General features: G+C 71.1%; 48 protein-coding genes, 1 tRNA gene, 1 pseudogene and 1 riboswitch (2 of these 51 running past the window's edge). Of the genes and pseudogenes, 37 read left to right on the forward strand and 13 right to left on the reverse strand.

The features are described from left to right. From HA039_RS21150 to HA039_RS21185, 8 genes are all read left to right on the forward strand, one after another. On the forward strand, nucleotides 1-828 hold the 3' portion of the coding sequence (locus HA039_RS21150; RefSeq protein WP_167032375.1) for a LysM peptidoglycan-binding domain-containing protein. 174 nt of this gene lie to the left of the window's left edge; 828 of the gene's 1,002 nt are visible here — the last part of the coding sequence; its start codon lies off the left edge, out of view; its stop codon occupies nucleotides 826-828. A gap of 288 nt (nucleotides 829-1,116) precedes the next feature. Then, a riboswitch (cyclic di-AMP (ydaO/yuaA leader) is annotated at nucleotides 1,117-1,310 on the forward strand. Nucleotides 1,311-1,314: 4 nt separating this feature from the next. Continuing rightward, a complete protein-coding gene (locus HA039_RS21155; RefSeq protein WP_167032378.1) occupies nucleotides 1,315-2,013 on the forward strand; it encodes a LysM peptidoglycan-binding domain-containing protein in 699 nt (232 codons plus the stop codon). A 359-nt stretch (nucleotides 2,014-2,372) separates the two neighbouring features. Continuing rightward, nucleotides 2,373-3,659, forward strand: coding sequence for a phosphopyruvate hydratase (gene eno, locus HA039_RS21160; RefSeq protein ID WP_167037260.1), 1,287 nt, complete (start codon nucleotides 2,373-2,375; stop codon nucleotides 3,657-3,659). A 103-nt stretch (nucleotides 3,660-3,762) separates the two neighbouring features. Further along, complete coding sequence (locus HA039_RS21165; RefSeq protein ID WP_167032381.1) at nucleotides 3,763-4,236, forward strand: FtsB family cell division protein; 474 nt, start codon at nucleotides 3,763-3,765, stop codon at nucleotides 4,234-4,236. A 55-nt stretch (nucleotides 4,237-4,291) separates the two neighbouring features. Further along, nucleotides 4,292-4,882, forward strand: coding sequence for a DUF501 domain-containing protein (locus HA039_RS21170; protein WP_243869633.1), 591 nt, complete (start codon nucleotides 4,292-4,294; stop codon nucleotides 4,880-4,882). After that, nucleotides 4,879-5,853, forward strand: a complete 975-nt coding sequence (locus HA039_RS21175; protein WP_167032384.1) for a Ppx/GppA phosphatase family protein — start codon at nucleotides 4,879-4,881, stop codon at nucleotides 5,851-5,853. The genes HA039_RS21170 and HA039_RS21175 overlap by 4 nt, the downstream gene beginning before the upstream one ends. A gap of 319 nt (nucleotides 5,854-6,172) precedes the next feature. Then, nucleotides 6,173-7,558: an NAD(P)/FAD-dependent oxidoreductase gene (locus tag HA039_RS21180; protein ID WP_167032388.1), complete on the forward strand. Its 1,386-nt coding sequence runs from the start codon at nucleotides 6,173-6,175 to the stop codon at nucleotides 7,556-7,558. A 265-nt stretch (nucleotides 7,559-7,823) separates the two neighbouring features. After that, nucleotides 7,824-9,143, forward strand: coding sequence for an SAM-dependent methyltransferase (locus HA039_RS21185; protein ID WP_167032391.1), 1,320 nt, complete (start codon nucleotides 7,824-7,826; stop codon nucleotides 9,141-9,143). Nucleotides 9,144-9,253: 110 nt separating this feature from the next. On the opposite strand, the gene HA039_RS21190 is transcribed toward HA039_RS21185, so the two are convergent. Together HA039_RS21190 and HA039_RS21195 are read right to left on the reverse strand one after the other, a co-directional pair. Beyond that, complete coding sequence (locus tag HA039_RS21190) at nucleotides 9,254-11,797, reverse strand: ABC transporter permease (RefSeq protein ID WP_167032394.1); 2,544 nt, start codon at nucleotides 11,795-11,797, stop codon at nucleotides 9,254-9,256. Nucleotides 11,798-11,876: 79 nt separating this feature from the next. Beyond that, the gene (locus tag HA039_RS21195; protein ID WP_167032397.1) at nucleotides 11,877-12,647 is read right to left on the reverse strand and encodes an ABC transporter ATP-binding protein; all 771 of its coding nucleotides are present in this window, start codon (nucleotides 12,645-12,647) and stop codon (nucleotides 11,877-11,879) included. Between the two features lie 365 nt (nucleotides 12,648-13,012). On the opposite strand from HA039_RS21195, the gene HA039_RS21200 reads away from it, so the two are divergent. From HA039_RS21200 to HA039_RS21210, 3 genes are all read left to right on the forward strand, one after another. After that, a tRNA-Leu gene (locus tag HA039_RS21200) sits at nucleotides 13,013-13,096 on the forward strand. Between the two features lie 204 nt (nucleotides 13,097-13,300). Then, nucleotides 13,301-14,179 (forward strand): Bax inhibitor-1/YccA family protein, encoded by an 879-nt coding sequence (locus HA039_RS21205; protein WP_167032399.1) that lies wholly within the window; start codon nucleotides 13,301-13,303, stop codon nucleotides 14,177-14,179. Nucleotides 14,180-14,368: 189 nt separating this feature from the next. Then, nucleotides 14,369-14,725 (forward strand): hypothetical protein, encoded by a 357-nt coding sequence (locus HA039_RS21210; protein WP_167032400.1) that lies wholly within the window; start codon nucleotides 14,369-14,371, stop codon nucleotides 14,723-14,725. On the opposite strand, the gene HA039_RS21215 is transcribed toward HA039_RS21210, so the two are convergent. The 3 genes from HA039_RS21215 to HA039_RS21225 all read right to left on the reverse strand — a co-directional run bounded on the left by HA039_RS21215 (nucleotide 14,709) and on the right by HA039_RS21225 (nucleotide 18,624). Next, on the reverse strand, nucleotides 14,709-15,656 hold the full coding sequence (locus HA039_RS21215; protein ID WP_167032401.1) for a hypothetical protein: 948 nt from the start codon (nucleotides 15,654-15,656) through the stop codon (nucleotides 14,709-14,711). The two genes, HA039_RS21210 and HA039_RS21215, sit on opposite strands and share 17 nt — an antisense overlap. A gap of 317 nt (nucleotides 15,657-15,973) precedes the next feature. Next, nucleotides 15,974-17,194, reverse strand: coding sequence for an acetyl-CoA C-acetyltransferase (locus HA039_RS21220; protein WP_167032402.1), 1,221 nt, complete (start codon nucleotides 17,192-17,194; stop codon nucleotides 15,974-15,976). A 320-nt stretch (nucleotides 17,195-17,514) separates the two neighbouring features. Next, a complete protein-coding gene (locus HA039_RS21225) occupies nucleotides 17,515-18,624 on the reverse strand; it encodes an SGNH/GDSL hydrolase family protein (RefSeq protein ID WP_167037263.1) in 1,110 nt (369 codons plus the stop codon). 169 nt (nucleotides 18,625-18,793) lie between these two features. On the opposite strand from HA039_RS21225, the gene HA039_RS21230 reads away from it, so the two are divergent. Next, a complete protein-coding gene (locus tag HA039_RS21230) occupies nucleotides 18,794-20,200 on the forward strand; it encodes a cystathionine beta-synthase (protein WP_167032403.1) in 1,407 nt (468 codons plus the stop codon). A gap of 284 nt (nucleotides 20,201-20,484) precedes the next feature. On the opposite strand, the gene HA039_RS21235 is transcribed toward HA039_RS21230, so the two are convergent. Then, complete coding sequence (locus HA039_RS21235) at nucleotides 20,485-20,898, reverse strand: hypothetical protein (protein ID WP_167032404.1); 414 nt, start codon at nucleotides 20,896-20,898, stop codon at nucleotides 20,485-20,487. Nucleotides 20,899-21,093: 195 nt separating this feature from the next. Between HA039_RS21235 and HA039_RS21240 the strand changes: the two genes are divergently transcribed. From HA039_RS21240 to HA039_RS34135, 6 genes are all read left to right on the forward strand, one after another. Continuing rightward, nucleotides 21,094-22,713 (forward strand): aromatic amino acid ammonia-lyase, encoded by a 1,620-nt coding sequence (locus tag HA039_RS21240; protein WP_167037265.1) that lies wholly within the window; start codon nucleotides 21,094-21,096, stop codon nucleotides 22,711-22,713. Then, a complete protein-coding gene (locus HA039_RS21245; RefSeq protein WP_167032405.1) occupies nucleotides 22,710-23,546 on the forward strand; it encodes a MurR/RpiR family transcriptional regulator in 837 nt (278 codons plus the stop codon). Before HA039_RS21240 ends, HA039_RS21245 begins: the two co-directional genes overlap by 4 nt. 104 nt (nucleotides 23,547-23,650) lie before the next feature. Further along, nucleotides 23,651-24,229 carry a hypothetical protein gene (locus HA039_RS21250; protein WP_167032406.1) on the forward strand — a complete coding sequence of 193 codons (579 nt, stop codon included), beginning with the start codon at nucleotides 23,651-23,653 and terminating at the stop codon, nucleotides 24,227-24,229. A gap of 310 nt (nucleotides 24,230-24,539) precedes the next feature. Then, nucleotides 24,540-25,541, forward strand: coding sequence for a hypothetical protein (locus HA039_RS21255; RefSeq protein WP_167032408.1), 1,002 nt, complete (start codon nucleotides 24,540-24,542; stop codon nucleotides 25,539-25,541). 97 nt (nucleotides 25,542-25,638) lie between these two features. Continuing rightward, nucleotides 25,639-25,842, forward strand: coding sequence for a hypothetical protein (locus HA039_RS34130; protein WP_243869636.1), 204 nt, complete (start codon nucleotides 25,639-25,641; stop codon nucleotides 25,840-25,842). Nucleotides 25,843-25,932: 90 nt separating this feature from the next. Continuing rightward, entirely contained in the window at nucleotides 25,933-26,379 is a 447-nt protein-coding gene (locus HA039_RS34135) for a hypothetical protein (protein WP_243869638.1), read from the forward strand. Between the two features lie 164 nt (nucleotides 26,380-26,543). On the opposite strand, the gene HA039_RS21265 is transcribed toward HA039_RS34135, so the two are convergent. Further along, nucleotides 26,544-27,335 carry a hypothetical protein gene (locus tag HA039_RS21265; protein ID WP_167032410.1) on the reverse strand — a complete coding sequence of 264 codons (792 nt, stop codon included), beginning with the start codon at nucleotides 27,333-27,335 and terminating at the stop codon, nucleotides 26,544-26,546. 253 nt (nucleotides 27,336-27,588) lie between these two features. Continuing rightward, nucleotides 27,589-27,990: a hypothetical protein gene (locus tag HA039_RS21270; RefSeq protein WP_167032412.1), complete on the reverse strand. Its 402-nt coding sequence runs from the start codon at nucleotides 27,988-27,990 to the stop codon at nucleotides 27,589-27,591. A gap of 171 nt (nucleotides 27,991-28,161) precedes the next feature. On the opposite strand from HA039_RS21270, the pseudogene HA039_RS33630 reads away from it, so the two are divergent. The 5 genes and pseudogenes from HA039_RS33630 to HA039_RS21290 all read left to right on the forward strand — a co-directional run bounded on the left by HA039_RS33630 (nucleotide 28,162) and on the right by HA039_RS21290 (nucleotide 33,116). Then, nucleotides 28,162-29,344 (forward strand): annotated as a pseudogene (locus HA039_RS33630) (IS701 family transposase). A 750-nt stretch (nucleotides 29,345-30,094) separates the two neighbouring features. Continuing rightward, the gene (locus tag HA039_RS33635) at nucleotides 30,095-30,817 is read left to right on the forward strand and encodes a 3'-5' exonuclease family protein (protein ID WP_208298676.1); all 723 of its coding nucleotides are present in this window, start codon (nucleotides 30,095-30,097) and stop codon (nucleotides 30,815-30,817) included. Further along, complete coding sequence (locus HA039_RS34440; RefSeq protein WP_208298677.1) at nucleotides 30,792-31,523, forward strand: DNA polymerase; 732 nt, start codon at nucleotides 30,792-30,794, stop codon at nucleotides 31,521-31,523. Before HA039_RS33635 ends, HA039_RS34440 begins: the two co-directional genes overlap by 26 nt. Then, nucleotides 31,450-31,941 (forward strand): DNA polymerase, encoded by a 492-nt coding sequence (locus HA039_RS34445; RefSeq protein ID WP_208298678.1) that lies wholly within the window; start codon nucleotides 31,450-31,452, stop codon nucleotides 31,939-31,941. The genes HA039_RS34440 and HA039_RS34445 overlap by 74 nt, the downstream gene beginning before the upstream one ends. Nucleotides 31,942-32,360: 419 nt before the next feature. Next, entirely contained in the window at nucleotides 32,361-33,116 is a 756-nt protein-coding gene (locus HA039_RS21290) for a hypothetical protein (protein WP_167032418.1), read from the forward strand. A gap of 79 nt (nucleotides 33,117-33,195) precedes the next feature. Here the strand turns inward: HA039_RS21290 and HA039_RS21295 are convergent, their stop codons facing one another. Both HA039_RS21295 and HA039_RS21300 read right to left on the reverse strand, forming a co-directional pair. Beyond that, nucleotides 33,196-33,879, reverse strand: a complete 684-nt coding sequence (locus tag HA039_RS21295; protein ID WP_167032420.1) for an alpha/beta fold hydrolase — start codon at nucleotides 33,877-33,879, stop codon at nucleotides 33,196-33,198. Nucleotides 33,880-33,881: 2 nt separating this feature from the next. After that, nucleotides 33,882-35,351, reverse strand: a complete 1,470-nt coding sequence (locus HA039_RS21300; protein WP_167032422.1) for a type III PLP-dependent enzyme domain-containing protein — start codon at nucleotides 35,349-35,351, stop codon at nucleotides 33,882-33,884. 196 nt (nucleotides 35,352-35,547) lie between these two features. Here HA039_RS21300 and hutU point away from each other — a divergent pair, with 196 nt between their 5' ends. The 10 genes from hutU (at nucleotide 35,548) to HA039_RS21350 (ending at nucleotide 48,838) form a co-directional block, all read left to right on the forward strand. Then, complete coding sequence (gene hutU, locus HA039_RS21305) at nucleotides 35,548-37,251, forward strand: urocanate hydratase (protein WP_167032424.1); 1,704 nt, start codon at nucleotides 35,548-35,550, stop codon at nucleotides 37,249-37,251. Between the two features lie 74 nt (nucleotides 37,252-37,325). Next, the gene (locus tag HA039_RS21310) at nucleotides 37,326-38,528 is read left to right on the forward strand and encodes an allantoate amidohydrolase (RefSeq protein ID WP_167037268.1); all 1,203 of its coding nucleotides are present in this window, start codon (nucleotides 37,326-37,328) and stop codon (nucleotides 38,526-38,528) included. Next, nucleotides 38,525-39,904 (forward strand): formimidoylglutamate deiminase, encoded by a 1,380-nt coding sequence (locus HA039_RS21315; RefSeq protein ID WP_167032426.1) that lies wholly within the window; start codon nucleotides 38,525-38,527, stop codon nucleotides 39,902-39,904. The genes HA039_RS21310 and HA039_RS21315 overlap by 4 nt, the downstream gene beginning before the upstream one ends. Before the next feature lie 92 nt (nucleotides 39,905-39,996). Continuing rightward, complete coding sequence (hutI, locus tag HA039_RS21320) at nucleotides 39,997-41,277, forward strand: imidazolonepropionase (RefSeq protein ID WP_208298679.1); 1,281 nt, start codon at nucleotides 39,997-39,999, stop codon at nucleotides 41,275-41,277. 127 nt (nucleotides 41,278-41,404) lie between these two features. Next, nucleotides 41,405-42,502: a GNAT family N-acetyltransferase gene (locus tag HA039_RS21325; RefSeq protein WP_243869640.1), complete on the forward strand. Its 1,098-nt coding sequence runs from the start codon at nucleotides 41,405-41,407 to the stop codon at nucleotides 42,500-42,502. A 147-nt stretch (nucleotides 42,503-42,649) separates the two neighbouring features. Further along, entirely contained in the window at nucleotides 42,650-43,975 is a 1,326-nt protein-coding gene (locus tag HA039_RS21330) for a glycosyltransferase family 2 protein (protein ID WP_167037277.1), read from the forward strand. After that, nucleotides 43,972-44,790: a polysaccharide deacetylase family protein gene (locus tag HA039_RS21335; protein ID WP_167032429.1), complete on the forward strand. Its 819-nt coding sequence runs from the start codon at nucleotides 43,972-43,974 to the stop codon at nucleotides 44,788-44,790. Before HA039_RS21330 ends, HA039_RS21335 begins: the two co-directional genes overlap by 4 nt. Before the next feature lie 124 nt (nucleotides 44,791-44,914). Next, on the forward strand, nucleotides 44,915-46,834 hold the full coding sequence (locus HA039_RS21340; protein WP_167032431.1) for a hypothetical protein: 1,920 nt from the start codon (nucleotides 44,915-44,917) through the stop codon (nucleotides 46,832-46,834). A gap of 16 nt (nucleotides 46,835-46,850) precedes the next feature. Continuing rightward, a complete protein-coding gene (locus HA039_RS34145) occupies nucleotides 46,851-47,768 on the forward strand; it encodes a hypothetical protein (protein WP_167032433.1) in 918 nt (305 codons plus the stop codon). Then, a complete protein-coding gene (locus HA039_RS21350; RefSeq protein ID WP_167032435.1) occupies nucleotides 47,765-48,838 on the forward strand; it encodes a glycoside hydrolase family 26 protein in 1,074 nt (357 codons plus the stop codon). Before HA039_RS34145 ends, HA039_RS21350 begins: the two co-directional genes overlap by 4 nt. Here HA039_RS21350 and HA039_RS21355 read toward each other — a convergent pair. Together HA039_RS21355 and HA039_RS21360 are read right to left on the reverse strand one after the other, a co-directional pair. After that, nucleotides 48,817-50,940 carry a lipopolysaccharide biosynthesis protein gene (locus HA039_RS21355; RefSeq protein WP_243870200.1) on the reverse strand — a complete coding sequence of 708 codons (2,124 nt, stop codon included), beginning with the start codon at nucleotides 50,938-50,940 and terminating at the stop codon, nucleotides 48,817-48,819. The genes HA039_RS21350 and HA039_RS21355 overlap by 22 nt on opposite strands. A 79-nt stretch (nucleotides 50,941-51,019) precedes the next feature. Then, on the reverse strand, nucleotides 51,020-52,159 hold the full coding sequence (locus tag HA039_RS21360) for a DegT/DnrJ/EryC1/StrS family aminotransferase (protein WP_167037280.1): 1,140 nt from the start codon (nucleotides 52,157-52,159) through the stop codon (nucleotides 51,020-51,022). A gap of 313 nt (nucleotides 52,160-52,472) precedes the next feature. On the opposite strand from HA039_RS21360, the gene HA039_RS21365 reads away from it, so the two are divergent. Next, a complete protein-coding gene (locus tag HA039_RS21365; protein WP_167032437.1) occupies nucleotides 52,473-53,000 on the forward strand; it encodes an AAA family ATPase in 528 nt (175 codons plus the stop codon). 1,566 nt (nucleotides 53,001-54,566) lie between these two features. Here HA039_RS21365 and HA039_RS21370 read toward each other — a convergent pair. Beyond that, on the reverse strand, nucleotides 54,567-55,463 hold the full coding sequence (locus HA039_RS21370) for an RNA polymerase sigma factor SigF (RefSeq protein ID WP_167032439.1): 897 nt from the start codon (nucleotides 55,461-55,463) through the stop codon (nucleotides 54,567-54,569). A gap of 278 nt (nucleotides 55,464-55,741) precedes the next feature. Between HA039_RS21370 and HA039_RS21375 the strand changes: the two genes are divergently transcribed. From HA039_RS21375 to HA039_RS21385, 3 genes are all read left to right on the forward strand, one after another. Next, the gene (locus HA039_RS21375) at nucleotides 55,742-56,110 is read left to right on the forward strand and encodes an STAS domain-containing protein (protein ID WP_167032441.1); all 369 of its coding nucleotides are present in this window, start codon (nucleotides 55,742-55,744) and stop codon (nucleotides 56,108-56,110) included. Nucleotides 56,111-56,394: 284 nt separating this feature from the next. Then, on the forward strand, nucleotides 56,395-56,886 hold the full coding sequence (locus HA039_RS21380; protein ID WP_167032443.1) for an ATP-binding protein: 492 nt from the start codon (nucleotides 56,395-56,397) through the stop codon (nucleotides 56,884-56,886). Nucleotides 56,887-57,066: 180 nt separating this feature from the next. Further along, nucleotides 57,067-57,671, forward strand: partial view of a response regulator transcription factor gene (locus HA039_RS21385; RefSeq protein ID WP_167032446.1) — the 5' portion only. It continues 73 nt past the right edge of the window; only the first 605 of its 678 coding nucleotides appear in the window; it begins with the start codon at nucleotides 57,067-57,069; the stop codon falls past the right edge of the window.

The following is a 57,671-nucleotide window of genomic DNA, read 5'->3' on the forward strand; positions in this document are numbered from 1 at the left end:
GCGGACCTCGGCAACGGGTACTTCGGCGGGGTCCAGATCTCCCAGGAGACCTGGGACGACTTCGGCGGCGGCAGCTACGCGACCCGCCCCGACCTCGCCAGCCGCTCCCAGCAGATAGCGGTCGCCGAGAAGATCCTCGACGCGCAGGGCCCGTCGGCCTGGGCCAGTTGCGCGCCCGTCGCGGGACTCGTGAAGGACACCGCGGAGCCCCTGGTCGACCCCGGGGCGGCCCCCGGGGCGGACGAGAGCTCCGCGACCCCCGAGGCGTCCACCGCGCCCTCAGGCGCGGACACGGACCGGGCCGAGGGCTCCGACACGACCCCGACCTCCCCCGGCAGCGCCACCCCGGACAGCAGCCCCTCCGCCGCGAAGCGCACGGACGGCGAACGGGACGGCCGGGACGGCCGGGACGGCGCGAAGGGCGACGGGGGCACCCCGAGCCCCTCCCGTTCCGCCACCCCCTCCACCGAGGCGACCACGGACACCGTGAAGGGCAAGCACCGCGGCGGCGCGGCCCCCGAGGACCCGGCGGCCTCCCCGGACCTGGCCGGCATCACGCCGGACAACTCGGGTGAAGAGCGCGAATCGGGCCGTCACGCCTCCCGGGGTGACGCACTGACACGTGACGCGGAGGCCGTGACGCCCGACGCCACCGCCACCCCCGACGGCGAGTACGTCGTACGCCCCGGTGACTGCCTGTGGCGCATCGCGGACGAGAACGGCGTCGACGGCGGCTGGCGCGCCCTCTACGACGCGAACAAGGACGCGCTCGGCACCGACCCCGACCTCATCCTGCCTGGCCAGACCGTCGATCTCGGCGTGAAGTAGCAGCAGTTGACGGCCCGCCCCCGAGGGGGGTTGGAGGCCCTATGTCCACTTCTGCGCAAGTGAGACAAGGGTCTCTTTGCCTCAACAGGGGACCTTTGGCCCACCGGTGGCGCTTTCTCCGCCCTCACCTGCGAAAACACGGTCGGCACACAGGGGAGTTCGGGCGATTTCTCCCCCATCGGCCACTTTGAACATCCGGTGGACCTGTGTCTACGGTCTGAACCGCTCGCACCGCGGGCCTCGTCGACCGTCACGCCGAATCCTGCCGTCGGTCGGGGGGAGTAATCGTCGCGTCAAGCGCCGAAGGCAGGAGCGGGGGACCCAAAGGTTAGGTGCCGGCCCCGGCCGTCGAGAGACGGCCGACGACCGGCTCGGGGTGAAGCCGCGTACAGCGAGGGCCGGGAGGCCCCGACGGACGCGGCCGGGCAACTCACTTGGCCCGAACCCGACAGCTGACCTCGTAGGCGTCGGTGAGGAGATAGCTTCATGCTGCGTTCCAAGGCCAAGCACCGCCGTCCGTCCAAGGTCGTCCGTTACGCCACGCTCGCCGGGGTGACCGGTGCCGCCGTCGCGGTCCCGCTGCTCGGCGCCACGTCCGCCTCCGCCGCCACCACCGCCGAGTGGGACCAGGTCGCCGCGTGCGAGTCCGGCGGCAACTGGGCCATCAACACCGGCAACGGCTTCTCCGGCGGGCTCCAGTTCACCCCGTCCACCTGGGCCGCGTACGGCGGCACCGCCTACGCGCCCAACGCCTACCAGGCCTCCAAGTCGCAGCAGATAGCCGTCGCCGAGAAGGTCCTCGCGGGCCAGGGCAAGGGTGCCTGGCCGACCTGTGGTGTGGGCCTTTCCAACGCCTCGAACGACTCCGCCCCGGCGGCCCCCTCGCAGCCGGCCCGCCAGTCCGCGCCGCGCCAGCAGCAGTCCGCGCCGCAGCAGCAGGCTCCCCAGCGGCAGGCGGCGCCCTCGGCGCGCACCTCCGAGCAGCACGCCTCGCGCGGTACGAGCCGCCCCACCACGATCAAGAAGGGTGACGGCGAGTACAAGGTCAAGCCCGGCGACAGCCTGTCGAAGATCGCCGCCGCCCACCACGTCAAGGGTGGCTGGAAGAAGCTGTTCGACCTGAACAAGGACATCGTCACCGACGCCGACGTGATCTACCCGGGCCAGCAGCTCCACCTGAGCTGAGCCCGCCCGCCCGGCCAGCCGACCCGAGAGGTGACGCCGGCCGCCCGGTGAGCGACCGCCTCCCGGTCCGCTCCCTCCGGGGCCACCCGTCCCCCTCGCGGCCCCACCCCCGTACCACCCCGGCCCCGCGCGTTCTTCCCCCGTACGCGCGCGGGCCGGGGTTCCCCCGTTCCGGCCACGCGACCGACCGCGTGGCCGGAACGGACCCCGCCGGTGCCGTTCGCCCGCGTGTCATCAGGATGACGTCTTCATTTCGTCCCAGCGGGCGGGCACCGGCCTGCCGACGGCCCGGGGCCGGTTAGGCTCGTGTCGCGGGACCGAGCGGCCCCGCGCCCAAAGCGTCACATCCCATGAAGGAGATGCTCGTGCCGTCCATCGACGTCGTCGTAGCCCGGGAAATCCTCGACTCCCGAGGCAACCCCACGGTCGAGGTCGAGGTCGGCCTCGACGACGGCAGCACCGGCCGTGCTGCTGTCCCCTCCGGTGCCTCCACCGGTGCGTTCGAGGCCCTTGAACTCCGCGACGGTGACCCCAACCGTTACCAGGGCAAGGGTGTCGAGAAGGCCGTCCTCGCCGTCATCGAGCAGATCGGCCCGGAGCTCGTCGGGTACGACGCCACCGAGCAGCGCCTCATCGACCAGGCGATGTTCGACCTGGACGCCACCCCGGACAAGTCGTCGCTCGGCGCGAACGCCATCCTCGGCGTCTCCCTCGCCGTCGCGCACGCCGCCTCCGAGGCCTCCGACCTGCCGCTCTTCCGCTACCTCGGCGGCCCGAACGCGCACCTGCTGCCCGTTCCGATGATGAACATCCTGAACGGCGGCTCGCACGCCGACTCCAACGTGGACATCCAGGAGTTCATGATCGCCCCGATCGGCGCGGAGTCCTTCTCCGAGGCCCTGCGCTGGGGCGCCGAGGTCTACCACACGCTCAAGCGCGTCCTGAAGGACAAGGGCCTGTCGACCGGCCTCGGCGACGAGGGCGGCTTCGCGCCCAACCTGGACTCCAACCGCGCCGCGCTCGACCTCATCCTCGAAGCGATCAAGGAAGCCGGTTACGTGCCCGGCCGCGACATCGCGCTCGCGCTCGACGTCGCCGCGTCCGAGTTCTACAAGGACGGCGTGTACGAGTTCGAGGGCAAGTCCCGCTCGGCCGCCGAGCTGACCGAGTACTACGAGGAGCTCGTCGCCTCCTACCCGCTGGTCTCCATCGAGGACCCGCTGTACGAGGACGACTGGGCCGGCTGGAAGGTCCTCACCGACAAGCTGGGCTCCAAGGTCCAGATCGTCGGCGACGACCTCTTCGTCACCAACCCCGAGCGCCTCGCCCGTGGCATCGAGGAGGGCTCCGCGAACGCCCTGCTCGTCAAGGTCAACCAGATCGGCTCGCTGACCGAGACGCTGGACGCCGTCGAGCTGGCCCAGCGCAGCGGCTTCAAGTGCATGATGTCCCACCGCTCCGGCGAGACCGAGGACGTCACCATCGCCGACCTCGCCGTCGCCACCAACTGCGGCCAGATCAAGACCGGCGCCCCCGCCCGCTCGGAGCGCGTGGCCAAGTACAACCAGCTGCTGCGCATCGAGGAGATCCTCGACGACGCCGCGGTGTACGCCGGCCGCAGCGCGTTCCCCCGCTTCAAGGGCTGACGACGCCGGTCGGCGGCCGCTGACCAGCCCGTCGTACGTACGTCCCCGTCCCCGGTCCCGTACCGTGTCCGGGGACGTACGTACGTGACAGGGGAGGCGGACCATGGCCGGGAACCGGGACCGGTTCTCCACCGCGACCAGGCTGCGGGTGCTCGGTGAGCAGACCGCGGCCCGTGTCTACCGCTCGCAGAACCGCCGCCAGGCCCGCCGCTCGCGGCTCACCGGCCGCGCGGCCTTCCTCGCCCTCGTGGTCTGCACGCTGGTCGTCGCGCTCGCGTACCCGATGCGGCAGTACGTGTCGCAGCAGAACGACATCGCCGACCAGGAGAAGCTGTCCCGCGAGGCACGGCAGCGGGTGGAGGAGCTGCGCGACGAGAAGGCACGTCTCCAGGACGACGCCTACATCGAGCGGCTGGCCCGTGAGCACCTCCACTACGTGATGCCCGGGGACACCGGCTACACCATGATCGACCCGGAGGCGGCGCGGCAGGAGCGCGAGGAGCAGGGCGCGGCCGACCGCCCCTGGTACTCCAACGTCCTGGACAGCGTGGACAACGCGGACCGCCCGGACACGTAACACCCGTACACCCACCGACCTCACGCATCACGCGGTTGAGCAGAACTAGGCAGGCATGGACACGCCCCCTCCGCAGACCGGACGCACCGAGCCCACCGAGGCGGACGTCGCGGCATTCAAGGAACAACTGGGCCGCCCGCCGCGCGGGCTCCGGGCCATCGCGCACCGCTGTCCCTGCGGACAGCCGGACGTGGTCGAGACCGCCCCGCGGCTGCCCGACGGCACGCCCTTCCCGACGACGTACTACCTGACCTGCCCGCGCGCGGCCTCGGCCATCGGCACGCTGGAGGCGAACGGCGTCATGAGGGAGATGTCCGAGCGCCTCGCGACCGACCCCGGGCTGGCGGCGGCGTACCGGAAGGCCCACGAGGACTACGTGGCCCGCCGGGACGCCATCGAGGTGCTGGAGGGCTTCCCGAGCGCCGGTGGCATGCCGGACCGGGTGAAGTGCCTGCACGTCCTGGTCGGCCACTCGCTGGCGGCGGGTCCCGGGGTGAACCCGCTGGGCGACGAGGCGCTGGCGATGCTGCCCGAGTGGTGGCGCAAGGGCCCGTGCGTGACGCCGTGCGCGGACGGCACGGGCACGGACGGCACAGGCACAGGCACGGACGGTTCGGGCGCGGACGAGGAGAGTGACGCCCGATGACGCGCGTGGCGGCCGTCGACTGCGGTACGAACTCGATCCGCCTGCTCGTCGCGGACATCGATCCCGTTACGGGCGAACTCACCGACCTCGACCGGCGGATGACGATCGTCCGGCTGGGTCAGGGCGTGGACCGGACGGGCCGGCTGGCCCCCGAGGCGCTGGAGCGCACCTTCGCGGCCTGCCGGGAGTACGCGGCCGTCATCGAGGAGCACGGGGTGGAGGGGATCCGCTTCGTGGCCACCTCGGCGTCGCGCGACGCGGAGAACCGCGACGAGTTCGTGCGCGGGGTCGTGGACATCCTGGGCGTCGAGCCCGAGGTCGTCACGGGCGACGAGGAGGCGGCCCTCTCCTTCACCGGCGCCACGAAGGAGCTGGCGGTCCGGGACAGCTGCCTGGTCGTGGACATCGGCGGCGGCTCGACGGAGTTCGTCGTCGGCGACGACCGGGTCAGGGCGGGGCGGTCCGTGGACATCGGGTGCGTCCGGCTGACCGAGCGGCACCTCCTGCACGACGGCGTCCTCAGCGACCCGCCGACGGCCGCCGAGGTGGCGGCGATGCGGGCGGACATCGAGGCGGCCCTGGACCTGGCGGGGGAGACCGTCCCGCTGGGCGAGCCGCGCACGCTGGTCGGGCTCGCCGGTTCCGTGACCACGGTCGCCGGGATCGCGCTCGGCCTGCCCGCGTACGACTCCGCGGCGATCCACCGGTCCCGGATCCCGTTCGCCCGGGTCGAGGAGATCACCGGGCACCTCCTGGGCGCCACGCACGACGAGCGGGCGGCGATCCCGGTGATGCACGAGGGCCGGGTCGACGTGATCGGCGCGGGCTCCCTGATCCTCCTGGCGATCATGGAAAGGACCGGGGCGACGGAGGTCGTCGTGAGCGAGCACGACATCCTCGACGGCATCGCGCACGGCGTCGCGGCGGGTGTCGGGGGAGCCGCGCGCAGGGCCCCGCGAGAAACTTCGTGAACTTCTTCACAAGGAAAACGGCTCGCTTGGGCGCTCTTCACGTTCGACGGGGCCGTCCGGTGGCCGCGCAGGGTCCCCGGACCTCAATGCGGGGCAGTTCCGCGGGCGTTACGCGCGTATGAACCCGAGGGGTGGTCCACTCCGTGTAAGAGGGAGAGGGGCAGCTCACGGGGGGTGAACACGGGCTCACGGACCCCGCCGGTACGGGGCGGGAAAGGGGTCTCCCGGCAAGGCGGCCGCGCAGTGTAGCACGGGGTACCCAACACCTTGTGAAGGGGCTCACGAGCACCCCCTCCGAGGGGGGTGGATACTCGATGGCATGAGCACCACGGAGCGTCCCAGGATCCTCGTTGTAGGCGGTGGGTACGTAGGCCTGTACGCAGCTCGTCGCATTCTGAAGAAGATGCGCTACGGGGAGGCGACCGTCACGGTCGTCGACCCTCGCTCGTACATGACGTACCAGCCCTTCCTCCCCGAAGCTGCCGCCGGCAGCATCTCGCCTCGGCATGTCGTCGTCCCGTTGCGACGCGTGCTGCCCAAGGCGGAGGTGCTCACCGGCCGGGTCACGACCATCGACCAGGACCGCAAGGTCGCCACGGTCGCGCCGCTCGTCGGCGAGGCCTACGAGCTGCCCTTCGACTACCTGGTCGTCGCGCTCGGCGCGGTCTCCCGTACCTTCCCGATCCCCGGCCTCGCCGAGCAGGGCATCGGCATGAAGGGCATCGAGGAGGCCATCGGCCTGCGCAACCACGTGCTGGAGCAGCTGGACAAGGCCGACTCCACCACCGACGAGGAGGTCCGCCGCAAGGCGCTGACCTTCGTCTTCGTGGGCGGCGGCTTCGCCGGCGCGGAGACCATCGGTGAGGTCGAGGACCTGGCCCGCGACGCGGCCAAGTACTACTCGAACGTCACGCGCGAGGACATGCGCTTCGTCCTCGTCGACGTGGCCGACAAGATCCTCCCCGAGGTCGGCCCGAAGCTGGGCACGTGGGGCAAGGAGCACCTCGAGGGCCGCGGCGTCGAGATCTACCTCAAGACCGGCATGGACTCCTGCGTCGACGGTCACGTGGTGCTCAACAACGGCCTGGAGGTCGACTCCAACACGATCGTCTGGACGGCCGGCGTCAAGCCGAACCCGGCGCTCGCCCGCTACGGTCTCCCGCTCGGCCCCCGCGGCCACGTGGACACCAGCGAGAAGCTCCAGGTCCAGGGCACCGACTACATCTGGGCCGCCGGCGACAACGCCCAGGTCCCGGACATCGCCGCCCGCAAGGCCGGCGTGGAGAACGCCTGGTGCCCGCCGAACGCGCAGCACGCGCTCCGGCAGGCGAAGGTCCTCGGCGACAACGTGATGTCCGGCATGCGGGGCTTCCCGCAGAAGGACTACAGCCACGCCAACAAGGGCGCGGTCGCGGGCCTGGGGCTGCACAAGGGCGTCGCGATGATCGTCCTCGGCAAGATGAAGATCAAGTTCAAGGGCCGGCTGGCCTGGTACATGCACCGTGGCTACCACGGCATGGCCATGCCGACCTGGAACCGCAAGATCCGGGTCTTCGCGGACTGGACGCTCGCGATGTTCCTCAAGCGCGAGGTCGTCTCGCTCGGCGCCATGGAGACGCCCCGCGAGGAGTTCTACGAGGCCGCGAAGCCGGCCCCGGCCGCTGCCGCCGCGCAGCCCGCGCAGGAGAAGGCCAAGGCCTCCTGACCGGCGGCGCCGGTACGACTGCGACCCGGTGAAGGGCCGCCCGCCATCCGTGGTGCGGGCGGCCCTTCACCGCGTCCGGGCCCGCCGCGGTCCCGGACGGGGCCGGCCCGGCCCGCCGAGGGTCCGGTAGGGCGACCGTAAAAGTGCATGGTGAATGCACCTGTTTTACCTTCTCATTGCGCGCTGTCGGGACTGCGCGGGACGCCCTCCGGTGTTTACGTGGTGTTGTGTATGTCCGGTATCCACCACCACGGAGGTGTACGCCATGGCCGACGCCGCGGTGCGGCTGACCACTCTTGCCGAAGAGTTGCTGGGGGCGCCGCTCCCGGTCCGTATCCGTGCCTGGGACGGCAGCGAGTCGGGACCGCCGAACGCGCCCGTCCTCATCATCCGCAACCGCCGGGCCCTGCGCCGCCTCCTGTGGAAGCCCGGCGAACTGGGCCTGGCCCGCGCGTGGGTGGCCGGCGAGATCGACGTCGACGGCGACCTGTACGCGCTGCTGGAGCGGCTCGCCGGCCTCATCTGGGAGCGCGACACCGACGTGAAGGACGCGGTCCACCCCGTCCTCGACCCCCGGATGCGGGCCGCGGCCCGCGGGCTGGTCGCGATCGCGGGGCCGTGGCCGGCGCCCGCCCCACCCCCCGAGGAGATCAGACGGCGGCACGGCGGGCTGCACACCAAGCGCCGCGACAAGGAAGCCATCAGCCACCACTACGACGTCGGCAACGACTTCTACTCCCTGGTCCTCGGCCCGTCCATGGTCTACTCCTGCGCCTACTGGGACGCGGGCCCCGGCACCGGCGGCGCCCCCGACGCCGGGAGCGGCCTGGAGGACGCGCAGCGCGACAAGCTCGACCTCGTCTGCCGCAAGCTCGCGCTCAAGAAGGGGGAACGGCTGCTCGACGTGGGGTGCGGATGGGGCTCGATGGCCCTGCACGCGGCCCGCGAGTACGGCGTCCGGGTCACCGGCATCACCCTCTCCCGGGAACAGGCCGCGTACGCGCGCGAGCGCGTCGCGGAGGAGGGCCTCACGGACCTGGTCGACATCCGCGTCCAGGACTACCGGGACGTCAAGGACGGCCCGTACGACGCCATTTCGTCCATCGGCATGGCCGAACACGTGGGTTCGGTCCAGTACCGCGAGTACGCGGACGACCTGTACGCCCTCCTCAAGCCCGGGGGCCGGCTGCTCAACCACCAGATCGCCCGCCGGCCCGAGAAGAACGAGGACGAGTACCGCATGGACGACTTCATCGACGCGTACGTCTTCCCCGACGGCGAACTGGCCCCGCTCGGCCGGACCGTCGCCACCCTGGAGGAGGCGGGCTTCGAGGCCCGTGACGTCGAGTCGATCAGGGAGCACTACGCCCTGACCCTGCGCCGCTGGGTGGCCAACCTGGAGAAGCACTGGGACCGCGCGGTCCGCGCCACCTCCCCGGGCCGCGCCCGCGTGTGGCGGCTCTACATGGCCGCGTCCGCCCTCTCCTTCGAGACCAACCGGATCGGGGTCAACCAGATCCTGGCCGTACGGCCCGCGGAGAAGGGCGCGTCGGGCATGCCGCTGCGCGCCCGCGACTGGCGCTGACGGGGCACTAGCAGGGCACTGACAGGGCGCTGACAGGGCGCTCACGACACGGACGAGCGCCGGACGGGGACCCAGGCCCGTCCGGCGCTCGTCGCTCCCGCGGAGAACCGCTATTCGGTCTTGATCGCCGTCAGCATGTTCAGCCGGGCGGCGCTGCGCGCCGGCCACAGGGCGGCCAGCACCCCCACGACCCCGGCCAGCAGCAGGAAGATCCCGATCCGCTCCCAGGGGACGACCAGCGCGTACCCCGGGATCGAGCTCGCGATCGTCCGGCCGATCGCCCAGCCCAGGAACGACCCGAGCCCCACGCCGACCACCGCGCCGAAGAGCGAGATGACCACGGCCTCCAGCCGGATCATCCGCTTGACCTTGCCCCGGTCGAGACCGATGGCCCGCAGCATCCCGATCTCCTGCTGCCGCTCGAAGACCGACATGGCCAGGGTGTTGATGACCCCGAGGACGGCGATGATCAGGGCCATCGCCAGCAGGCCGTACATGATGTTCAGCGCGGTGTTGATGAAGCCGCCGTACGTGTTCCTGATGTCCTGCCGGTCCTTGACGCTGATGCCGGGGTTGTCGCCCAGCGCGTCCACCAGCGCCTGTTCGTGCGCGGCGCTCGATCCGCCCTTCGTCGCGACCCACACCTCGGAGATGTACGGCTTGGACTCGTGGCCCTTGACGACGTCCGTGGACACCAGCACGGGCGAGAGGAACGAGTTCTCCTCGAACGTGGCGCCGATCCGCAGTGAGCCCGGCTTTCCGTCGGTGTACGTCACCGGCAGGGTGTCACCGGTCCGCCAGTGGTTGGACTTCGCCGTCTTGTCGGAGACCGCGATCTCGCCCCGGGCGAGGGTGTCCAGCGAGCCCGAGACGGTGGGGACGGTGAAGAGCCGCTGGATGTCGCCGGGGGTGACGGCGGAGACGGAGTGGAACTCGCCCTTCACCTTGATGCCGGCGGACTGCTGCGGGGAGAGGGCGCTGACGCCCGGCGCCTTGTCCAGCGCGGTGACGGCGGACGGGTCGAGGCTGCCGCCGCTCGCCATCTGCACCAGGTAGTCGGCGCGGATGTTGTCCGTGGTCATCCGGTCCACGGCCGAGCCGAGCGTGACGCCGAGGACGGTGAGGCCGGTGACCAGCGTGAGGCCGATGGCCAGCGCGGAGGCGGTGGCTCCGGTACGGCGCGGGTTGCGTACCGCGTTCTGGCCCGCGAGCTTGCCCGAGACCCCGAACGCGCCCTGGAGCAGCGGCCGTACGAGCGCGATGACCGGGCGCGAGAGCAGCGGGATGAGCACGATGACACCGATCATCGCGAGGAACGCGCCCGCCCCGATGAGCATCCGGCCGTCCGAGCCCGCGGCGGCTCCCGCGACGATCCCGGCGGACCCGAGGAGGGTCAGGGCGCCGCCGATCGAGTTCCGTACCACCAGCGACTTGGTGGTGGCCACCGCGTGCACGCTGCTCATCGCGGCGACCGGCGGGATCTTGGCCGCGCGGCGGGCCGGCAGCCAGGCGGCGAGCACGGTGATCAGCACGCCGACGCCGAAGGCCGCGGCGACCGCGGTCGGCGAGACCACCAGCGGGCCCGCGGGGATCTGCGCGCCGAACGCGCCCATGGCGGACCGCAGTCCGGTCGCCAGGCCCAGGCCGACGACGAAGCCGACCGCCGAGGCGATCACGCCGACCACCGCGGCCTCGGTCAGCACCGAGCGCTTGACCTGGCGGCGGGAGGCGCCGACGGCGCGCAGCAGCGCCAGCTCCTTGGTGCGCTGGGCGACCAGCATGGTGAAGGTGTTGGAGATCAGGAAGACGCCGACGAACAGCGCGATGGCGGCGAAGGCCAGCAGCATCTGGTTGAGGCTGGAGAGGCCCTTCTCGATGTCCGCGGCCTGGTCCTCCGAGAGCCGCTTGCCCGTCTGGGCCGTGGCGTTGTCCGGCAGGAGCTTCTTGACCCCGGCGAGGACGGCCGCGTCGGAGGCGCCGGGCTCGGCGCTGACGTTGGCGTTCTGGAAGAAGCCGGGCTCCAGGTAGAGCTTCTGCGCCACGGCGGTGTCGAAGAGGACGAGGCTGCCGCCCGCGTTGACGGCGCCGTCCTCGGTGGTGAAGATCCCGCTGAGGGTGAACTCGCGCACCGGGCCGTTGGTGCCGACGCGCACGGTGTCGCCGACCTGGTAGCCGCCCTTGTCGGCGGTCGCGCGGTCGAGCGCTATCTGGTCGTCCCGGGTCGGTCCCGTACCCCCGGTGAAGGTGTACGCGGGGTCCTTGCCGTCCTTGGCGGGCGCGAAGTTGGCTCCGGCGTTGGACCAGCCGTTGCCGATCAGCTTGCCGTCCCGGTCGGCGACCCCGGCGAAGCCGTCGACCCGGCCGACGACGGAGGAGACGCCGTCCAGGGCGCCGATCCTCGTGAGCGTGGCGGCGCTGATGCCGGGGGTCCGGCTGCCGGCCTTCCCCTCCGAGTTGTCGCGGCCGTCGTGCGAACTGACCGCTACGGAGACGTCCTTGTAGCTCTTGGCCGACTGGTTCCTGAAGGCGTTGCCGAGGGTGTCGGTGAAGACCAGGGTGCCGGAGACGAAGGCGACGCCGAGCATCACGGCGAGCACGGTCATCAGCAGTCTGGCCTTGTGCGCGAGCACGCTGCGCAGGGCGGTACGGAACATGGTGGGAGTCCTGGTGGGATGGGCCGGGTGGGACGGGCGGGGTGCGGGTACGGGCGGACCGGGCCAGGGGCGACAGGCCCTAGCTCGTACGGCCCTTGGCGTCGAACGCCTTCATCCGGTCGAGCACGCCGTCGGCGGTGGGGTGGAGCATCTCGTCGACGATCCGGCCGTCGGCGAGGAAGATCACCCGGTCGGCGTAGGAGGCGGCCACCGGGTCGTGCGTCACCATGACCACCGTCTGGCCCAGCTCCCGCACCGAGTTGCGGAGGAAGCCCAGCACCTCGGCGCCGGCGCGCGAGTCCAGGTTCCCGGTCGGCTCGTCACCGAAGATGATCTCCGGCTGCGAGGCGAGGGCACGGGCGACGGCGACGCGCTGCTGCTGGCCGCCGGAGAGCTGGGTGGGCCGGTGCCCGAGACGGTCGGCCAGGCCGATCATCGTGATGACCCGATCGAGCCACGCCTTGTCGGGCTTGCGGCCGGCGATGTCCATGGGAAGCGTGATGTTCTCCAGCGCCGACAGCGTGGGCAGCAGGTTGAACGCCTGGAAGATGAAACCGATCTTGTCCCGGCGCAGCTGCGTGAGTTGCTTGTCCTTGAGCGAGCCGAGCTCGGTCTCCCCGATCCGTACCGACCCGGAGCTGAAGCTGTCGAGACCGGCGACGCAGTGCATCAGCGTCGACTTGCCCGACCCGGACGGGCCCATGATGGCGGTGAACTCGGCCTGTCCGAAGTCGACGCTGACCCGGTCGAGGGCGACCACCTGGGTCTCGCCCTGTCCGTAGACCTTCGACAGTTCGGAGGCGCGGGCCGCCACGGCGGTGGCGCGGTGAGCGAGCGGGGTGGTGGTCACGGCGGGGAACTCCTGTCGGTGCGCTGAGTGGACCCCTTCATCGTGTCGGCCCCCCGGCCACGGGTCGTCAGCCCCGATGCCCGTTCCCGGGGCCCTCTTGGGGCTGAGTGGAGGCCGCCCGGCTCCTCCTGGGGGATGACACCACCCCTGACGCAGGTACGACCTGAGTGACCGGGCGGCGACTTTTCGTCATTTCCGTACGCCGCGGTAGGTGATGACCACCCGCGCCCACCATGTGCCGATGGCTCATTCCATGTGCTGACGCACCCTCAGGTGTCAGTAAAATAAGACAACATCGCGCCACGGAACCAGAATTCGGGGCGCGCGCCCCGATATGCTCGTGTGCCAACGCGGAGCCGCGCCACGCCCGGGTGGTGGAATGCAGACACGGCGAGCTTAAACCTCGCTGCCCCTCTCGGGGCGTACCGGTTCAAGTCCGGTTCCGGGCACATATCCGACTTCTCGTTCCCCACCGGAAGCCCCCATTCCGGTCAGGCGTCTTCTCCCCGGGCGGCGCGCCCCGCGGGTGTGACCGACGGCACCCCCTTCGGGGTCACGATCACGGAAAGATCCTCCCGGAGCAGTAGGGTGTTCCTTTTGCTCGCCCATTACTCTTGTGCCAAGGCCGCGCTGGGTGGCCATGGAGGAGTGAGATGAGGAGCAGCAACCCGGTCTTCTCGCGACGGGGCTTCAGCCGCGACAACGGCCGAGCGGGCTTCACCGCGGCACCGCAGGCCGGGGGCCCCGCCGTAGGAACCAACCCCTACGCGACGAACCCGTACGCGACCAACCCGTACGCCCCTCAGCAGGGCGCGCAGGTCGGCGGCCCGCAGGCGCCGCCGCGCGCCGACGTCATGACGATCGACGACGTCGTGACCCGTACGGCCATGACGCTGGGCACGGTCGTGCTCACCGCGGTCCTGGCCTGGGTCCTCCTGCCCGTGGACGAAGCGAACCTCGGCAAGTCGTACGGCATCGCCATCGGCGCCGCCCTCGTCGCCTTCGTCCTCGCGATGGTCCAGTCCTTCAAGCGCACCCCGGTCCCGGCGGTGATCCTCGCGTACGCCGCCTTCGAGGGCGTCTTCCTCGGGGTCATCAGCAACGCCGTGAGCACGTACATCGCGCCCGGTGTGGTCATCCAGGCCGTGCTCGGCACGATGGCCGTCTTCGCCGGCGTGCTGATCGCGTACCGCGCCCGCTGGATCCGCGTCACCCGCCGCTTCTACGGCTTCGTGATGGCCGCGGCGATGGGCTTCCTGATCCTGATGGCGGCCAACGCGCTGTTCTCCCTGTTCGGCGGCGGGGACGGCCTCGGCTTCCGCAGCGGCGGCCTCGGCATCCTCTTCGGCGTGATCGGCATCATCCTCGGCGCGTGCTTCCTGGCGCTGGACTTCAAGCAGGTCGAGGACGGCGTCGCGTACGGCGCTCCGCGCGAGGAGTCCTGGCTGGCGGCCTTCGGCCTCACCGTGACGCTCGTGTGGATCTACACGGAGATGCTGCGGATCCTCTCGATCCTCCAGGGCAACGACTGACGTCCCTCCGGGGACCGCGCCCGACGACGCCTGACGGCGCCCGGCGGCGGCTGACATACGCGAAGGGGTCCGTGGCCGGTGCCACGGACCCCTTCGCGTGCCCACGGCCCCCACGGGCCCGGCCCGTGGGGGCCGTACGCGCGCCGGTACGGCTGGTCCCCGCCGAGGGCGGCCGCGTAGGGTCGCCGCGTGCTCGATACAACGCCCCTGACGGCCGCCGTGGACCGATTCGCCGACCGGCTGCGTTCCGCCCCCCGCAGCAAGCTCCAGAGGGGCGCGGCCGAGGAGGCGCTCGCGCTGGCCAGGGAGCTGTCCGTACGGGCCCAGCGGCTGGAGGCGGCCGCGGCCGCCGGCGCGGAGGGGAGCGGCGCGGCCCCCGCGGCCGAGCCCCGGCTCATGCCCGACGCGGGGGTCTTCGCCGTCGCGGACCAGCTCACCGTCGCCGCCGCCGACCTGGTGGAGGCGTTGCGAACGGCCCCGTCCCTGGCGGAGCTGGACGAGGCCGTGAGGTCGGTGGAGCGGGCCGTGACTAGAGCGAGGCTATGACGCGGTCCGCGAGGATGTAGATGTGCTCCCCGGCGTCCCGGCTGGCGTCGAGGCCGCCCGCGGGACCGCCGGTCGAGAAGGTCAGGGTGTACGCCCCGGAGACTCCCGAGCCGCCCAGCAGGAACGGCGCGCCGCCCTGCCGCAGGGACTCGGCCAGCCGCTCCGCGGTCTCGCGGTGGCCGGGCGTCATGCAGAGCGTGGTGCCGTCGGTGAAGACGTAGACGTCGAGCGTGCCCAGCGGCCCCGGCCGTACGTCCGCCAGTGCCGTACCGGTCGCGGCCAGCTCCTCCAGCCGGGCCACGGTGCGCTCGTGGTCGGTGACGACGGGGGTCTGCACCGGTACGAAGTCCGGGTGCGAGGGGTGCCGGCGACGGGCGGCGGCCAGCTCGGGCGAGTCCTCGGCGTACTCCCCGGCGAACTCGCTCACCTCGCTGACCCCGCTCAGCTCGGGCAGGTCGGCGAAGGAGTCGTCCCCGTCGGTGAACCCGCCGTCCAGGGCGTCGAGGTCCAGCGCCTCCAGGGAGTCCAGCGCGTCCACGGACTCCAGCGACTCCAGTCCGGCGAAGTCGGCCTGGCGGGGCACGTAGAACGGGCCGCCCTCCTCGGTGCCGAGCCCGGCGAGCCCGCCCAGCAGGGACGGGGCGTCGGCGGCGTCGCGGGCTTCCTGGGCGGCCCAGAAGGCACGCGCCTCGGCCAGCTCGCGCTCGCGCTCCTCGGCCAGGGCCTCGGCGACGGCGGAACGTATCTCCTCGGTGGGTGTGGCACTTCTGGCCTGCGGTACGGATGCGGCGGGCCCGGCAGGGTTCGCGGCCAGCTCACCGCGCAGGGCGGCCACCTCGCGACGCAGCCCGTGGGCGGCGTGCAGTGCGGCGACTCCCACGGCCGTCGCGGCGGCCGTGGTCAGCAGCAGGGCAAGAGACATGGCGCTCACTGACTACTCCCGATCTCAATCGATACCCCCGACTTCCTAGTTCAGCTTGTCGTGGGTGCGGGGCCCGCCGTCAGTGCATTACGTCATGAATGGGACAGGTCTTTGGGCCTTAGGTTTAGTCTCCACGCGGACCTGAACGGCGCCAACGAATCTCCCCGTGCGAGAGGTCACATCCTGGGGGAGATTCAGTCACGGCTGGGGATCGACGGGGTTGGCGGGAGGGGTCCGGGGGAGGCGGCGGGCCGCCGCCCGGCCTCTCCGTGCCAGGTCAGCGGCCCGCCGCCGGACCGGGGCGTCCCGGCGCGGCCCGCGCGGGCTCAGCTCAGGCGCTCGATCACCATCGCCATGCCCTGGCCGCCGCCCACGCACATCGTCTCCAGGCCGAACTGCTTGTCGTGGAACTGGAGGCTGTTGATCAGCGTGCCGGTGATGCGGGCGCCGGTCATGCCGAAGGGGTGGCCGACGGCGATCGCGCCCCCGTTGACGTTGAGCTTCTCCAGCGGAACGCCCAGGTCCCGGTAGGACGGGATGACCTGCGCGGCGAAGGCCTCGTTGATCTCGACCAGGTCGATGTCGCCGATGGTCAGGCCGGCGCGGGAGAGCGCCTGCCGGGACGCCTCGACCGGGCCGAGGCCCATGATCTCCGGCGACAGGCCGGTCACCCCGGTGGAGACGATGCGGGCCAGCGGCGTGATGCCCAGGTCGCGCGCCTTCGTGTCGGACATGATCACCAGCGCGGCGGCCCCGTCGTTCAGCGGGCAGCAGTTGCCGGCCGTGACCAGGCCGTCGGGGCGGAAGACCGGCTTGAGCGCCTGCGTGCCCTCCAGGGTGACCCCGGCGCGCGGGCCGTCGTCCTTGGACACCACGGTGCCGTCAGGGGTCGTGACGGGGGTGATCTCGCGCTCCCAGAAGCCGTTCTTGAGGGCTTCCTCGGCGAGGTTCTGGGACCGTACGCCGAACTCGTCCATGTCCCGGCGGGTGACGCCCTTGAGGCGGGCCAGGTTCTCGGCGGTCTGCCCCATCGCGATGTACGCGTCCGGGACCAGGCCGTCCTCGCGCGGGTCGTGCCAGCCCGCGCCCTCGCTCCCCGCGACCTCGGCCGTACGCGCCTCGGCGTCCGCGAAGAGCGGGTTGTGCGTGCCGGGCATGCCGTCCGAGGAGCCGTTGACCTGGCGCGACACCATCTCCACGCCGGCCGAGATGAAGACGTCGCCCTCGCCGGCCCGGATGGCGTGCATGGCCATGCGGGAGGTCTGGAGCGACGAGGAGCAGTAGCGGGTGATCGTGCAGCCGGGGAGGTGGTCCATCCCCATCTGGACGGCGACGATCCGGCCCAGGTTGTGCCCCTGCTCGCCGCCCGGCAGCCCGCAGCCGAGCATCAGGTCGTCGATGTCGCGGGCGTCCAGCTCCGGGATCCGGTCGAGTGCGGTCCGGATGATCGTGGCGGTCAGGTCGTCGGGGCGCAGCTCCTTGAGCGAGCCCTTGAAGGCCCGGCCGATGGGGGAACGGGCGGCGGAGACGATCACGGCTTCGGGCATCGGGCGGCTCCCAGAGTGGCTGAACGGCGGAAATCGGGACTGTCTGGGAAGTTACCCGTACGTAGAGCGCGGGTCACCGAGCCGGTCGTGTGATGCGGGCCTCTTTTCTAAGCGCTTGCTCAGCAGGGGGGTGCGGGCGCTGCGTACGGGGGCGTACACGAAGCGCACGCGCGCGCCCGGCGTACCGGGGCGCGCGGTCGGTTTCTGCCGCGCACCGGATCGCGGGCCGACTCTGGCGCGATTCGCGCGCCACCTTTCGGGGGTGGCGGCCTCCCATGATCGGTATGCGCCACTCCCGTGATACCGGTGGCGTACGGCCCTCAGGTCTGCTGGGGGGTGGTGCCCTGGCGCGCCCCGCGGGAGCGCCGCGCCTCGGCCGGGGATTCGGCGTTCCGGTCCACGGCGGTCGAGCCGTGGGGGGTGATGTCGTGCGGACCCGTCTCGGGGGAAACGGCGGAGGCGACGCCCTCGGAAGCCGCGTCCACCGGCGTGACCGGGTGCCTGCGCCGCCGGTGCTTCAGCAGCGCCCACGGCCCCCGGGCCCCGGCGACCTCGGTGCCCGCGCGGGACGCCGCGGCCGACGCCGCCTTGGCCACCGGGAGCATGTCCTCGTCACGCGAGACGTCGAGGTGATCGGTCTCGGGCCACAGGCCGAGCACCGCGCACAGCGTCGGCAGCACGGCCATCGACGCCGTCGCGTACCCCTCTGCCGACGGGTGGTAGTTGTCCGGGCCGAACAGCTCCCGCGGGTTCTCCGCGAACTCCGGCCCCAGCAGGTCGCCCAGCGACACCGTGCGCGCGCCCTGCTCGACCGCCACGATCGTCTGCGCCGCCGCCAGCTGCCGGCTCACCCGGCGGGCCAGGTAGCGCAGCGGCTGGTAGACCGGCTCGATCGTCCCCAGGTCCGGACAGGTCCCGACGACCACCTCGGCGCCCGCCGTCCGCAGCCGCCGTACCGCCGCCGACAGGTAGCGCACCGAGCGGGTCGCCGACATCCGGTGCGTGACGTCGTTCGCGCCGATCATGATCACGCAGACCTCGGGCGGCTCCGCGCCGGACAGCAGCAGCGTCACCTGCCGGTCCAGGTCGTCGGACCGCGCCCCCGGCAGCGCCACGTTCCGCAGGTCCACCGGCCGCTCCGCGACCGCCGCCAGCCCCGAGGCCAGCAGCGCCCCCGGGGTCTGCCCCGCCCGGCGCACGCCCTGCCCCGCCGCCGTCGAATCGCCCAGCATGCCCATCCGCAGCGGGTCGGTGTGCCCGAAGGCCAGGCCGTACCACCCGTTGCCGCTCGGCGGTACGGGTGCGATCCCGCCGCCCACCGACCGCTTCGCCAGCTGCGCCTCCGCCAGCAGGATCCCCACACCGGCCGCGCCGATCAGGCCGATGCTCCCGCCCCCGTAGGCCGCGCCCGCCGCGATCCGCCGTGCCACCCTCGCCCTTGACACAGTCCGAGCCACCTCCTCCTAGCCGCACGCCGTACGCCGCGCGCCCTACGCGTGAGTACGTACACCAGCTAACTGCCCCGTAAGGACCGTCGCCCAATCTCACGCGTCTGCGCATACGCTGGCCGGACCATCACGGAGACCCCGGAGACATACGGTGCAATTCCACGACTCGATGATCAGCCTCGTCGGCAATACCCCGCTGTTGAAGCTGAACAGCGTGACCACGGGCATTCGGGCGACAGTCCTTGCCAAGGTCGAATACTTCAACCCGGGCGGTTCGGTGAAGGACCGGATCGCCCTGCGCATGATCGAGGCGGCGGAGCGGAGCGGAGAGCTCCAGCCGGGCGGCACGATCGTCGAACCGACCAGTGGCAACACCGGCGTCGGCCTCGCGATCGTCGCCCAGCAGAAGGGCTACAAGTGCGTCTTCGTGTGCCCTGACAAGGTCTCCATGGACAAGATCAACGTCATGCGCGCGTACGGCGCCGAGGTCGTCGTCTGCCCGACGGCGGTCGACCCCAGCCACCCGGAGTCGTACTACAACGTCTCCGACCGGCTGGTGCGGGAGACGCCGGGCGCCTGGAAGCCGGACCAGTACAGCAACCCGAACAACCCCCGCTCCCACTACGAGACGACCGGTCCCGAGCTGTGGGAGCAGACGGAGGGGAAGATCACCCATTTCGTCGCGGGGGTGGGCACCGGCGGCACCATCTCGGGCACCGGCCGCTACCTCAAGGAGGCCAGCGGCGGAGCGGTACGGATCGTCGGCGCCGACCCCGAGGGGTCCGTCTACTCGGGCGGCTCCGGCCGGCCCTACCTGGTCGAGGGCGTCGGTGAGGACTTCTGGCCGACGGCGTACGACGCGACGGTGACGGACGAGATCATCGCCGTCTCCGACAAGGACTCGTTCCGGATGACGCGGCGGCTCGCCAAGGAGGAGGGGCTGCTCGTCGGCGGCTCCTGCGGGATGGCGGTCGTGGCGGCGCTGAAGGTCGCCGAGGGGCTCGGCCCCGACGACGTCGTGGTGGTCCTGCTGCCCGACAGCGGGCGCGGCTACCTCAGTAAGATCTTCAACGACGAGTGGATGAACGACTACGGGTTCCTGGAGCAGACCGGGGGCGCGGCGGCCGTCGGCGACGTCCTGCGGCACAAGGAGGGGCCCATCCCGACCCTCCTCCACATGCACCCCGAGGAAACGGTCGGCCAGGCCATCGAGGTCCTGCGCGAGTACGGCGTCTCCCAGATGCCCATCGTGAAGCCGGGCGCGGGACACCCCGACGTGATGGCCGCCGAGATCATCGGCTCGGTCGTGGAGCGGGACCTCCTGGACGCCCTGTTCAGCCAGCGGGCCGCGCTCGGCGACGCGCTGGACAAGCACATGTCGGGGCCCCTGCCGCAGGTCGGTTCCGGTGAGGCGGTCGCCGACCTGATGGCCGCGCTCAGCGGCTCGGACGGCGCCGACGCGGCGATCGTCCTGGTGGAGGGGAAGCCGACCGGCGTCGTGAGCAGGCAGGATCTGCTCGCGTTCCTCTCCAAGGACGTACCCCACCCCACGCATTGAGCGCGGGTTTCGCAGATTCGCGAAAGTGGTACGAGGGCGACACGTCCACGCAGCACCCGCTTAACACGCGTCAGGCACATTGGTGGTTGTCGGCGTCACGGACTACGGAGCGGCTCCCGGACCTCCATGGACGCCCAGGACACGAGAACCGGCCCTGACCCGGACCGTGTCCCTCGCGGGGACCGTCGTCGTCCCGCCCCCCAGCAATGGGGGTGCGGCGGTCCCCGCGCTCACCTCTTCCCGCGCGCGGGTACGCGTCCTTCCCGGGCGTGGGTACGCGCCGCTCAGTCCTCCCAGTCGGACTCACGGCGCCGCCGCCGCGACGACCACGGCCAGCCGTGCGACGAATGCACCGTGTTGACCGCGACGATCCCCAGCCAGCAGACCACCAGCCCCTTGGTGCCGCCCACGGCGGCGATCGCGGACAGCGGGATGGCGAGGATCAGCGAGATGATCCCGAAGCCGAACCGCTCCCCGAACCCCTCGGGACCGGCCGGCGAGCGGCTGCTGCGGGCCGCCGACATCTGCCGCTCGGCGAGCTGGCGCCGTACCCGCCGGTCGACGGTCCCGTCGAGGCGCTCCTCCACCTTCTCCAGGAACGACTCGACGAGCGCGGGCTCGTACTCCGCCCCGAGTTCCCGGCGGGCCTGAAGGGTCGCGTCGAGCTCCTTCTTGAGCTCAGGATCGAAGGCTTCCATGCCGACCACGGTACGAAGCCGAGGCACCACGGGTCCCTGGGGCTAACCCCCCACTTTCCACGCCGGCGGGCGGGCCGGCCGGCGGCGCGCGGGGAGTACGGGCCCGCGCGCGCCGTCGCGCTTGCCCGGCCTGCATATGGTCATGCAGAGTGGTGCGTGGCTGAATGGAATGCCAAAAGGGGGCATGCGCGCATGATGTCGTCCCACCCGTCCCACCCGCTCTATCCGGCGTACGCGTCGAAGGCCGGCGCCGTGGTGGTCCTGGACGGGCAGAGCCTGCCGGTGGCCGACGTCGTGCGGCTGGCCGACGGGGACGCCCGGCCCGTTCCCGGCACCGACGCGATGAAGCGCGTCGAGGGGACCTGGGACGTGGCGCGCGAGCTGGCCGCGTCCGGGCGGGTGTACGGGCGGTCCACCGGCGTCGGCGCCAACCGTACCGAGGCCGTCCCCACCGAGGCCGCCGCCGACCACGGGCTGCGGCTCCTGCGCAGCCACGCCGGGGCCATCGGCGCCGCGCTGCCCGCCCGCGAGGTCCGCGCGATGCTCGCCGTACGGGCCAACCAGCTCCTCGCCGGCGGCGCCGGGCTGCGCCCGACCGTCGTCACCGCGCTCTGCGAGGCCCTGGAGACCGGCGCGTACCCCGTGGTCAACGAGTTCGGGTCCGTCGGTACGGGCGACATCGCCGCCCTCGCCCAGGTGGGCCTCGCCCTCGCCGGCGAACACCCCTGGCGCGGCGGGCCCGCCCCCGAGGCACAGCCCCTCGACAACAACGACGCGCTCGCGCTCATCAGCAGCAACGCGCTGACGCTCGGTCAGGCGGCCCTGGCACTGGACGAGTTGCGCCGCCTGGTGACCGCCACCGAACTGGTCGCCGCGCTCTCGCTGCTCGCCGTCGACGGCTCGTACGAGACGTTCGCCGAGCCGGTCCACGCGGCCCGCCGCCACGCCGGTTCGTACGCCGTCGCCGCCGACATGCGCCGGATCCTCGGCGCCCCCGACCGCCCCGCCCCGCCGCTCGGCCGCATCCAGGACCCGTACGGCTTCCGCTGCGTCCCGCAGATACACGGCCCGGCCAGGGATGCCGCCGACGCCTTGGAGAGCGCGCTCGCCGTCGAGATCAACGCCGCCGCCGAGAACCCGCTGATCGTCCCCGGCACGGAGAGCGAGCCCGCCCCCGCCGCGTACCACCACGGCGGCTTCTACCTCGCCCAACTGGCCCTGGCCCTCGACCACTTCCGGCTCTCGCTCGTCCAGACCGCCCGCCTCTCCACCTCCCGCCTCGCCGCCCTCAACGAGCCCGCCTTCACCCGCCTGCGGCCCTTCCTCGCCGACGCCGAGCCCGCCAGCTCCGGCGTGATGATCCTGGAGTACGCGGCCGGCGCCGCGCTCGGCGACCTGCGCGCCTACTCCGCGCCGGCCTCGCTCGGCCACACCGTCCTGTCCCGCGGCGTCGAGGAACAGGCCAGCTTCGCTTCCCTCGCCGCCCGCCAGACCCTCCGCGCCGCCGGCGCCTACCGGCTGGTCGTCGGCTGCGAACTGGTCGCCGCCGTCCGGGCGTTGCGGCAGCGCGGACTGCGGCCCGACCCGGGGCTGCCGGTGGGGCGGGCCTTCGGGCTGGCGGAGTCCGTCCTCCAAGAGGCGTTCGCCGACCGGCCCTTGACCGATGATGTGACGGGCGCCGCCGCGCTGCTCGACCGGTTCACCGACCTGGCGAAGGACGCACCGGGCCGTACGACCGGGGCGGCGGCCCGTACGACAGCCGGCCCGACGCCCGTCCCGCCGCCAGACCCGGACCCGAGAAGGGGGATCGCGTGAGCGACAGCCCTGCCACCCGCCTCCAGCAGCTCTTCGAGGGCCACCGCCTCACCCCCACCCAGCGGCGCATCGCGCACAGCATGGTGCGCCGGGCCGCGGACGTGCCCTTCCTGTCGAGTGTCGAACTCGCCGAACTGGCCGGGGTCAGCCAGCCGTCCGTCACCCGCTTCGCCGTCGCGCTCGGCTTCGACGGCTACCCGGCGCTGCGCAAGCACCTGCGCGAGGTCGCGCCCACCGGGCAGGACACGGACGCCGCCCCGTACAACGAGTACCAGCAGGCCGTGCTGGGCGAGATCGAGAACCTCAGGCACCTGGCCGAGCTCCTCGCCGACCCGGCGCCGGCCGAGCGGGCGGGCCGGCTCCTCGCCGCCTCCCGCCCCCTGCCGGTGCTCGGGCTGCGCGCCGCCTCCTCGCAGGCGCGCGGCTTCGCGTACTTCGCCGCCAAGGTCCATCCGGACGTACGGCTGCTGGACGAGGGCGGCACGATGCTCGCCGACCGGATCGACACGGCGCGGACGGCGGGCGCCAGCGCCCTCCTCTGCTTCGCCCTGCCGCGCCACCCCAAGGAGGTCGTCGAGGCCCTCGCGTACGCGCGCGAGGCGGGACTGACCGTGATCACCGTCGCCGACTCCGCGTTCGCGCCGGTCGCCCGGCACAGCGACCTGCTGATCCCGGCGGCCGTCGGCACGGGCCTCGCCTTCGACACGGCCTGCGCGCCGATGCTGCTGGGGCGGGTCCTGCTGGAGGCTATGTGCGACCACCTCCCTGAGGCGCAGGCGCGCCTGGAGGAGTTCGACGCGGGGGCGGCGGCGCGGGGGCTGTTCGCGGAGTAGGCGCCGGGGGCGATGGCTTCCGGCTCCTCGCTTCTCGCTTCTCAGAAAATGTTCAGGAAGTCCTATTAATCTGCCCGCCACACTCTGGCGTGAGGAGGCAGATCGTGGGGCGTACGGGGCGCGGTGGACAGTCGTTGGTCCGGGTGGCGGTGGTCGTACGGGCCGGTGCGGTCCCGCTCTGGTGGCTCGGGGTCGTCGCCGCCGGGATCGGGCTGCTGATCCCGGGTCTGACGGGGCGCAGGATCGGCGTCTGGGCGGGTGCGGCGGTGTTCGTACTGGCCGCGGCGGCCGTGGTGCTCGTACGCCGCCGCAAGTACACCGCCTGGGCGGAACGCGCCTCGCGCGCGGGCAAGTTCGACTACCTCCAGGACCGGGCCGTGACGATACGGAACTGGCGGCGCGCCCATGTGTGGTGGCTGGTGGCCGCGTTCGCCGCCGCCGTCGGCAGCTCCTTCGTGGTGCCGGTCGTCGCGGGCGCCGCGTTGGCCGGGGCGGGGGTGGGGCTGTGGCTCAAGGCGGTGTGGCTGGGGCGCCGGGAGCGGCGGGACGACGCGCTGCTGTGGGTACGTACGGACTGGGCCGGATCGGGCCGACCCGCCGGCAAGCAGGTCAAGGGCTACCGGACGACGGGGGTCGGCGCGGGCGACGCGGTCCCGGGCGGAGGACGGCGCAGGCGCCCTTGAGGGATCCGGCGACGCGTGGGGTATCACCAGAGGCTAAAGAATGACTGCCGACCCTAGTTAAGAGCCTCGCAGACCCCGTAACCAAGACCTATGCTTTGCGCACGGTATGCGGCAATGGGCGTAGAGCGAGAGAAAAATGAGAGTTTGCTTTTTTGTTGACGAAGAATGGCGTGACGGTGACTTGTGGGGCTGGCCAGTCATTCGTGAATCCGTATTACGCGCATATGTGGCTGCCACCCCTAGACATAGACGGCACGCCCGTATCAGCCTCGGAACTCTCCTTCTGTGGGACCTCGGGGGAAAGGAGAGGATGAGCATTTCCGATGCAGTTGAGGGCCTTCTTGGTGAGCGTTGGGAAGTGTGGAGTACTTTTTCCGTTCCGGAACTTACGGAGAAGGCAAGGAACACCAGGATCGCGGGGATCACGATTGATTCTCTGACTCCGACCGATGCGCGTGCAATGCATGGACGGCTTAGGGATGCTGACTGGTACCTGGGAGCAGTTGAGATCATCCCTTCCATGCCCCTGCACATGGCAGTTTTCCTGAATTCGATGCCTACCCGATTCCGAATCTTTGAGGATTCACTCTATGTTTTCCATCGCCAATGGGAGACGGAGTGCGACGACAGTCGGGATCACGGCGAATTTAAGGAGTGGAAGGCTTCTGGAATCTTCGCAAATGTTCAATGGGAGGATTCTGGGGTGCGAGAGACAATCTTTGACCCATTCCAGGAAGTGGAGGATTTTCAAAGGCTGGGGGAGCTAGATGAACTAATCCTGGGGCAATTCTCGTCCGCGCTTGGTGAGACGCTGATCAGGTGCGCCGATGCTGACCCAAACTTGATGGAGCGGCTTCACGGTGCCTTGAAGGCCTTTGAGAATCATGAATCTTCCGAGGGGCTGGCGCATGTTTCCCTTTCTTGTAGGCGATTCACAGAAAAGCTTGCCGACTGCCTTTACCCGCCGCGCGACGAAAAGGTCAATGATCGGAAGGTCGGAAAGGCGGAGTATCGAAATCGGCTGTGGGCGTACATTGCTGAAAATGTAACCTCCGACACGACTCGTCAGCTCCTCATGGCGAATATCGCGGATCTGGGGAACAGGATTGATCGACTGGACAACCTAAGCAACAAGGGGCTCCACTCCGAGGTGTCCACGTCCGACGTAAACCGCCTTCTGCTTTCCCTGATCGTCGTGGCTCACGATCTGCTTACGCTGAGCCCTCCCGCTGGCACTTTCCGGTATGACCCCTACGAGAAGTTCATTCGGCAGATTTTCGAGAATTCCATATTGGGGTCTAACGGGGAATAATGGCAAGGCTGAGCGGTCGGAACTCCCCTCCTTACTGGGCAATGCGCACCCCAGACCCGTGGTGAACATCCACCACGAGCCCTGAGGGGGCCGGCCGATGGGCCAGATCCGAACCATCACCCGAAGTGGTAGCCGCTTCTACTTCGACCCCGAAAAGCTTGACCTCAAGGTCCCGGGCGTGACGTCCATCATCGGTATGTTGCCGAAGCCGTTTTTGGCCTTCTGGAACGCCAAGATGGTGGCGGAGTTGGCGGTCGATTCTCTCCCGTTCGTCCAGCAAATGGCGGAGCGAGACCGGTAGGGCGCCGTTGACTACCTCAAGGGCGCCGCCAGGCGGTACGCGAAGCGCCGGGCCGACGTCGGCTCTGACGCCCACGATCTGTTTGAGCGCATGATCCGGGGTGAGGCCCTGGGCCGCGTCCACCCGGACCTGATCCCGTACCGCGACAACTTCGCGGAGTTCCTGACCGCCGTGAACCCGGAGTTGGTCAGGGCTGAAGACGTGGCATGGAGTGATCAGCACGCCTACGCCGGCTCCTTTGATGCCATCCTCAACGTGTGGCTGGACGATGACGGGAAGCCGACCCCGGACCGCTCCGGCGAGAGGCGCACGGTGATCGCGGACTGGAAGGCATTGAAGGCGACTTACCCGGACGTGGCCCTTCAGATGTCCGCGTACGCGCACGCTGACCGCATCATCGATGCCCAGGGCGTGAGCGAGCCCATGCCGGAGTTCGACGGGGCGTGCGTACTCCACATCACGGATGAGACGTGGGCGTTCAAGCCGGTCCGCATCGACTCCGCCGACGTCTTCGCCACCTTCCTGCGACTCCGCTAGATCTTTGTCTGGGACCGGGACACGTCCAAGACCGTGATCGGTCGGGCCATCGCCCAGGCTGCGGCCCACCTCGTGACGGGCACCCAGCGCCGGGCCAAGTAGACCCCAGCCAGCCCCCGGTACCGAAGGAACGTCTTTGGTACCGGGGGCTGAGGTTGTTTCGTCTAAGGGGTTTTAGCCGGGGCAGATCCCGGTGCAGGTATGCAGAGACGAATAAAAGCTTCTTGATCCTTTTGTTGCCATTCTTTGCAGTTCTGAACGGTTGCCTTTTCTGGCTTGAGCGGCAAAGGGTCACGCTTCTTGGATTGTTCTTCGAGGGCTGAATCGGCTATTTGATAGGATGTGATGCCTAGTCCTACCATGCAGGCGAATGCAAGGACGAGCCTAACCCTGTCCAGCAATCTTTCGCGGAGATCTCTAGGTCTATCGATATTCCCCTCTCGTGCTGGATTCTGTGCAATTTGACTAGATGAGATCTCAGTTTTTTCCTGAGGGCCGTCGAGGAGGACGGAGAATGTAATTGTGTGCCCTCGACTTATCAAGAACGGGTGCACGTGAAGCAACGTCCCTGCCACGGAGGTGGTAGGGACGCCGCTGTGGGCGGGATGGGCCGTCGAGTCGACCACTCCGATAATGGGCAATTTGAAGTCGAAGATCAGTGAGTTGGTCGAGTTGCTGAACATCGAAGCTTCGATGTCCCGCTTGCCGTTGTTTCTGATGGCCAGGTCCACGAGGCGGGGTTCGGAAATAGGGTTTCCGTCGTGAGAAACCGACACTGAATTTACGGAATCGCGCAGTAGTGAAACATTCCGAACTTCCTGCCAGATGAATCCGCGTCTTGGGTTGGCCGCGTATAGTGCGCCCCATAGTGCTAGAAGTCCGACGATGGTCGTGATACCGCCGCCGATAATGGCGGACCAGAAGTCGTCAGAGCCGATAAAAGCGGCAAGGATCATGCGTCCCCCTAGTGTGCAATTCGGTACGGCGAGAGAATCCTACAAGTAGGGTCGAACCTCTTCCACCGGTTGATGAAGATCAAGAATGATGGGCTAGGCAAGCCCATCCCGCCCCCGGTGACTTCGGTTGCCGGGGGCGGTTGTGTTGTCCCCAGCCTGTGGGCAATCGGCCCCCTAGTACTCCAGCTGTAGATCGTGATTTTGTTTGGCGACGCGACCTCGGAGCCGGTCTGCATATGTTGAGGCGGTCAGATCAGCTGCTGGGACGGGTGATTGTGATGTCGATGGCGCTGGCGTCCGCCCCTGGAGAGTCCACGGCGACGTGCACGTCGAACTCGCCACGGTCACCAACTCGATGCACGAGGCGAGTCAGCTGCTCGACGTCACCAACTGCGATGCGGCCATCAGGCAGAAGGAGGGAGTCGGCGAAGACCGTGGTAAACGGCAAGTCGGGTACCTGGGTCTCTGAGAGTGGGAACTGGGTGAAGAGACGCACTTTGACGAGTCCCTTCTGAGCTCGGACCCGAACGGCAACGTGAGTGTCGCAGCTGGCCGAGGGGGCAGTCCCCAGAGTCAAAGAGAGCGGAACCCAATCGGTGGCTCCCAGGTGCGGCACGGGATGGTTTGTGTAGATGTCGATTTCGGCGACCTGCACGGTGCTCCCCACGTTCGCAAGAGGCACGGCCACCGTTGATCATCGTGAGTTGTGTGGACAGACGATGAGACGGTGGCCGCAGGTCACAGCATAGATCCCGCCCGTTGGCGAGAGGCGTTCGAGGGCCTGATGGGGCGGATTGCGGGCCGGTTCACCCGGTAAGAACCCCGCCTGCGAGCGGGGCGGTTGGTGATGGGCTTGCTGTCGGACCTGCCACGGAAGAACTGCTGGACGATTGCGGAGTGGGCCGGGGAGGCCAGCCCGCACGGTACGCAGCATCTGCTGTGCCGGGCCGTCTGGAATGCCGATGTCGTCCGCGAATACGTCGTCGAGCACCTCCACGACGAGGCCGCAGTACGGGTCGTCGACGAGACCGGCGACCCGAAGAAGGGCACCCACACCGTCGGGGTCCAGCGCCAGTACACCGGCACGGCCGGACGGATCGAGAACTCGCAGGTCGCTGTCTACCTCGTCTACGCCGGCGCCCGGGGACGCGCGGCAGTCGACCGCGCGTTGTACATCCCGCGCTCCTGGACGTACGACCCGGACCGCTGCCGGGCAGCTGGGATCGACAAGGACATCGTCTTCGCGGCCAAGCCGGAACTGGCCCGCACGATGATCGAACGGTTCCTGGACGCCGGACACGACATCGGCTGGGTCACCGGAGATGAGGTCTACGGCGGCAACCCGAAACTGCGGACGGCTCTGGAAGAACGCGGCATCGGCTACGTCCTGGCGGTGGCCTGCTCGGCAGAAGTAGCCACCGGTGCGGGCGCCTTCCGCGCAGATGCCTTGGTGACGAAGATTCCAAAGCGGGCTTGGCTGAAGCTCGGCCGGACTTGGGGCGAAGGGAGAGCGCTTCTACGACTGGGCTGTCATCGACCGCGCTGAGCCGGCGCCGGGCAGGCGCCAGCTACCGATCCGCCGCAATCGCATGACCGAAGAACCCGCCTACTACCGCTGTCATTCCACCGAGCCGACACCGCTGACCGAACTGGTGCGAGTCGTCGGATCCAGATGGTGGGTGGAGGAGACCTTCCAGGCCGAGAAGGGGCTCGCGGGACTCGATGAGCACCAAGTCCGCCGCTACCCCTCCTGGACCCGCTGGGTCACGCTGGCCATGCTCGCTCACGCCTTCCTCGCGGTGGTCCGCGCCGAAGAACACGCCAGCCATCCCGGGCCAGCCGACCTGATCCAGCTGTCCTGCAACGAGATCCAGCGACTGTTCATCACAGTCGTCGTCCAACCCCTCCACGACATTGCCCACCGACTTCACTGGTCGGACTGGAGGCGCCGCCACCAGCAGCGGGCACGCACCAGCCACTACCGGCGACAAGCCGCATCCCAGCCATGAAGATCACGATCTACAGCTGGAGTACTAGGCCCTGGGTGAAGGGGGAAGGCGCGGCTGTCCCGGGGTCCGGCAGGTACCGCAGGAGCACGGCGAACTCCCCGAAGTCGGAGCCCCCCCACCACGGAGACCTATGGTTCTGCGTTGCCGTTCTTGCGGACGCCAATGGCGAATCTCGGTTCGAATGGCGGAGCCCAATACCCCCTAAAACGGCTGAAGAAGATCGAATCTGCGGGGAGGGGGGGGGATCTAGCCAGCCTCACGGAGCAACCCTGGCCGATGAGGCTTGTTTTCTTCTTCCCCACTCCGACCGCCTCAGACGGTTTGGGCGGTCCGGGCCAATCGAAGACCCGTCAGGGTTCTTCGAATCTCCGGACGGTCGTTGTTCTCCTTTCGCATAGTGGGGCGAATACCTCCCCGCCGTGAGGTGCTGGGAGGAGCTGACCGGACGGGCCTTCCCTCCGCCCACGGAGCGCGGGCCGCGCGGCGGTGTCCGGCTCGTGCCCCGGTGGTGCGAATGGCTCATGGGGCTGCCCGCCGGCTGGGTCACCGGGATACCCGGGCTGACCCGCAAGCCAACTCAAGACCCTGGGCAACGGAGTTGTCCCCGCCCAGGCATTCGAAGTGTTCCGGCGGCTCATGGGCTGACAGGACAACCGCACCGTACGGGCAGGGGCCCGCCCAGAACGACCGGGTGGGCTCCTGCCCTTCGTGCGCGTCGGGTGGGCTCTGCCCCCACCATGGGGAGAGACCTTGCAGACCTACCGCCACGGGGTGGCTGGGGAGAGCGTCGCCGTCCACGTCCCCCGGACCCGCGAAGACCTCATCCGCTTCAGCTTCTGGCTTGCCCGCGCCGACCGCCGGGGCCCCGTCGCACTCGACACGGAGACGAGCGGGCTGGATATCTACAGTCCCAACTACCTTCTCCGCACTATCCAGTTCGGGGACGAGCGGGACGCCTGGGTCATCCACTGGGAGCGCGGGCCCGCGTTTCAGTCCGCCGCCCGCGCGGCACTGCGCCGCGTAGACCGCTTCCTGATCCACAACGCCCCCTTCGACTGGGCCGTTTTGGACGAGCACGCCGGGGCGCCGCTCGAAGCGCTCGCACCGCGCACCACGGACACCGGACTCAAGGCCGGTCTCCTGGACCCCAGGCAGCCCCAGGAAGGCGGTATCGGCACGGGCCTCAAACCCCTGTCCGCCTACTGCGTGGACCCCTCCGCCCCGGATACACAAGGGGACCTCACCCAGATCTTCCGGAGCCTGGGCCTGACGAAGGCCACCGGCTGGGCCGGCATCCCCCTGGACCACCCCACCTACAACCTGTATGCGGGCCTGGACTGCATCCTCACGGCCCGCCTGGACCCGATCCACGCGGGAGCTGGACCGTCTGGGCGTTCGCCCCGAACTTGTCCAGTACGAACACGAGATAGCGCGGATCTGCACCCACATGCAGCGCGCGGGCATGGTCGTTGACGAGACCTACGTACAGGAGCTGGGGGCCAACCTGACGTACGAAGAGCAGCACTACGCCGACGTGGCCCGCTGGTACGGCGTCGAGAACGTCAACTCCACCCGGACCCTGGCCGAAGCGCTCGTTGGCATGGGCGAGCACCTGACGGAGCGCACCGGGAGCGGCGCCCTGAAGGTGGACAAGGCAGTCCTCTCCGCCCTGGCGGACCTGAGCCTTCAGGGCGAACGCTTGAACATCCGCACACCCAACCCCTTGGCCGAAGCCGTGATCCGCTCGAAACGGGCCGGGAAGTGGCGAGCGTCCTACGCGGACACCTTTCTTGAGGTCATGGACGCCGGGGGCTGGTGTCACCCCTTCGTGCACTCCATGGCGGCCCGGACGGGTCGCATGTCCGTGACCCGCCCCGCGCTTCAGACCCTGCCCAGCTCAGACCAGATGATCCGGCGGGCACTGCTCGCGGACCCGGGTCACGTCATGATCTCGTGCGACTTCAGCGCCGTTGAGATGCGCATCCTTGCCGCCCTGGCGGACGTGCGCCGGATGCGGGATGGCTTCCTTGCCGGGGAAGGCATCCACTCGTTCACGGCCCGGCTCGTCCCGGGGGGCGGGGGCCACGGAGTCGGACCGCAAGGTCATGAAGGGGGCCGGGTTCTCGAAGGTCTACGGGGGAGGCGTACGCACGGCTGCCCGCCAGACCGGGGCCAGTGAAGAGGCCATGGCCCGCGCCTTCGCGGAGTGCGACCGCCTGTATCCGGAGATCAAGCGCGAGTCCCGCCGGTGGCAGCGCAAAGCGTACGAGTTCGGCATGGTTTTCGTCTCCGCGACGGGGCGCCGCCTGCCGCTGGACCGGGACCGCACTTACGCGGTGGTCAACTACGCCTGCCGGTCGGTGGCCCGGGACTGCCTGGGGCAAGCCCTCCTCAACATCGAGGAGGCGGGGCTCCTGGACATGCTCAAGCTCCCGATCCATGACGAAGTCCTCTTGTCCGCCCCGCGTGAGGACGTCCGGGACGTGGCGTGCGCGATCGAGAAAGCAATGACCTTCGATCTGTACGGCGTCCCGATCGAAGCCACGGCGGAGACCGGGGGCCGGTCCTGGGGGAGCCTCTACGGCTCCGACTTCTGAGGCGTCAAGCGACTCACGCGAGTCGGTTGCCCCATCCGAACCGGCGCCCGCCGCATTACGGGGCGGTCACGCCTGCCGGTCGTCTGGCACCGGGGGTCGAGGTGTAAGTACGCCCACCGGGTGAGGTCCGATCACGCCCTGGATTTCCTCACAACTGTCGTTCGTCGCACGGGATCTGTCCCAGTGAATACACCAACGGCGTTCGCACGGACGCCGACCGACGCAACGACGTAGGCCCTGATCAAGCCCCGTCAAGCACCCCGAAGAGGAGCTTGATCTGACGCGCCTTCATTACGCATGCCATGGGAATCGTGCGCCCTAAAACGGGTGGTGACCTAGGTCACTTTGCGCGCTCTCGGCTCTCGCCCATTCGGGCAATCGGCTCCCCAGAAACCGGGTGAGCCGAAGGAGAGCCACCCGTGTCAGAGCCTGAAATCTCCGTAGTTCGCGCTGCCCAGAACCAGGATCTTGAGGCCACTGCCCAGGTCATCGCAGCCACCGAAGGGCGCGTTTCCGTACTCGACCGGAAGGCGGCGCGGCGCATCCCGGAGAGCGGTCCGCGCCATGAGGAATTCCGCGAAGAGTTCGAACAGGTAGGTCGGATAGCGGTCTGGGAGGCCCTGGGCCGCTTTGACGAGTCGGTCACCACGGACTTTCTGGGATTCGCGTACACCACCGTGGAGACCACCCTCCTGAATATTACGAGGGCGGAGCGTAACCAGGGGGCTGATCCGGACGCGGCGAAGACGTTCCTGTCCATGCTGGGCACGGCGGGGAACGACCCCTACCTCGCCGAGAAACTGGCCCAGACCGTACCGCCCGCCGGTCGCCGGCTCAGCGCGGATCGGGCGCACGCTGCCCGCTTGGCGTACCAGGGGGCGGAGAGCCTTGACGTTCCGGTGCCCGGTACGACCGGGGAGGAGCGCTGGGCACCGGCCGTGTCCACGTACGGCGTGCCGGACGACCTGATCACCCCGGATGACGTGGCTCGTGAGGAGCGACGGATCAAGCACGCGGTCGTGCACGGCATCCTTGACACGATGGGCGACGGCCAGGCGCACGTTCTGCGCGCCACCTTCGGGATAGAGCCCGTCCCTTTCTACGGCAACGCAAACGAAGTCGAGTTGGCCGGCGACATGGGCACCACACCGAAGGCCGTACGGGAAGCCCGGTAAAGGGCTCAAGAGCTTCGGCAAGCGTGGTGCTCGCGGTCATCGGAGAACGCGCGGGACACGCGGGTCCGGGCGGGCGCTCCTACAGCGACAGCTCCGTGCGGTACGCCTCCAGGCGGTCGGCCAGTTCGCGGGGGTGGCCGAGCATCGGGCAGTGGTCGCCGGGCATCTCGTCCGGGGTGAAGCCGAGCCGCTCCCGCACGATCCGCCGCAGGTACGCGGCGGGGAGGAAGCGGTCGTCCCTGGCCAGCAGGAACCGCGTGGGCACGGCCGGCCACGCGGCCAGTGGCCAGGGCTTCATGAACGGGGTGGCCGACTGCGCCCGCGCGTGCTCCTGGGCCCCGGCGGCCAGTTCGGGCGGGGTGTCGTGGTGGAACAGCGCCACGGTGTCGTCCGGATCCCGGCCGTCCCGCTCGTCCTGCTCCCGCCTGGCCTCCTCGTGACCGGTGTTGCCCCACCACTCGCCCGGGCTCTCGCCCGGCGCCGGGATCTGCGCCTGGAGCAGCACCAGCAGGCCGACCGGCAGGCGGTCGCAGACCAGCGGGGCGGTGAACCCGCCGAAGGAGTGGGCCACCACGATCAGGTCCCCGCGCCCCCCGACGGCCCCGACCGCCGCGTCCGCGTACTCGGCCAGCCCGGCCGCGTTGTCCTCGCAGGGCAGGTCGACGGCCACCACGTCGTGGCCCCGCGCGCGCAGCTCGGCCTCCAGCGGGTGCCAGTACCAGGTGTCGGTCCCGGCGCCGGGAAGCAGGACGTACGTGGCCATGGTCAGTGTCCTTCCGGCAGCTCGTCGCGGTCCGCGCGCAGGGCGTCCGCGTGCGCGCCGCCCGACTCGGCGACGATCTCCTCGACCGTCTGGGGGGTCCGTACGGTGGCGAAGCGGATCCCGCCGCCGTCGCCCGGCGAGGGGAGGAAGCCGTAGATCCCCGGGCGGGCCAGGCTGTTGTAGGCGTAGTGGTTCGAGAAGTAGTACGCGCCGGTGTCGAGCGCGGCCACCAGGTCGCCCTGGCCGAGCAGCGGCAGCGACCGGTTCTCGGCGAGCAGGTCGCCCGCGAAGCAGGCGGGCCCCGCGACGTCCTGTGCCACGACCGGGCCCGTCCGCGGGTGACCCCCGGCGTCGTACGCGGCGATGCGCAGTGGCCAGGACGCGGGGTCGTAGACCGTACGGGTGGCGAGCTGCGCGCCCGCGTGGGTGACCGCGATGGGGCGGCCGCCCGCGGACTTGGCGTACTCGACGCGGGCCAGGACCGTGCCGTGCTTGGCGAGCAGCGAGCGCCCGAACTCGGTGACCACCCCGTACCTGCCGTCGAGCAGCCCGGGGACGGTGTCGCGCAGGAGCCGCGCGTACGCCGCGTACGTCGGGGTCTCGTCGTCCGAGGTGAAGTTCACCGGGAGGCCGCCACCGATGTCGATGGTGTCGATCTGCTGCCGGCCGGCGGCCGCGTTGATCTCCTCGGCCAGTTCGTACGTCTCGCGGACGCCGCGTGCCATCAGTTCCAGCGGGACGCCCTGCGAGCCGGTGTGGGTGTGCAGCCGGGTGAGCCAGGGCCGGTCGAGGCAGGCGCGGACGACCCAGGAGCGGGAGCCCTCGTCGCGCAGGGCGACGCCGAACTTGGACGTGGCGGTGGCGGTGGACAGGGCGCCGATGGAACCGCCGCCGACCTGCGGGTTGACGCGCAGGCCGAGGGGCGAGCGGGGGCCGGGGCCTGGCGAGCCGACGAGCGCGTCGAGGCGGCCCAGCTCCTGCGGGTTGTCGGCGTTGACCGCGACGCCGAGGGCGAGGGCCTGGCGCAGCTCGGCGGTGGTCTTGGCGGGGGAGTCGAGCACGGTGTGCTCCGCCCGTACGCCCGCCGCCGCGGCCAGCGCCAGTTCGCCGGGGCTGGCGACCTCGGCGCCGATGCCCTCGTCGTACAGCAGCCGCAGGACCGGGACCAGCGGGGTGGCCTTCACGGCGAAGGCGTGCAGGACGGCCGTGCCGGGGGCGGTGACCTCGGCGAACGCGGACCTGAGCGCGGCGGCGGACGCGCGGATCCCGGCCACGTCGAGCAGGGCGATCACGGCCCGCTCCTCGCTGAGCAGCCCCTGCGCGACGGCGGCCAGTACGGCCCGGTCGCGCCGGGCGGGCGCGCCCTCGGCGGCCGGGCCGTCCTCCCGGCCGGCCGCGTGCCCGCTCTCCCGGTCGTCCCCGGGGTCGTTCCCCCGGCTGTGGTCTTCGTCGGTCTCGCGGTCCAGGCCCATGGAGGTCAGCCAATCATCGTTGTCGGCCGATCGCCGTCGATTTGCCGCCGTTCTGCCGCCGATCGGACCGCGCGGGCCCCGCGCCTGTTGACTACAACTATTCATCCGTCCAGGATGTGAATAGATCGACCAACATGACGTGTGCGGCGGCCCACCCCGGTCCACCGCCCACCACCCCCATGGAGGAGGCATCGCCATGTCAGGATCCCGACCCGTACGGGCAGCGCGCGGTACGGAACTGAGCGCCCTGGGATGGCAGCAGGAGGCCGCCCTGCGCATGCTCCAGAACAACCTGGACCCCGAGGTCGCCGAGCACCCCGACCAGCTCGTCGTCTACGGCGGCACGGGCAAGGCGGCCCGCGACTGGCGCTCGTACGACGCCATGGTCCGTACGCTGCGCACGCTCAAGCAGGACGAGACGATGCTCGTCCAGTCCGGCCGCCCGGTGGGCGTCCTGCAGACCCACGAATGGGCGCCGCGGGTCCTGCTCGCCAACTCCAACCTGGTGGGGGACTGGGCGAACTGGGAGGAGTTCCGGCGCCTGGAGGCCCTCGGGCTCACCATGTACGGGCAGATGACGGCCGGTTCGTGGATCTACATCGGGACGCAGGGCATCCTCCAGGGCACGTACGAGACGTTCGCGGCCGTCGCCGCCAAGAAGTTCGGCGGCACGCTCGCCGGGACGATCACCCTGACCGCCGGGCTCGGCGGCATGGGCGGCGCCCAGCCGCTCGCCGTGACCATGAACGACGGCGTGGCCATCTGCATCGACTGCGACCCGCGCGCCATCGACCGCCGCATCGAGCACCGCTACCTGGACGTGAAGGCCGGCAACCTCGCCCACGCCCTCCAGCTGGCCACCGAGGCCCGCGACGCGCGCCGCCCGCTGTCCATCGGCCTGCTGGGCAACGCGGCCGAGCTGCTGCCCCGCATGCTCGCCGAGGGCGCCCCCATCGACATCGTCACGGACCAGACCTCCGCCCACGACCCGCTCGCCTACCTCCCGCTCGGCGTCGACTTCGACGACATGGCCGCCTACGCCACCGAGAAGCCCGCCGACTTCACCCTGCGCGCCCGCGAGTCGATGGCGCGGCACGTCGAGGCGATGGTCGGCTTCATGGACGCCGGCGCCGAGGTCTTCGACTACGGCAACTCCATCCGCGGCGAGGCACAACTCGCCGGGTACGAGCGGGCCTTCGCCTTCCCCGGCTTCGTCCCCGCCTACATCAGGCCGCTGTTCAGCGAGGGCAAGGGCCCGTTCCGCTGGGCGGCCCTGTCCGGCGAGGCGTCCGACATCCACAAGACCGACAAGGCGATCCTCGAACTCTTCCCCGAGAACGAGTCCCTGCACCGCTGGATCAAACTGGCCGGCGAACGTGTCCACTTCCAGGGCCTCCCCGCCCGGATCTGCTGGCTCGGGTACGGCGAGCGCGACAAGGCGGGCGAGCGGTTCAACGACATGGTCGCCTCCGGCGAACTGGCCGCGCCCGTCGTCATCGGCCGCGACCACCTGGACGCGGGCTCCGTCGCCTCCCCGTACCGCGAGACCGAGTCCATGCTCGACGGCTCCGATGCCATCGCCGACTGGCCGCTCCTCAACGCCATGGTCAACGTCGCCTCCGGGGCCTCCTGGGTCTCCATCCACCACGGCGGCGGCGTCGGCATGGGCCGCTCCCTCCACGCCGGGCAGGTCACCGTCGCCGACGGCACGAAGCTCGCCGGCGAGAAGATCCGCCGCGTCCTGACGAACGACCCGGGCATGGGCGTCATCCGGCACGTCGACGCCGGCTACGACATCGCCGAGAGGGTCGCCGAGGAGCGCGGCGTCCGCGTCCCGATGCGCGAGGGCGCCGCCGACGACTCCGCCGCCCCGACCACGACGGAGGGCACCCCCGCGTGACCTCCCCCACCCCGCACCCGAGCACCCCCGCCGCGGGAGCCGGGGCGGTCGCGAACCCGCCCTCCTTCCAGGAGATGTGGCGCGACCTCGCCCCCCTCGGCCGCGACGCCACCAGCCACGGCTACCGCCGCTACGCGTGGACCGCCGCCGACACCGACTGCCGCGCCTGGTTCCGCGCCCAGGCCGAGTCCCGCGGCCTGGTCCACGAAGTCGACCGCAACGGCAACCAGTGGGCCTGGCTCGGCGACCCCCTCGCCGGGGACGCCGTCGTCACCGGCTCCCACCTCGACTCCGTCCCGGACGGCGGCGCCTTCGACGGCCCGCTCGGTGTGGTGTCCTCCTTCGCCGCCCTGGACGAACTGCGCCGCAGGGGAGCGCGGTTCACCAGGCCCCTGGCCGTCACCAACTTCGGTGACGAGGAAGGGGCCCGCTTCGGCCTCGCCTGCGTCGGCTCCCGGCTCACCGCCGGACAGCTCACCGCCGAGAAGGCGTACGCCCTGCGCGACGGCGAAGGAGTCACCCTGCCCCGCGCGATGGAGGCCGCGGGACACGACCCCGCCACCCTCGGCCCCGACCCCGAACGCCTCGCCCGTATCGGCGCGTACGTCGAACTCCACGTCGAGCAGGGCCGCGCCCTCGACCTGTCCGGCGACCCCGTCGGCATCGCCTCGGCGATCTGGCCGCACGGCCGCTGGCGGTTCGACTTCCGCGGCGAGGCCAACCACGCGGGCACCACCCGCCTCGCCGACCGCCGCGACCCGATGCTGACGTACGCCGAGACCGTCCTCGCCGCCCGCCGCGAGGCCGAGCTGGCCGGGGCCCTCGCCACCTTCGGCAAGATCTCCGTCGAACCCAACGGCGTCAACGCCATCCCCTCCCTCGTCCGCGGCTGGCTGGACTCCCGCGCCCCCGACCAGGCCACCCTCGACACCGTCGTCGCCGGGATCGAGACGGCCGCCCGCGACGCCGCCGAGCGCGCCGGGATCGACCTGGGTGTCGTACGGGAGTCCTTCACGCCCGTCGTCGAGTTCGAGCACGCCCTGCGCGACGAACTGGCCAGGATCCTCGCCGCCGGCGGCCGGACCCCCCTCCCGGTCCTCGGCACCGGCGCCGGGCACGACGCGGGCATTTTGTCCGGATCCATTCCGACCGCCATGCTGTTCGTACGGAACCCGACCGGCGTATCGCACTCCCCGGCCGAGTCCGCGGCCGAGGACGACTGCGTGGCGGGCGTCCTGGCACTGGCCGACGTACTGGAAGGACTGGCGTGCGCATGACGCAGGGACCCGGCACCACCTACTGGCTGGAGCACGCCTGGCTCGACCACCACGTCGAGCCCGGCGTGGCCGTCGACGTCGCCGACGGCAGGATCACCGCCGTCCGCACCGAGACCGACACCCCGCCCCCCGGCGCCGTGGCCCTGCGCGGCCTGACCCTCCCCGGGCTCGCCAACACCCACTCCCACGCCTTCCACCGCGCCCTGCGCGGCACGGTCCAGGTCGGCTCCGGCACCTTCTGGACCTGGCGCGAGCTGATGTACCGCACCGCCGCCCGCCTCACCCCCGACTCGTACCACGCCCTCGCCCGGGCCGTGTACGCCGAGATGGCCCTGGCCGGCATCACCTGTGTGGGTGAGTTCCACTACCTCCACCACGGGCCCGACGGCACCCCCTACGACCGGCCGAACGCCATGGGCGAGGCGCTCATCGCGGCCGCCGCCGACGCCGGCATCAGGATCACCCTCCTCGACACCGCCTACCTCGCGTCCGGCATCTCCACGGCGCGCGGCGGCTCCGTCCCCGACCGCCACCAGGTCCGCTTCTCCGACGGCACCGCCGACTCCTGGGCGGAACGCGCCTCCGCCCTCCACGACAGCGCCCGCGACACCTCCCACGCCCGGATCGGCGCGGCCATCCACTCCGTACGCGCCGTCCCGGCCGAACAGCTCTCGACCGTCGCCGCCTGGGCCGAGGCCCGCCGCGCCCCCCTGCACGTGCACCTCTCCGAGCAGACCGCCGAGAACGAGGCCTGCCTCGCCGTCCACGGCCGCACCCCCGCGCAACTGCTCCACGACCACGGCGTCCTCGGCGCCCGTACCACCGGCATCCACAACACCCACCTCACCGACGAGGACATCGCGCTGCTCGGCGCCACCCACACCGGCACCTGCATGTGCCCCACCACGGAACGCGACCTCGCCGACGGCATCGGACCCGCCGCCCAGCTCCAGCGCGCGGGCTCGCCGCTCTCGCTCGGCAGCGACAGCCACGCCGTGATCGACCTCTTCGAGGAAGCCCGCGCGATGGAGCTCAACGAACGCCTGCGCACCCGCACCCGCGGCCACTGGACCGCCGGCGCCCTGCTCCACGCCGCCTCCGCCGACGGCCACGCGGCCCTCGGCTGGCCCGAGGCGGGCCGGATCGAACCAGGGGCGCTCGCCGACCTGGTCACGATCGCCCTGGACTCGGTCAGGACAGCGGGGCCACTGCCCCGGCTCGGAGCGGAGACCGCCGTATTCGCCGCCTCCGCGGCTGATGTACGCCACACGGTCGTGAGCGGCCGTCATGTGGTCCAGGACGGGGTCCACTCACTCGTCCCCGATACGGCGCGGGCCCTCGCCGAGGCGATCGGAGCCCTGGCCCACCGCGTCTGACCGGCCCACCGCGGCCGGCGGACCCTCCGCGTCCCCCAGACCCTCCGCGACCGGCCCCCGCCGGCCCGCCGCCGAAGGAGCGCATCCCCACCATGGCCAAGAGCCCCCCGAACAGCAGGCCGAACACCACGCCGGACAGCACCCCGGACACCGCCACCACGTTCAGCGACACCGCCGCCACCACGGCGAGCACCGCCCTCACCCACATCGCCGCTCTGGTCACCAACGACCCCTCCCTCGGTGACGGATCCCCCATCGGTCTGATCCAGGACGCGGCCGTCGTCATCGAAGGCGACCGAGTCGTCTGGGTCGGTGAATCAAGCAAAGCACCCCCCACTGACAACGCCCTCGACCTCGGCGGCAGGGCCGTCGTCCCCGGCTTCGTCGACTCCCACTCCCACCTCGTCTTCGCCGGCGACCGCACCGCCGAGTTCAACGCCAGGATGTCCGGCCGCGCCTACACCGCCGGCGGCATCCGCACCACCGTCGCCGCCACCCGCGCCGCCTCCGACGCCGACCTCACCGCCAACGTCGCCCGCTACGTCGCCGAGGCCCTGCGCCAGGGCACCACCACCCAGGAGACCAAGTCCGGCTACGGCCTGACCGTCGAGGACGAGGCACGCGCCCTGCGCATCGCGAGCGACCACACCGACGAGGTCACCTACCTCGGCGCCCACATCGTCCCGCCCGACCACGCCGACGACCCCGCCGCGTACGTCGCGCTCGTCACCGGCGACATGCTCGACGCCTGCGCCCCGTACGCCCGTTGGATCGACGTCTTCTGCGAGACCGGCGCCTTCGACGGCGACCAGGCCCGCGCCATCCTCCTCGCGGGCCGCGCCAAGGGCCTGCACCCCCGGATCCACGCCAACCAGCTGTCCCACGGCCCCGGCGTGCAACTCGCCGTCGAACTCGACGCCGCCTCCGCCGACCACTGCACCCACCTCACCGACGCGGACGTCGACGCGCTCGCCCACAGCGACACGGTCGCCACGCTGCTCCCCGGCGCCGAGTTCTCCACCCGCGCCCCCTGGCCGGACGCCCGCAGGCTCCTCGACGCGGGCGCGACCGTCGCCCTCTCCACCGACTGCAACCCCGGCTCGTCCTTCACCTCGTCCATGCCGTTCTGCATGGCCCTCGCCGTACGGGACATGCGCATGACCCCCGACGAGGCGATCTGGTCCGCCACCGCGGGAGGCGCGCGCGCCCTGCGCCGTACGGACATCGGCCGCCTCACCCCCGGCGCCCGCGCCGACCTCACCGTCCTCGACGCCCCCAGCCACGTCCACCTCGCCTACCGCCCCGGCGTCCCGCTCGTCTCGTCGGTCTGGAGAGGCGGGGTGCGACTCCTGGGGAACGGGGTACGACTCTGAGGCAGTGAGGGGCCGACGGGCCCTGTCCCGGCGGGGACACGGGCCGGTACCGTCCTCACGAGCGTGAGCCCACGAACGAGTCCATGGGGGACGTGGACACGCGGGGGCAGGGGACCGGGGGGTCGAGTTGAGCGACGTACGCAGCGCCGCGCGCATCCGAGTGGTGGCGCCGGCGGAGTTGAGCGAGGAGGAGGCCGAGGCCTGGCGCGAACTGCGCGCCAAGTCCGGCGCACCCGCCAACCCGTTCATGGAACCGGAGTTCACCCGGGCGGTCGGCCGGGTACGCCCCCGGTCCAGGATCGCCGTCGTACGGGACGGGGACGAGCCCGCGGGGTTCTTCCCCTACGAAACAGGCCCGTTGGGGCAGGGCAGAGCCATCGGCCGGGGCGTCTCCGACTGCCAGGGCGCGGTCCTGCGCCCCGGACTACGGCTCGCCGCGGGCGAGTTGCTGCGCGCCTGCTCCCTCTCGGCCTGGGAGTTCGACAACCTCGAAGCGGGCCAGGACCTCTTCGTCCCGGCCGCCGCCGAGGAGTTCGAGTCACCGGTCATCGACGTCGGGCAGGGGTACGGGGCGTACGAGGCGGTCCTGCGGGCCCAGTCGCCCAAGTTCCTCAGGACGACCACCGCGAAGGAACGTAAACTCGGCCGCGAGACCGGCGGGACCCGCTTCGTCTTCGACGAACGCGACCCCCTGGCGCTGCGCACGCTCATGGGGTGGAAGTCCGCGCAGTACCGCAGGACGGGCCGCCGCGACCGCTTCGCCAAGGAGTGGATCAGCGAACTGGTACGGCAGTTGGCGGTCACGCGCGCGCCCCGCTGCTCGGGGGTGCTCTCCGTGCTGTACGCGGCGGACCGGCCCGTCGCCGCGCACTTCGGGCTGCGCTCGCGCACGGTCCTGTCGTGCTGGTTCCCGGCGTACGACCCCGAGTTCGCGAAGTTCTCGCCCGGCCTGATCCTCCACCTGCGGATGGCGGAGGCCGCCGCCGCCGAGGGGATCGGCCTGCTCGACCTGGGACGCGGGGCGGCCGAGTACAAGGACGCGCTGAAGACCGGCGCGCTGCGGGTGTACGAGGGCTCGTCGGTACGCCCGGGGCCCCGGGCGGCCCTGTCCTGGCTGGGCCGCGAACCGGCCCGCCGCGCACACAGTTTCGTACGCAACCGGCCGAGGCTGGCCGGCTACGCGCAGCGGACCCTGAACCAGGTGGGCCGCCTGCGTGACCGGTGACCACTGAGGGGCTGACGGGGGGAGTGAGCGGTGCTCGACCGAACACGTACAGGCACAGGCAGGGGCACAGGCACAGGCACAGGCACGCGCGCGGACGAACACGCGGGCCCATGCACACCGGCCGCGACGACCAGGGGCGAGGCGGCGCTGCCCGACCTCCCGCCGCTCGCGGTCGCCGAGCTGGACCTCGACGGCCCCGACGGTGAGGTGCTGTCGCTGAGGCCGGCGCCCGGGGGCCCGCCCCTGGGCGAGGGCGGGGTGTACGCGCTGGTACGGCTCCGGGGCCGCCCCGCCGCGACCGTCCTCGGCCACGTGCGCGCGGGCGAGGACCCGGCGGAGGCGCTGAGGACGGCGTTCCGCACGCAGCGGACCGGCCGGGAACAACCGGACGAGCGCGACACCGAGCCCACGCTGACCCCGACCCGCACCCCCACCACTACCCGCACCCCCACTCTCCCCCGTGCCACCGTCGTCGTCGCCACCCGGGAGCGCGCCGCGCAACTCGCCCGCGCCCTCGACTCCCTCGTCGCCCAGGACCACCCCGACTTCCAGGTCCTCGTCGTCGACAACGCGCCCCGCACCACCGCCACCCGCGACCTCGTCCAGGGCCGTTACGCGGGCCGCGTCGACTACGTCGAGGAATCGGTCCCGGGCCTGGCCACCGCCCACAACCGGGGCATCGCCGCCTCGGACGGGGAGGTGCTCGCCTTCACCGACGACGACGTCATCGCCGATCCGCACTGGCTCACCGCCCTCACCGAACCCTTCGCCACCGACCCCGGCCTCGGCTGCACCACCGGCCTGATCCTCCCGGCCCGGCTCACCACCCCCGCGCAGATCCTGCTGGAGAGCCACGGCGGCTTCGCGAAGGGCTTTGCGCCACGGCTGTACGACCCGGCTCAACCGCCCCCCGACGAACCGCTGTTCCCCTTCACCGCGGGCAGCTTCGGCTCGGGCGCCAACATGGCCTTCCGGGCCCAAGTCCTCTCCTCCGTGGGCGGATTCGACCCCGCCACCGGCACCGGGACACCCGCCAGGGGCGGCGACGACCTCTACGCCTTCGTCCGGGTCCTGAGCGCGGGACACCGCCTGCGCTACACCCCCGGGGCGCTCGTCTGGCACCACCACCGCGAGACCTGGCAGGACCTGCGGAACCAGGCGTACGGGTACGGCGCCGGCCTCACCGCGTACCTCACCGCGATCCTGGTCCGCCGCCCCGCGCTGCTGCCCTCCCTCCTCCTGAAACTGCCACACGGCCTGGCCCACGCCCGCGCGATCACCGCCCAACGGGACGGCACAGCGACCGCCCCCGGCGCGCACGAGACCCCCGGCACCCCCGCCACGCCCGGCACGCACGGCGCCCAGTCCCACCCCTGGCCGCGCGAGCTGTCGCGACTGGAGCGCCGGGGCATGCTGTACGGTCCCGTCGGCTACGTCCGGGCCCGCCTGCGGCAGCGCGAGGGCGAGCGATGAGCGCGCGGCAGGCGGCGATCCCCGTCCTCCTCTACCACGCCGTGACGGACCACCCGCCCGCCTGGATCGCCGAATTCACCGTCACCCCGAGGGACTTCGCGGCGCACCTGGACGCCGTGGTCGCCGCGGGCCGTACCCCGGTACCGGTCAGCGCGCTCGCCCGCCACCTCGCGGACGGCCGCCCCCTGCCGCCCCGGCCCGTCGTCCTCACCTTCGACGACGGCTTCGCCGACCTGCCGGGCCCCACGGCCGAGGCGCTCGCCGCCCGCCACCTGCCCGCCACCGCCTACCTGACCACCGGGGCCATCACCCCGGGCCGCGTCAGCCTCCTCCCGCCGGCCCCGATGATGCGGATCGCGCAGGCCCCGCGACTGGCGTCGTACGGGATCGAGGTCGGCGCGCACACCGTCACCCACGCACAGTTGGACACCCTCCCCGCCCGCGACCTGAACCGCGAACTGCGCGACTCCAAGGCGGCGTTGGAGGATGTCCTCGGCCACGAGGTGGCACACCTCGCCTACCCGCACGGCTACAACAGCCCGGCGGTACGGCGCGCCTCCGCCGCCGCCGGGTACGCCTCGGCCGTCGCCGTACGGCACGCGCTCTCCTCGGGGCGCGACGAGTCGTACCGCATCGCACGGCTCATCGTGCGCCGCCGGCACACCGCGCGGGACGTCGAGCGGTGGATGGACGGCAGAGCGGCGGAGGGGGAGGCGGTGCGGGTCGCGCCGTTCGGCGACTCGCTGCCCACGCTGGGCTGGCGGCTCTACCGCAGGACCCGGGCCCGCCTGCGCGGACCGGAGTTCGCGGGGTGACCCCTCAACTCCCCTGAGCAACAAGGGCTTACGAGAACAACACAAACGCGGTGACAGTTCCTATACTTCGCTTCAGGGACAGCGGCGTGACGGCCGCGACCACATCTGTGGGGGGAGTCGCACTGTGCAGCAACGTGTGTCCACGCCGGTCCCGGGGAGCGGCGTGCTGCCCCTGCTGGAGGAGCGGGCGGACCCCGGGCGTATGGCGGACGAGCCACCCCCCGAGCGCACGAAGAAGTCCACCTCCCACGCGCAACTCGTCTCCTTATGGCTCCTGTTGGTCGCTGGAGGCTCGCTGTGGGCCTGGTCGTTGCCCCGGATCGGCTTCCGTGACATCGGGGACTTCGGGCTCCTCGACCGCTTCCCGGTCGTCTTCTACGTCTCGCTGGCCGTCCTGTCGGCCGGCTTCCTCGTCAGCCTGCGCCGCGCGGGCAACGCGCCCTGGTGGCCGCTGACCTACTGCGTCGCCATGCTCGTGGCGCTCAAGGCGCCACCGGCCCTGCTCTACGACTCGGTGCGTTACGCGTGGGCGTCGAAGCACGACGCCGTGATCGCCCGGCTCCTGTCCGAGGGGACGTTCCACCCGTACACCGAACTGTCCGGCGGCATGTCGGCGTACGACCAGTGGCCCGGCTTCTTCTCGCTCAACGCGGCGCTGGTCAGGGCCTTCGGCGTGGAGGGTGCCGCCGCGTACACCAACTGGGCGCCCGTGGCCTTCGGGTTGCTGATGATCCCGGTCCTGGTGCTCATCTACCGCACCTTCACCGACGACCGGCGCCTGGTGTGGACGGCGGTCTGGATCTTCCAGCTCGCCAACTGGGTGGGCCAGGACTACCTCGCCCCGCAGGCCTTCGCGTACCTGGTGTTCCTGACCGTGTTCGCCGTCGTCGTACGGCACTTCGTCCGGCCGGGCTCCGCCGGGCGGCTGCGCGACCCCGCGCACCTCGACCCGGCCGCGGCGCCCGTGCCCCCGTCCGCGACGCGGCGGCAGCGGGCGGTCGGCGTGGCGGTGCTCGTCCCGCTGATCGCCGCGGTCAACGCCTCGCACCAACTGACGCCCGTCATGCTCTGCATGACCCTGACGGCGCTCTGCCTCACCCGCCGCTACCGCAACCTCGGGCTGCTCGTGGTGACCGGGGCGGTGATGCTCGCCTGGGACCTGACGATGGGCCGCCCGCTGTTCCTGGACACCCTCGGCACCCTGCGCGACTCGGCGGGCCAACTGCTCAAGAACTCCCGCCCCGGATTCGCGGGTGAACCGACCGGCCCCGGACCGGAGTTGGTGGGTACAGCCAACATCCTGATGGTCGTCGCGCTCGCCGTACTCGCCGGGTCGGCCGTCCTGCTGCGGCGTCGGCTGACCCACGGCGCGCTGCCGTTGCTGCTGGCCGCGGCGGCGCCGGTGCCGCTCTTCGCGGTCAACGACTACGGCGGCGAAATGCTCTTCCGCGTCTACCTGTTCGGGCTGCCGGGCACGGCGTTCTTCGCCGCCGCCGCGCTCGTCCCGGCGGCCGCCCAGGCCGGCCGGGCCCGCCGCCTCGCGCGCCGGGTCGCGGTGGTGGCGCTGCCGGTCGCGCTGATCGCCCTGCTGGCCGGCTTCCTGCCCTCGTACTACGGCAAGGAGGGCATGCAGTACGCGCCGCCCGCGGAGACCGCGTTGGTGGAACGCGCCTACGACCGGGCGCCCGAGGGCTCACTGATCCTCGCCACCACCGGGTCGTTCCCGGGCGCGTACTACCACTACGACCGTTACGAGCGCTGGTTCTTCACCGAGCAGGAGGTCCCGGAGAACCTGAGGATGCTCAAGGACCCGGCGGGCTACCTGGACGCCGGCATCCCGCCCGGCCGGACCGCGTACGTGATCCTCACCCCGACGCAGGAGGAGGCGACCATCGGCGAGGGCTACCTGCCGGCCGGGGGCTTCGCGCGCATGAGCGAGGCGCTGAAGCGCTCGCCGCACTTCCGCGTGGTGGAGGAGAGCCGGTACGGCCTGGTCCTGGAGCACGTCGAGACCCCCGCGCCCACCCCACCCACCACCCCCTGACGCGGAGGCCACCGCCATGCGACCAGGAGACACCGACAACACCCACGCCACGACCAGCCCCAACAAGGAGCCCGCGCCCCCCGCCGAACAAGCCCAACCCCCCACCACCACGACGGAGCCCGCCGCGACGGCGGAGTCCGCGCCGAGGACGGAGTCCGCGCCGAGGACGGAGTCCGCGCCGAGGACGGAGCCCGCGCCGAGGACGGAGCCCGCCCCGAGGACGGAGCCCGCCCCGACGGCGGAATCCGCGCCGGCGGGGGAGTCTGCCCCCGAACCAGTGCTGCCCACAGCGGCAACTCCCGAGCCCGCAACTCCCAGGCCCGCAACCTCCGAGCCCGCCACCCTCACACCCCAGGCTCCCGAGCCCGAGCCCGCCACCGCCCCACCCGGGCCCCGTACCTCCCGCACCCACCACGCCTCCCGCGCCCCCCTCCCTCCCCGCGACCACCTCGCCCTCCGGGCCGCTCTTGCCCTGTCCGGCTGGGTCGCCCTGGCCGCCACCGTCCAGCCCGACGGGTGGCCCTCGCGGTGGATACCGGTCCTCCTCTTCGTGACCCTCGGCCCCGGCCTCGCCCTCCTGCTCCCGCAACCGCCGCGCCCCGCCGCCCGGCTGGAGGTGCTGGCGCTCGCCGCGCCCCTGAGCCTCTCCCTCGCCACGCTCGCCGCCACCGCGCTGTTCCTGGTGTCCGGCTTCTCGGCCACCGTCTTCCTCGCCTCGCTCGCCACCGTCACCACCCTCGCGAGCCTCCTCCCCGCCCTCCCCCTGCCTGCCGCCAGGCAGACCCTCCCCCTGCCCGCCGCCAGGCAGACCCCCCTGCCCGCCGCCAGGCAGACCCCCCTGCCCGCCGCCAGGCAGACCCCCCTGCCCGCCGCCAGGCAGGGCACGACCGAGCGGACCGCGTTACGCGAGCCGGATCCCGAGGTCCCCCGATGACGGAACGCCCGCCCCGTAACACCCGCGGGGCCGCCCTCCTCGCCGTCGCCCTGACCGCGATCGGCGCGCTGCTCACCGGAGCCGGCCTCTGGATCGACCGGCAGGAGAACGGACCGACGCCCCAGGCGAGTTGCGCACCCACCCCCCTGCTGGAGTCACCCTGCGGAGCCTGGTGGGGCGCGTACGTGCCGTACGCGGAGAACGGCTCGCTCACCGACGCCGTCCACGGCTTCGAGCGCAGGATCGGCCGCAAGCTCGACCTTGTCTACAACTACCACGACATGTCCGGCACCCCGCTCGACGGGACGCTCCTCACCCCCGACGAGAGGGAACTGGGCACGGACCGGATGCTGATGCTCGCCTGGGAGTCCACCGTCTGGACCGAGCCGCACCACCGGAACTGGACAGAGACACAGCTCGGTTGGGACAAGGTCGCCTCCGGGGACCTCGACGAGGAGATCATCGATCCGCAGGCCCGCCGCCTCAAGGCGTACGGCAAACCGGTCTTCTTCTCCTTCGACCAGGAGACCGACTTCCGCACCCCGGACGCCGGCACCCCCGAGGAGTTCGTCGCCGCCTACCGGCACCTCTACGACCGGTTCGAGCAGCTCGGCGTGGACAACGTGGTGTGGGTGTGGACCGTGTCCGGCTACCTGGGCAACGCCGAGCTGATGAAGAAGCTCTACCCGGGGGACGCGTACGTCGACTGGATCGGCATGGACCAGTACAACTACTTCCAGTGCCACGACTCCCCGGACTGGCTCGACTTCGACCGCAGCCAGCGCCCGTCGTACGACTGGCTGCGCGCGAACATCTCGGACTCCAAGCCGGTGATGCTCTCCGAGTTCAGTACGGCACCCGACCCGGCCAGGCCCGACCGGCAGCGCGGTTGGTACGAGGCCATCCCGAAGACCGCGCCGACCCTGCCGAAGGTGAAGGCGCTGGTGCACTGGAACCGCCCCGTACCGGGCCCCGACTGCGACCTGACCGTCAACAAGGGCCCGGCGCTGGAGGGTTACCGGAAGGCGGGCCGCGACGGCTACTTCAATCAGCCGCTGCCCGCTCCGTAGCGCCGTACAAGAAGTGCCCGTACGGCGAGCGCCACGCCCGCCACCCCGGCCACCCCCAGGAACACCGGCACGGGCGCGGCGGCGAACGCCTGCTGCGCCGCCCAGCCGGTGATCACCAGCACCCACAACACCCCGGCGACCACCCGGCCGTCGGCCCGTACGGCCCACAGGGCCAGGGCGGCCAGCCCGAGACACAGCAGTTGGAGGGCCACCGGCAGCGCGCGCAGCACGTCGTCCCGCCCGAACGCCCCACCACCCGACGGAAGATGAAGATGCCCCACCGCATCGGTCAGGACGTCAGCGACCGGCCCGTGCCAGGGCCCCGCGGCCCGATCGGGCCGTACGCCGAGCAGCGGGGGCGCCGCGTGCAGCGACGCGAAACTGATCAGCAGCCCGGTCCCGAGGAGCACCGGCCGGGGCCGGACCAGTGACGCGGCGGCGCACTGGACGACCACCAGCAGGATGCCCCCGGCGAGGGTCAGCGGCGGCAGGGCGTCGAGCAACTCCCGCCCGGTCAAAGGGGCTTGGCCGAGCGGTACGACCCGTACCAGCGGCGACCAGATCAGCCCGGCCGCCAGCCCGAGCAGCAGCCACAGCAGCGTGATCCAGCGATCCTCACGCGCACTCCCCACCGCGGGCCGCCGCGCGGCCCCCACCGGGACGCCGACGGCCGGTGAGCCGGAGGGGTGCGGGCGCTGCCGGCTCGCGTGGTGCGGATACGCCGTCCGCCGGGCCCAGTTGGTGCCGTACCCGTCGTCCGGCGGTACGGTCCGCGGCTCGCCGCCCTCCTGCCGTAGGCCCCCGGCCCCCGCCCCCGCCCCCTCCCGTCGTGCGAGCCGTGCGACCCGCGCGCCCCGCGCCGGCCAGGTGGCGCGCGGCGGCCGGCCGCTCAGCGCCGCCCGCAGCCCCGGCGCCGCGACCAGCGCGACCAGCGTCATGGACCCCAGCATCGCCAGGCCCGCCCCGGAGATCCCGGTGGGCCCGAGCAGGACCGTCGCGCTGCCCAGCACCAGCAGGCACATCCCGCCCTGGAGGACCGCGAGCATGCCCGTACGGCCCTGGACGCGCAGCACCCCGATGTACAACTCGACCACCACGCGGGGGAGCGCGGCGGCCGCCAGCAGCCGCAGCACGGTCGTGCCGTGCGAGGCGTAGTCCGCCCCGAACGGCGCGAGCACCTGCGGGGCGAAGACCACCAGCACCAGGACGACCGGCACCAGCAGGACCGTCATCCGGCGCAGCGCCCCCCGCACCCCCTCCGCCAGCCGCTCGGGACGGTGCGAGGCGTGGGCGGTGAGCGAGGAGGCCATGTTGATGGCCATGAACTCCATCGTGCCGCCGACGGTGTACGCGGTGTAGAAGAAGGCGTTGTGCGCGGCGTCGAAGCGGACCGCGACCATCACCGGCAGCAGGTTGATCATCGCGAGGCTGAAGAGCGCCCCGACCGAGTCCCCGGCGAGGAACCGCCCGATGTCCCGCGGGCTCAGCGGTTCACGGTCGTGGTCGGCCTCGGCCTGGCGGGGGATGAGCTTGCGGAAGATCAGCCAGCCGAGCGGCAGGACGGACAGGGCGATCGCGGCGGCCCAGGAGACGAACACGCCGAGGACGGGCATCGCCGTGGCGAACGCGACGAGCAGCAGCAGCTTGCCGATCGAGAAGACGGCGTTGCCGACCGGCACCCAGAAGGCCTTCCTGAGCCCGGTCAGCACACCGTCCTGGAGGGTGAGCAGGGCCCAGGTCACGCAGGAGGCGGTGAAGACGAGCCCGGCGGTGAGGCCGTCGAGAGGCGCGTACGACGGGCCCCAGAGGTCGAGGGTCAGCAGGAACACCACACAGGCGACGCAGACGACCAGCGAACTGACCGCGTACGCGCGCAGGACCAGCGAGCCGGTGGCCCGGCCGGCCCGGGGCACGTACCGCACCACCGCGCCGATCATGGTGGTCGCGGTGATCGAGGCGAGCAGCCGCATGGCGGCGATGGCCGCCGAGCCCTGCCCGACGGCCTCTTCGGTGTAGTAGCGGGCGGCGACGAGCCAGAAGCCCAGGCCCAGGGCGGCGGAGACGCCGGTGGAGAGCATGAGCGCGTACGCGTTGCGGAACATCGAGTCGTGCCCGGCACGCGCGGCGTCCGCCGTCCCGGCCGGGCCGGCGGGACCCCGCAGCCGGGTGGTCCCGGCCACCTCAGCCGTGCCCGTCCCACACGGCCGGCCGGGCGCCGGAGGCGGTGAGGACGCGGATGACCTCGTCGGCGCGGCGCGGGTCGGCGGGCAGGGCGTGCCGGGCGAACCAGGCGGCGGGCGCGGGGTGCGGCGACGGATCGGTGAAGATCTCGCCGGCGTAGGTGTCGAGCGGCGGGTCGTAGAGGTAGCCGGTGGTGATACGACGCCGGGCGAGCGCGGCGATGGCCGCGTCACGGTCCTGGACGAGGAGGGGCACGCGGAACAGCGGCTGCACGGCGGTCCCGCCTCCTCCCCAGGTGGTGTCCAAGAGCCTTTCCGTACCGGCCCGGTGGGCGTCCAGGCGTGCGTCGAGGCCGGCGAGCAGCCGCTCGGTACGCCGCAGACGGGTGCGCCCGGGCCGCAGCCGGTAGTCGTGCATGTCGACACGCACCCAGGAGTGGAAGCCGCTCAGCCCGGACTCCCCGGCGAGCGCCTGCTTGAGCTCACCGGCCCGCAGCGGCATGCGGATCGCCTCCCGTTCCTCCTGGCCGAGCGCGCGCAACGCGGCGCGCGCGGCCCGTACCAGACGCAGCCCGCGCACGCCGGCCTCGGCGTACGGCCGGACGGCATAGGCGAGTTCGGCGCCGAGCCGGGAGGGGAGAAGCAACTCGTCGCGGGCCAGGGCCAGTTCCGTACGGACAGCCGGATCCGCCACCGCCAGGAAACCCCCGGTCTTGGCCCCCACATGCTTGGAGAGGCTGAACACGGACGCGTCCCCGAACCCGCCGACGGGCCGCCCGGCCACCGCGCTGCCGATGGCGTGCGCGGCGTCCTCGATCAGCGGAATCCCCAACATGTCGCAGCGGGAGCGGAGTTCGGGAGCCGGGTCGGGATTCCCGTACAGATTCGTGGTCAGTACGGCGGACAGGCCGCGCCAGTCGGAGTCCGGCACGCGGTCGAGGTCGATCGACCCGTCGTGCGGGTGCAAGGGCGCCTGTACGGGCCGCAGGCCGGCGGCGAGCACCACGAAGAAGATGACGTCGTCGTTGACCGGCGACATGAGGACCCGCCCGCCGGGCGGACACCAGTGGCGCAGCGCCAGATACAGCCCGAAGCGGCACGACGGCACGTACAGACATTCCCTGCCGAGGCGATGGCGCATGAGCGACTCCAGACCGGAGTACGCGGTGCGCCCACTGTTCTCCGCCGGGCAGCTCTCCCCAAGAGCCATTCCGATTCCCCCCTGCCCCGGGCTCAATGTGGCCCATACCGGACGGCCGCGTCAATAAGGCGGGGGGAGGGGAGGCGCGGGGCGGATGTTGGGGGCGGATGCGGGGACCGGATGCCGGGGGCGGATGCCGGGACTGGACGTCGGGACTGGATGCCGGACTGGACGCGCGGGCCGGACGCAGGGACCCGGGCGCCGGATCGGACGCCCGGACCGGACGTCGGACCGCTGTCGGTACGATCCCCGGATGCGGCGCGTTCTGGTGGTGGGCATCAGCGGGGCCGGCAAATCCACGCTCGCGCGGACCCTGGCCGGCGAACTCGCCCTGCCCTACTACGAGATGGACGCCCTGCACTTCACCGGCCCCGGCTGGGCGGTGGACGAGGACTTCGCGGCCCGGGTGGCCGACATCGCGGCCTCACCGTCCTGGATCTTCGACTCGTTCGGTTACCCCGAGGTCCGCGACCTGCTGTGGGAACACGCCGACACGGTGGTCTGGCTGGACTACCCGAGGCGGGTCGTGATGCCGAGGGTGCTGCGGAGATCGCTGAGGCGGACCGTACGCCGGGAACGCATCTTCGGCGGCAACAGGGAAACGCTGGCGGCCTGGTTCCGCCGCGACCACCCGGCCTGGTGGGCCTGGTCCCAACACGCCCCGCGCCGCTCGGAGATAACCCACCGCACTACTAACCCACGCTTCGCCCCACTGCGGGTAGTAAGACTGACGACCCCGGCGGAGACGCGGGGTTGGGTGCGGGTTCAGATCAAGACCTAGTCGGGGTGGGCGTTGTTGTTCTGTGTGACGTGGGGGCCGCCCCTTGCTGTTGAGTGTCGCGGTTTCGGGTCGGGCGTCAAGGGCGCTCCTTCGTCGCGTCGGCAAGCCGATTCCGCTTCGCTCCACCCTTGACTCCCGCCCCGAAACCGCAAGTGAAGGCGAGGGGGGGCGGCCCGGGGGAGGGGTCCCCCGGGAAGGCCCGGGAGCGGCTGGGCTATCAGCCCGGGCTGCGGCTCCGGCCGTGGTTTGCGCACCACTTGAATGGGGCGGTGACGACTCGGCTCAGCGGCTGACCACCGCCTGTTGGCAGGTGTACAAGCACCGTGTCTGAGATCCGTAGGCGAGCTGCGGGGCGGGGAGAGGGACATCCGATCCGGCGACCAGGACACCCCATCTCCCCAGGCCTGGGAGTCCAGTCCCCTGCGGACCATCCCTCCCCGGCCTTGCGTCCTGTGTTCCGTTGACCGGAACCCAGGACACACGACCCGCCAGATAGGACCGGGGAAGGGCCAGACAGCGCCTGCGGGCCACCTCACTCACCCCACCAACCCCACCCGCCTCCCGGCCCGAGCTTGCTGTCCACATGTGGGCCGGTGGACGGCAACCGACGGCTGAGACCACCCCACCACCCACCCCAGCCAAGCCGTATGCCGCATTCGCCCAGGCCTGAAGTCCCTTGTCGGTCCTGTCTCCCCGGCCTTGTGCGCTGTGTTCCGTTGAGCCGCACCCAGGACACACAACCCGCCTAATGGGGTCGGGGGTGGCAACCGACCGCCGCACCACCACACCCCGCCCGGGCATCTGTCGCATTGGCCGAGGCTCGGGAGTCCTCTGGGGTCTCTTCTCCCCGGCCTTGCGTGCTGCGTTCCGTTGATTCGCACTCAGGGCACAAAGCCTGCCGGATGGGGCTGGGGGAGGGGTGGATGGGGTCTGCGGATCACCTCGCCTGCCGCACCCGCCCCACCTCATTAGCCTCCCAGGGCGGGTGTGATGTCCGCATGGCCGGTGGGTGGCGACCGACCGTTGAGACCACCCCACCAACAGGACGAATGCCCTATTTGCCCTGCCTTGGGAGTCTCCTGGCGGCCCTTCCTCCCCAGTCTTGTGTGCTGTGTTCGGTTCGTGCGTACCCCGGGCACATCACCGGGCGGTAGGGGGAAGGCTTCCCGCCTGTCCCCCTCCACCCACCCAGCTCAGACACGGTGCTTGTACGCCTGTCAGCGGACGGCCGGCTAGCCGCTGAGCCGAGTCGCACAGCCCCATTCAAGTGGTGCGCAAAACCCCAACCGGAGCCGCAGCCCGGAAAGAAACGGCAACCGCTCCCGGAGTGTCCCGGGGGACCCCTCCCCCGGGCCGCCCCCCTCGCCTTCACTTGCGGTTTCGGGGCGGGGGTCAAGGGTGGAGCGAAGCGGAATCGGCTTGCCGACGCGACGAAGGAGCGCCCTTGACGCCCGACCCGAAACCGCGACACTCAACAGCAAGGGGCGGCCCCCAGGTTGATCAATGCAAGAACGGTGACCTCGACCGGGTCTTGGTTTGAACCCGCACCCACCAACCCACCCCCCCTCACTCCTCCACCATCAACCCATCCCGCAGTTTGTCCAGCGTCCGCGTGAGCAGGCGTGACACGTGCATCTGTGAGATGCCCAGTTCCTCGCCGATCTCCGACTGGGTCATGTTGGCCACGAACCGCAGCGAGAGGATCTGCCGGTCCCGCTGGGGGAGTTCCGCGATCATGGGCTTGAGCGACTCGACGTACTCGATGCCCTCCAGGCCGTGGTCGTCGTAGCCGATCCGGTCCGACAGGGAGCCCTCCGCGTCGTCCTCCGTCGGCTGGGCGTCCAGTGAGCTCGCCGTGTACGCGTTGCTCGCCGTCATCCCCTCGACCACCTCGTCGTGGGTGAGGCCCAGCCGCTCGGCCAGCTCGCCCACGGTCGGTGCCCGGTCGAGGCGCTGCGCCAGCTCGTCACTCGCCTTCGCGAGTTCGAGGCGCAGCTCCTGGAGCCTGCGCGGCACCCGTACCGACCACGACGTGTCGCGGAAGAAGCGCTTGATCTCGCCGACGATCGTCGGCATCGCGAACGTGGGGAACTCCACGCCCCGGCTCAACTCGAAGCGGTCGATGGACTTGATCAGGCCGATCGTGCCGACCTGGACGATGTCCTCCATCGGTTCGCTGCGGGAGCGGAAGCGGGAGGCCGCGAACTTCACCAGGGCCAGATTCAGCTCGACGAGGGTGTTGCGGACGTACGCGTGCTCGTACGTGCCCTCTTCGAGGGCTTCGAGGCGGGCGAAGAGCGTCTTGGACAGGGCCCGGGCATCAACCGCCCCCACCGCGTCGAAGGGTGGGATCTCGGGCAGGCTCTCCAGTCCGGTGCGGAGGTCCGCACGGAGGTCCGTACGGTGCCCCGTACGGGTTTCGGAGAGCGGTTCGTCGAGCGGTTCGTCGAGCCGGGGTGCCATGGTGTGTCTCCTCCATCGTTCTCGGCATGTGGCCGCCGAAGCCAATACGCGCTGCTGCGGTTTGCGGCGCCTCCGAAGCCGGTCGTGTGGAATGTGTCCCTACAAGCCCTACCTGCTCGGTATGGACAGTTGCAAGTGCTAATTGTTCTGTTTGCCCTTATTGTGGGGGAGTTCGGCTACCGGTCGGCCTGTGAAAGGCGTAATGTTCGACCGGCGTCAACGGCATGCGACGCGCGCGAACTTCCGACGATGGCTACCAGACGCGAAGAGGGACGGGAATGGACCGGCAGACGGTCGGCAGCGCGAACCGAGGCCGACTTCGGGTCGAGGTTCGGACCGAGGGCCGGAGCGAGGTCGTGACCGCGGCCGGCGAGTTGGACCACCACACGGCGGACGTTCTCCGGGTACCGCTGGAGACGGCGCTCGAGCAGGGCCGGGTACGCCTGGTCATCGACTGCTCACAGCTCGAATTCTGCGATTCCACCGGGCTCAACGTGCTGCTCGGTGCCCGCCTTACGGCGGACGCCGCCGGCGGCGGGGTCCATCTGGCGGGCATGCAGCCCGTCGTGGCCAGGGTCTTCGAGATCACGGGGGCGGACGCGGTCTTCACCCTCCATGATTCCGTCGAAGACGCCCTGGCGGACTGAAGCGGACACGGGTACGTGACCCCCTACTCCCCCCGTCACTTCCCTCGTCGCGCCGGCGCCCGCGCCGGCCGCGCCGTGGGCCGGACGGGTCCTCGTGACTTTCACACCGGTGATGTGGGTGTTGTCACGATAGGCAGGGGCAGGAGACTCCCCGCAGGCCCACCGACCCAGCTCCCCCGATCTGGTCTGTGACGTGCAGTGCGTGTATTGATCGATGTAGTGAATCGATGTAGTGACCTGTGATGACGAACTGGAATTCGGTGAATCGGTGAGGTGAAGCGCTGATGAGCACCACCCGGCAGCCTCCGCCGGGCGACCTCGGCCCCGAGCCGGACGACGCGGGAAACACCTCCGCACCGTCCGACCGGCGGGTACGCGCGCTCGCGCTGTCCGACGCGAGCGGGGTCGTCCCGCTCGCGCGTGACTTCACCCGCCAGGCGCTCCACGACTGGGGCTGGCTCCCCGCGGCGACCGCCGACCGGCGGGCGGCCGCGGAAGACGTCCTGCTGGTCGTCTCCGAGCTGGTCACGAACGCGTGCCTGCACGCCGAAGGACCCGAGGAGCTGCGCGTCTCGACCCACGCGAAGGTGCTGCGCCTGGAGGTCTCGGACCGCGGCGCGGGACAGCCCGAGCCCCGCACCCCGCACCGTGCCGGCCGCCCCGGCGGGCACGGCATGTTCATCGTCCAGCGGCTCTGCCTCGACTGGGGTGTCGTACGGAACCCCGGCGAGACGGGCAAGACGGTCTGGGCGGAGCTGGCGGCCCCGCCCTCGTGAGAGGCCGCCCGCGAAGACGAGAGGCCGCCCCCGAAGGCCCCGCGCTCCTGAGAGATGGACCACAGGCAGAAGCGGAACCTTTCCTTCGCATTCGCGGGTGTCCCGCGGGATCGACTCCCTGACCCGCAGGCACCGGCGATCGCTACCCAAGGCGCGCCCGGCGCGGACTACCATCACCCCATGACCCGTGTACTGCTCGCCGAGGACGACGCATCCATCTCGGAGCCGCTGGCCCGCGCCCTGCGTCGGGAGGGTTACGAGGTCGAGGTCCGCGAAGACGGTCCGACCGCCCTCGACGCCGGCCTCCAAGGTGGGGTCGACCTGGTCGTTCTCGACCTCGGTCTGCCCGGAATGGACGGCCTGGAAGTCGCCCGCAGGCTCCGCGCCGAGGGCCACACCGTGCCGATCCTCGTGCTCACCGCCCGCGCCGACGAGGTGGACACCGTGGTCGGGCTGGACGCCGGCGCCGACGACTACGTGACCAAGCCGTTCCGCCTGGCCGAACTGCTCGCCCGCGTGAGGGCCCTCCTCCGGCGCGGCGCCACCGACCCCTCGCCCGCCCCCGCCACCCACGGCGTGCGGATCGACGTCGAGTCGCACCGCGCCTGGATGGGCGACGAGGAGCTCCAGCTCACCGCGAAGGAGTTCGACCTCCTGCGCGTCCTGGTCCGCGACGCCGGCCGGGTCGTCACCCGTGACCAGCTGATGCGCGAGGTCTGGGACACCACGTGGTGGTCGTCCACCAAGACCCTCGACATGCACATCTCCTGGCTGCGCAAGAAGCT

Origin of the sequence: Streptomyces liangshanensis (genome assembly GCF_011694815.1) — a bacterium.
Taxonomy (GTDB): Bacteria; Actinomycetota; Actinomycetes; order Streptomycetales; family Streptomycetaceae; genus Streptomyces; species Streptomyces liangshanensis.

Excerpts from the sequence above, each read along its gene's own strand:
- HA039_RS21235 (WP_167032404.1), bottom strand. The coding sequence starts at position 20,898 with ATGGAAGCCTTCGATCCTGAGCTCAAGAAGGAGCTCGACGCGACCCTT.
- HA039_RS21165 (WP_167032381.1), top strand. The coding sequence starts at position 3,763 with ATGGCCGGGAACCGGGACCGGTTCTCCACCGCGACCAGGCTGCGGGTG.
- eno (WP_167037260.1), top strand. The coding sequence starts at position 2,373 with ATGCTCGTGCCGTCCATCGACGTCGTCGTAGCCCGGGAAATCCTCGAC.
- HA039_RS34145 (WP_167032433.1), top strand. The coding sequence starts at position 46,851 with ATGCGACCAGGAGACACCGACAACACCCACGCCACGACCAGCCCCAAC.
- HA039_RS21240 (WP_167037265.1), top strand. The coding sequence starts at position 21,094 with ATGTCGTCCCACCCGTCCCACCCGCTCTATCCGGCGTACGCGTCGAAG.
- HA039_RS34440 (WP_208298677.1), top strand. The coding sequence starts at position 30,792 with ATGCAGCGCGCGGGCATGGTCGTTGACGAGACCTACGTACAGGAGCTG.
- HA039_RS21220 (WP_167032402.1), bottom strand. The coding sequence starts at position 17,194 with ATGCCCGAAGCCGTGATCGTCTCCGCCGCCCGTTCCCCCATCGGCCGG.
- HA039_RS21255 (WP_167032408.1), top strand. The coding sequence starts at position 24,540 with ATGAGCATTTCCGATGCAGTTGAGGGCCTTCTTGGTGAGCGTTGGGAA.
- HA039_RS21335 (WP_167032429.1), top strand. The coding sequence starts at position 43,972 with ATGAGCGCGCGGCAGGCGGCGATCCCCGTCCTCCTCTACCACGCCGTG.
- HA039_RS21350 (WP_167032435.1), top strand. The coding sequence starts at position 47,765 with ATGACGGAACGCCCGCCCCGTAACACCCGCGGGGCCGCCCTCCTCGCC.
- HA039_RS21370 (WP_167032439.1), bottom strand. The coding sequence starts at position 55,463 with ATGGCACCCCGGCTCGACGAACCGCTCGACGAACCGCTCTCCGAAACC.
- HA039_RS21205 (WP_167032399.1), top strand. The coding sequence starts at position 13,301 with ATGAGGAGCAGCAACCCGGTCTTCTCGCGACGGGGCTTCAGCCGCGAC.
- HA039_RS21190 (WP_167032394.1), bottom strand. The coding sequence starts at position 11,797 with ATGTTCCGTACCGCCCTGCGCAGCGTGCTCGCGCACAAGGCCAGACTG.
- HA039_RS21380 (WP_167032443.1), top strand. The coding sequence starts at position 56,395 with ATGAGCACCACCCGGCAGCCTCCGCCGGGCGACCTCGGCCCCGAGCCG.
- HA039_RS21355 (WP_243870200.1), bottom strand. The coding sequence starts at position 50,940 with ATGTTCCGCAACGCGTACGCGCTCATGCTCTCCACCGGCGTCTCCGCC.
- HA039_RS21265 (WP_167032410.1), bottom strand. The coding sequence starts at position 27,335 with ATGATCCTTGCCGCTTTTATCGGCTCTGACGACTTCTGGTCCGCCATT.
- HA039_RS21365 (WP_167032437.1), top strand. The coding sequence starts at position 52,473 with ATGCGGCGCGTTCTGGTGGTGGGCATCAGCGGGGCCGGCAAATCCACG.
- HA039_RS21180 (WP_167032388.1), top strand. The coding sequence starts at position 6,173 with ATGAGCACCACGGAGCGTCCCAGGATCCTCGTTGTAGGCGGTGGGTAC.
- HA039_RS34135 (WP_243869638.1), top strand. The coding sequence starts at position 25,933 with ATGATCCGGGGTGAGGCCCTGGGCCGCGTCCACCCGGACCTGATCCCG.
- HA039_RS34445 (WP_208298678.1), top strand. The coding sequence starts at position 31,450 with ATGAAGGGGGCCGGGTTCTCGAAGGTCTACGGGGGAGGCGTACGCACG.
- HA039_RS21185 (WP_167032391.1), top strand. The coding sequence starts at position 7,824 with ATGGCCGACGCCGCGGTGCGGCTGACCACTCTTGCCGAAGAGTTGCTG.
- HA039_RS21300 (WP_167032422.1), bottom strand. The coding sequence starts at position 35,351 with ATGGGCCTGGACCGCGAGACCGACGAAGACCACAGCCGGGGGAACGAC.
- HA039_RS21310 (WP_167037268.1), top strand. The coding sequence starts at position 37,326 with ATGTGGCGCGACCTCGCCCCCCTCGGCCGCGACGCCACCAGCCACGGC.
- hutU (WP_167032424.1), top strand. The coding sequence starts at position 35,548 with ATGTCAGGATCCCGACCCGTACGGGCAGCGCGCGGTACGGAACTGAGC.
- hutI (WP_208298679.1), top strand. The coding sequence starts at position 39,997 with ATGGCCAAGAGCCCCCCGAACAGCAGGCCGAACACCACGCCGGACAGC.
- HA039_RS21295 (WP_167032420.1), bottom strand. The coding sequence starts at position 33,879 with ATGGCCACGTACGTCCTGCTTCCCGGCGCCGGGACCGACACCTGGTAC.
- HA039_RS21155 (WP_167032378.1), top strand. The coding sequence starts at position 1,315 with ATGCTGCGTTCCAAGGCCAAGCACCGCCGTCCGTCCAAGGTCGTCCGT.
- HA039_RS21360 (WP_167037280.1), bottom strand. The coding sequence starts at position 52,159 with ATGCGCCATCGCCTCGGCAGGGAATGTCTGTACGTGCCGTCGTGCCGC.
- HA039_RS21315 (WP_167032426.1), top strand. The coding sequence starts at position 38,525 with ATGACGCAGGGACCCGGCACCACCTACTGGCTGGAGCACGCCTGGCTC.
- HA039_RS21170 (WP_243869633.1), top strand. The coding sequence starts at position 4,292 with ATGGACACGCCCCCTCCGCAGACCGGACGCACCGAGCCCACCGAGGCG.
- HA039_RS21375 (WP_167032441.1), top strand. The coding sequence starts at position 55,742 with ATGGACCGGCAGACGGTCGGCAGCGCGAACCGAGGCCGACTTCGGGTC.
- HA039_RS34130 (WP_243869636.1), top strand. The coding sequence starts at position 25,639 with ATGGGCCAGATCCGAACCATCACCCGAAGTGGTAGCCGCTTCTACTTC.
- HA039_RS21175 (WP_167032384.1), top strand. The coding sequence starts at position 4,879 with ATGACGCGCGTGGCGGCCGTCGACTGCGGTACGAACTCGATCCGCCTG.